Genomic DNA, 42,165 nt, shown 5'->3' on the forward strand with positions numbered 1-42,165 from the left:
GGTTACGCTGCCGTAGCATAGGTTACCCCCGATGGGCCCGGCCCGGAGCAATTCGCTCCGGGCCGGCCCCTTCGGGGTTCAGACGGCGGGGAGGAGTCCGGCCCGGGCGAGGATCTCGTCCGCGACGGCGGCGGCCGGACGGTGCTCGGTGTCGACGTGGTCGGCGAACTCCGGCCGGCGCAGGGCGTCGAGGCAGCGTTCGACCTGGTTGCCCTCCCAACTGAGTGGTCCCCACTTGTCCGGGCCTTCTCCGCGTTCGCGGAGGCGGGAACGGATGGTGGCGGCCTCGGCGAGCAGGGTGAAGTGGCGCACGTGGTGGCCGGCTTCGCGCAGCGGTCGGACGATCTGGTCGAAGACGGGCTGGCGGGCGATGGTCATGGGGACGACGACCGGGCGGTCGTAGTGCCGGGCTGCCTGGTCGAGCATGCACCGGGTCAGTGGCGGCCAGACCGGCTCCAGCTCGAACTCCTCGGTTCGCAGGGCTTCGGGGAGCTGGGCCCAGAGCATGTGGCCGATGTCTTCCGGGTTGACGATCAGGGCGTCGGGACGGCGTCGGGCGATCAGCCCGGTGGTGCTGGTCTTGCCGACGCCGAACGGGCCGTTGACGAAGAGGATCACGTGCGGGCCTTTGTGTCGGCGGGTCAGAAGAGTTCGACGTACCGGTTCGGGTAGGTGCGGGCGTCGTAACGCAGGACCAGCACGGTGTAGTGCTGGTGGGCGCGCAGGGTGTTGGTGGCGTGCTTGATCTGGCGGAGGCGTTCGGTCATGGCGGAGCGGACGGCGGGCTCGGTGCCGCCGCTCTGGTCGAGGACGCGGTCGACGGTGGATCGGCAGTAGTGGTCGATGGCGTCGGCGGGTTCGGGGGTGAGGGTGTGGTCGGCCTGGTGGAGGACGTCGAGGCCGGCGAAGAGGGCGAGGGCCTGGTCGCGGGTCTCCATGGGGCTGGTGATGCCGAAGACGTCCCGGCGGACGGCGGCGGCGTGGTCGGGCAGCGGTTCGGGGGCCCAGAAGGGGGAGGCGAGGACGTAGCCGTCGGGGGCGAGGAGGTTCAGCAGGCGGCGGGCCATGGCGGGCGGGTCGGGGAAGAAGCCGAGCGCGGCGCCGACGGCGATGTGGGTGAAGGTGTGTTCGGAGGTGAAGGTGGTGCCGTCGGCCTGGTGGTAGGCGAGGCGGAGGGACGGGTCGAGGAGCTGGTGGTTGTAGCGGGCGAGGGCGACGGAGTCGGCGCTGAGGTCGAAGCCGGTGGCGGCGCAGTCGGTGAGGCGGGCGAGTTCGCGGCTGGTGAAGCCGGTGGTGCAGGCGACGTCGAGGAGGTGGTGCTGTCGGCCGAGGCGCGAGTGCAGGGCCCAGGTGTTGAGGGTGGCGTGGGCTCCGGGCATGACGTTGGTCTGGTTGACCATGGCGACGAAGTCCGGGTAGTTCGCGGCCCAGACCTCGTCGGCCGAGCGGGGGATCGTGGGCAGCGGCCACCTGGTGACGGGGGCGGAAGCGGTGGTGGTCATGGTGTCCTCTCGGTGGTGCGGGCGGGGGTTCGGCGCTGGGCGGGCAGGTGGGCGGGGTGGAGGCCGGCGAGGCGGGTGACGCTCATGCCGAAGCCGACGCACGGGGGAAGGCCGCTGTCGTACAGGTCGATGACCTGCTGGTAGGCGCGGTGGGCGAGGTGGCGGTCCATGGCGAACTGGGTGGTGAAGGCGTCGGCGAGGCGGTGGGGGTCGCGTTCGTTGGCGGCGATCTCGGCGAGTTCGAGCCCGTCGGCGTAGAGCCAGATCCGTTGTGCTCGGCGGCCGGTGCCGGCGATGAGGGGTGAGGAGGGGCCGGGGATGTCGGTGATCGCGGTGAAGCCGCGCAGGTGCTGGCGGACGCTGTGACGCCACAGGCGGCGGGCGAGGCGGTCGGCGTCGTCGGTGTGTTCGGCGGTGTGGGGGGTGCGTTCGGCTGCGAGGGCGCGGACGGCGGGGGCGTCGGCGGGGTCGATGCCGGTGATCGCGGCGAAGGCGTGGTCGAAGGTGCGGTGGACAAGGGGGGAGGTGATGCCGGTAATGCCGGTGACGAGGTCGGCGAGGTAGGCGGTGGCCAATGGCAGGGTGAGGTCGGCCGCGTACGCCTCCAGCATGGTGAATTCGACCGTGGGGCGGCCTCGTTGGCCTTCGTTGCGGAAGCTCGGGCCGATCTCGTAGCAGCGGGTGGTGCCGGCGGCGATGGTGGCGAGCAGATCGAGTTCGCTGGTGACGCGCAGGTACTGGCGGTGGCCGGCGGCGTCGGCCCAGGTGGTGAACGGGCGGGCGGTGCCGCCGAAGTAGCCGCCAGTGAGCGTCGGGGTGAGCGTCTCCCGGAATCCGCCTGCGGCGAGGTGCGCGCGCAACGGCTCCAGGGCGGGGGTGAGGAGCGCGGAGGGCGGCAAGGGCGCGCGTGTGCCGCGTTCGTGGAGGTCGAGGCGGTCGACGAAGAGGGTGGGGTGGCCGGTGCTGCTGGTGGAGCAGGTTCCGCGGGCGGCGACCAGGTCGCCGGCCTGGAGTTTCGCCGCGGCGGTGGAGGTGAGGGCGAGTTGGGCGGTGCGGCCGTCCCAGGCGAGGTCGGCGAACGTGGTCTTCTTGTGGACTCGGACGGCGGTGAGGCGGCCGGCCAGGAGGACGCTGTGTCCCGGGGACGGCCAGGCGGCCCAGTCGGCCAGCGGCAGCGGGGCGGTGGCGCGCGGGCCGGCCGCGGCGGAGCTGCGGGGCGGTGGGGCGAGCGGGTCGTCTGGGCCGGTGAGGGCGAGCAGCAGGTGGACGGGGTCGTCGGTTCGCGGGTCGAGGAGCCAGGCGGTGCGCCGGAGCAGGTCGCGGTGGTGCTCGCCGCGGGTGTCGGGGAGCAGACGCAGGAGGTGCAGGACGGCGGCGGCGCGGAGGCCGGTGAGCTGGCAGGGGATGGTGGCGCAGAGGGTGGTTGCGGCGGCGGCCAGGCGGGCGGGGTCGGCCGGGCTGTGTGGCCAGGGTGGTTGGCCGGGTTCGGTCGCGGCGGCGAGTGCGTGGTGGAGGATGTCGAGTTCGCGCGGCCCGCGGTTGCCGGGGCTGCTGTGGAGGGCGACGGCGTCGTGGGGGACGCAGTCCAGGAGGCGGGCGATGCCGGCCAGCAGGTGGTCGGCGCCGTCGGTGGGGCGGGCGGTGAACAGGACGGCGGCCGCGCTGAGCAGTTCCGTGGGCGCGTCCCACCGGGTGGGGGCGCTGCTGGTGTGGGTTCGGGCGACGGACGCGGCGAGCGCGGCGGTGTCGGTGCTCATGTCGTCTCCACTTCGGTCGATCGGGCGCGCCACCACGTGACAGGCGGGTCGTCGGGGTGGAGCGGTGCGACGAACTTCTGTGCTTCGGCGGTCTGTTGGGCGTGGTCGGTGTTGTAGGGGGTGCCGGCGGCCTGGTGAGCGGAGCGGATGCGCTCGCGGACGGCCGGTGCGATCACCGCGCCCTTGGGGGTGGCATGCCGGTCGAAGGAGTGGACGGGTTGGAGGAGGAAGAAGGTGGTGGTCGATCCGCGGGTGGAGCGCGGGGAGGTGTCCGGGTAGCAGGGGGCGAAGACGATCAGGAACCAGCGGACTCCGGACAGTTGAAGCCACCAGCCGTCCGTGCCCGCGTCGGCGAGGGCTGCGGCCGGGTCGGTGCCGGTTGCCTCCAGAAGGCCGGTGACGGTCTGGCGGACCGTCTCGGCCAGGACCTCGATCGTGGATCCGAGGCCGAGGTCGGTGAGCTGGAGGAGGAGTCCGTCGACGTCGTCGTGTTCGATCCGGCGTGCGAGGTCGGCGACGGCGGGCCCGGCCGCGAAGCCGGCTTCGTACGGCCGGAGGCCGGTGTACGGAGGGACGGTCTCGATGCGGGCGCGGGCGGCGAACGGGCACGCCGAGGTGCCCCGGATGGTGCGGAAACTGTCAGCCACGGGCGTCGACCGCCCAGGGGTCGAGGTGGCTGCGCGAGGGAAGCGGGCCGTCTCCGCCCTGGTACTTGCCGTTGTACAGGTCGGTGATCTCGCCGTACGTGGTCCAGAAGGTCACCTGTGCCAGCGGCATGCCCGGCAGGAGCAGCGTGGGCAAGGTGGCGTAGAGCTGCAGGGTGGAGTGCCCGAAGAAGCCGAGGTCGAAGAGATCGGCGGTGATGTGCGCGAAGACTCCGCGGCGGGCGAAGCCGCTCTTGGCGTGCATGATCGGTACGAAGGTGTCGCTGCCGAGCTGTTCGGCGGTCTCGCCCAGGACGAAGGCTCCGGGCTCCAGCAGGTGGCCGGTGTCCGGGATCTCGCGGTACTCGACGTTCGGCTCCAGGCGGGGGTCGAGGACCTGGCCGGGCCGGTAGACCGCCAGGCGGCGGCCCAGGGTCAGGTCGTAGCTGTTGGTGGTGCAGCGCGCCAGGTCGAAGGGCGTGATCCGGATGCGGCCGGTGGCCGCTTCTTCGGCGATCTGGTGTCCGGTGAGGATCACGACGCGGCTCCGGTCTGCGACTCGCAGGCGTGGTTGAAGTTGGCGTAGGTGGCGGGGCTCGGGACGACGCGACCGGCGTTGCGCCAGAAGCTGACCTGGCCGGCCACCATCCCGGGGCGGATACGGGTAGGCAGGGCCGCGACGATCTCCAGCGTCCAGCGGTGGCAGGAGGTGGTGTGTCCCAGGTCGGCGCTGAGCTGGAGGAAGAGGCCTCGCCTGCCGTTGCTGCTGCAGCCGATGAGCCGCATCGCGAACTGGCGGCTGCCGATGACCTCCTCGGTGTGCCCGAGGTACATCCGGTGCGGCTCCAGGACGAAGCCGTCGTCGGGCAGTTCGACGTCGCTCCAGCCGTCGCCGTCGGAGACTTTCAGCCCGCGGCCGAGGTGGTAGTTGATCGAGTTGGGGTTGACGCCGGCCCGGTCGTAGGGGGAGAAGACGATGTCACCCGAGCCGACGGCGTGCCGGATCGCGTTGCCGGTGAGGATCACGGGGCCGTCCTCCCCTCGACGGCGAGGGGTAGGGCGGTGGCGGCGCGGATCACCTGGGAGGGCTTCCACTGCGTGCTGCCCGTTGCTCGGAGGCGGATGTCGTGGCTCGTGACGGCGCGCAGGACGGCGGCGGCTTCCAGGCGGGCCAGCGCGGCGCCGAAGCAGGCATGTGGGCCGTGTCCGAATCCGATGTGCCTGTTGGGCGTCCGGTTGAGCCGGAACGCCTCGGGTTCCTCGAATACTTCGGGGTCGCGGTTCGCCGACGCCTGAAGGAGGATCAGTCGCGTTCCCGCTGCCACTGGGGCGGTGCCGATCTCGCAGTCCGTCGCTGCGGTCCGAGCGGTGATCTGCGCGGGCCCGTCCAGGCGCAGGACCTCCTCGACGAACGCGCCGGCGGCTTCGGTGGAGTCGGCCACCGGTGCCGCCAGGTGCGGGTGTTCCGCGAGTGCCCGCAGGATGCCGCCGATCAGTCCGGTCGTCGTCTCATGCCCTCCGACCAGCAGCGTGATCAGGTTGGCGACGACCTCCTCGCGGGTGAGGCGCTCGCCGTGTTCCTCCGCTTCTGTCAGCGCCGACACGATGTCGTCGGCGCGCTCGGCGCGACGGTGCTCGACGTGTTCGGAGAAGTACGCCCACAGCTCCGTCCACGCGCCGGTGAGCCGCAGCTCCTGGTCCGCGGTGAGCGCCGGCTCGGTCAACAGGATGACGTCGTTGACCCACCTCGTGAGAAGGTCTCGGTCACCCGGGGGCACGCCCAGCAGCATGCAGATCGTGCTCACCGGCAGGGGCTCGGCGATGTCCCGCGCGGCGTCCCCTCCTCCGGCCGTCACGAAGCGCGAGACCAGCGCGGCGGCCTCCGCTTCGAGCCTCGACTCCAGGGCCGCGACCCGACGCGGTGTGAACGCCTTCGCCAACAGCCCGCGCATTCGCGGGTGTTGCGGAGCGTCCGAGTACAGCACCCACGACTTCACGGGCTCCAGCGCGGGCCGCAGGGACGGGTTGATCTCCGCCAGCATCCCGGCGGCGGTCGGCGCGCACAGGAATCCCGGATCCCGCAGCAGGCGGCGAACTTCCCGGTACCGCGGAACCACGAGCCTGCCGCTGCCGAGACCGGGGCAGTCGATGACCCGCGGGCCGACGGCCAAGGCCGCGAGCGCGTGTTCGCGCCGAGGCCCCTCGGTCAGCGCGACTAAGACGGCGTTCTGGTCCATGTGCTCTCTCCCTTCTGCCCGGCGTGCGCGCAGGACAGTTCGCCTGCTAGCGACAACAGGGCTGCGGTGCAACGGAGTTCGGCCCGACGGTGGGCGGTGCCCGGTCGGCTGGGCGTCGCACGCCCCGTCTCGGACCGTCATTCGATGATGACGCTACGTCAGGTGAGGGGCAAGGGGGTCGGAAGGGAAACCCTGTCCTTTTCGCTGAAGCGGCATATGCGGGTTCGGGACCAACCGCTACGCTGTCTCAGAAAGGGGAGGTGCGAGAGTGGCCGTCGAGCCGACACCGCGGCGACGCAGACTCGGCATGGAGGTTCGGCTCGCCCGACGCCGTCTCGGATGGAGCCTGGACGAGGCTGCCGCCAAGCTGGGCTACGAATCCGCGTCGACCTGCTCGAAGATCGAAAACGGCACGCAGGGCATCAAGCCGCAGCAACTCCCGCACTTCTTCGAGATCCTCGGCATCACCGATTCGGCGGTTCAGGGATTCTGGCGTGACCTCGTGCGGAACGCCGGAGACCGCAACTGGCCCCAGCTGTACCCCGGCGTCACAGACGACCCCCTCGGCGACTACCTCGTCAACCTGGAGATCGCCAACGGCCTGTTCATCTGGTCGCCGGTGGCGGTCCACGGGCTCCTGCAGTGCGATGCCTACGAGCTGGCGGTGATCCTCGCCGGACGGGCCTGGCGTGGCCAGGAGGACATCCAGCGGTTCATCACCGTACGCCGGAACAGCCGCCATGCCGCCCTCGCCCGCAAAACGCCCCTCCCGATATGGGCCGTCCTCACGGAAGCACAGCTGCGGCAGGAAGTCGGCGGCCGGGAGACAGCCCGTGCGCAAGTCCTCCACCTGGCCGAGCTCACCCGCACGCACCCGAACATCGTCATCCAGGTCATCCCGCTGTCACACGGCGCGCACGCCGGCTGCGACGGTCCGTTCATGTCCTGGACGTTCCCGACCGGCTACAACTCCGTCACCATCGAGGGGATGAAAGCCGCCCTCCACCTCAACGACCCCGCCACCGTCGCGGACTACCGCACCACCAGCGACCACCTCAAGACGGACGCGCTGCCGCCGAAGGAATCGCTCGAACTCCTCACCCGAATCGCCAAGGACCTCTCGTGAACCACCCGCCTGCCACCGCCATCGTCACCGCCGACGAGAAGAACAGCCTCGACCCGGCCTGGCTCGAAGAACAGCTGCAACAAGCGGAGTGGCTCAGCGCCAGCACCGGCGGCAGCAACTGCGTCGAGGTCGCGTTCCTCGCATGCGGCTTGGTGAGCACCCGCGACTCCCTGAACGCGGACCACCGCCCCCAGCTCTACTCGCACGAGGAGTGGCAAGCGTTCATCGCAGGAGCGAAGGCTGGCCTCTTCGACCCGGTGCAGCCATAGAGGCTTCGCCGCCGTCCAGGCCCCCGACCGCCAAGCGCGGCGGGCGACGCTGCCAAGATAGTCGCGGTCCGCAAGCAGAACTCCGGCCATCTTCGACCAGTTGATCTGTGACGTCGTGCTCGTCGGCGCGAGCATGGGCGAGAACCGTGTTGCGTTGAACCCGGCTCGCCGATGGGCACTTGGGGGTACGGTCCCAGGAGACATCGGGAGGAGCGGTCAGCATGAGCCATTGGTCGGAGCTGACGACCGGCGAGCGCGTGAAGATGCTTCGCGGCAAGGTCAGCCAGGAGAAGATCGCCGACCGGTCCGGCATCTCCCTTCACACTCTGCGCAAACTGGAGCAGGGCGGCAACGTGGCGCTGCCGACCCTCGTGAAGGTCGCCGAGGGTCTGCACACCGAAGTCTCGGTGATCCTCGGCCAACAGGCCCCCCGGCGGGGCATGAGCACTGAGGACCGGGCGATGCTCCGCGCCCTCTCCCAGGCCGTCCACGACACTGCGGCCGGCATCCTCTTCGACCCCGCCGAAGACACCGCCCCCGGCCTCGCGGACCTCACCGAGGCCGCGGAGCGCATGTGGCGGATCTACTTCCGGGGCGCGTACGCCGATGCCGGGGTCCTGGCCGCGCCGTTCCTCCGCTCGGCGGCCCTGTACGCCCGGCACGCACCCGTGGGGAAGGAAGCGACCGGGGCCGCGCTGCTCTCCGACGCCTACCGGGCCTGCGGCCTGATCGCCAACTTCCTCGGCGCACGCGACCTGGCGTACTCCGCCGTCGGCCACGCGATGCGGTGCGCGGAGCTCGCCGCCGATCCGGTGCGCGTCTCCATGCTCGGCTCCGCCCGGGCAAGGGTCCTCCTGCGGGACAACCGGGTCGAACAGGCGCTGCGCGAGACGGAAGCAGCCGCGGCCCGCAACGAGCCGACGTTCTCCGAGCAAGGCTCCAAGCTCCTCGTCGCCTACGGGAAGAACATCGTCTTCGGTGCCGTCGCCGCTTCTCGGCTCGGCGACTCCGAGCGGACCGCCGACCTGATGTCCCAGGCCCACGCGGTCGCCGCCCGACTCGGCCGGGACGTGTTCACCAGCGGCATGCAGTTCGGCCCGTCCTACGCCGGCGCCCAGGCCGTCGGAGTCAACGTCGCCCTCGGCAACGCGGGGCGGGCGCTGGATATCGCGGCCCGCTTCGACAGCACCGGCCTGACCCAGGCCTCGCACAACCGCATGATGCTCGACATCGCCTTGGCCCAGTGCGACGTCCGCCAGTGGGACACCGCCGTCGACACTCTGCTGGAGGTCTGTACCGACCACGCTGATTGGGCACGACACCAGGCCATCCCGAATGTCATCATCCAGAGGGCCAGCCGAGCCAGCACGAGTCGGCTCCGGAAGCTCTCCCAGATCCTGGGGACTTCTCCGATCTGACCTTCGGCCTTGGAGACCATGTTGCGCGGCCTGATCCTCGACTTCGCCGGAGTGATGAGCACCCCGATCGGGCAGTCCTCCCGGGCGTGGTGCCTTCGGGAAGGGCTGCCGGCCGACGCCTGGCGCAGCACCCTCGAAGACGACCCGCTCGGCCGCGCACTGTACGTCGAACTCGAACTCGGCCGGCTCTCCCAGACGGAGTGGAACGAGGGAACCGCGGCGATCATGGGAGTGGAACCCGCCAACCTGATGGGGCGGGTGCACTCGGAGGTCCGGGCCGTCCCGTCGATGGTGGCGCTGGCCGTCGCGGCGCGCGCGGCAGGCCTGGTGGTCGCGCTGCTGTCCAACTCCTACGGAATCGACCCGTACAACCCGTACGTCGAGACTGGAGTGTGGGACTTGTTCGACGTGCACGTGATCAGCGGCGCCGAGGGGTTGGCGAAGCCCGACCCGGCGATCTACGAACTGACCTTGGAACGCATGGGCCTCGCTGGCCGCGACTGCGTCTTCGTCGACGATCACTTCGCCAATCTCGGCCCGGCCGAGGCCTTGGGCATCACGACGGTCCACGCGACGGGCCCGGACACCGCGGCCCGGACCGCCCAACTGCTGGGCCTCGACATCGATCTCGCTTCGCCGGGTGGACCTGAAGACGCCTCCGTCCAGGTCTAGTTGACGCAGCGTCGATGAAGTCGTACGCACCGTACGACTCCAGCCCTCCGTGACTTTCGGAAGTCGTACGGACCGCAGGTTCACCTTGCGCCGCTGCTGAACCACAGTGGTGACATGCCTTCGGATGCGCCTCAACTGCCCGGCCGAGTACGGGTCGGGCTCTACTTCGTCTCTGCCGCCGGCGATCCGGACGGTGTGCTGGAGCGCAACTGTCGGCAGCACGCCGAAGCCCGGGAGTGGGTGGTCGCGGGCGGGTTTACCGACTCGGCTGTGGAGATCGCCCTCGCCGAGAGGGAGGGGTGGCTCGCGCTGGTAGAGGCGCTGGAACGCGGGGAGATCCAGGGCGTCCTCACCTGGAACCGCGCGATGGTCGCGGACACCTCCGAGGAGTGGGATCGGCTCGCTGCGATCCTCGCTGACCGAGGAGGGTTCCTGGTCTCGTGCGCCCTCAACACCCCCGGTCAGTCGCTGTACGGCCGAAGCCTGACCAACGCGCCATCAGGAACCCCGCGCGCCGCAGGCCGGCGAATCCGCAGCGACCGGCCCAGCAGCCGCGAAGCCTGAGTTGCGGTCACCCAACGGCCCGCCGCAGGAAGCAGACCGGTCGCCAACTTCCCGCGTGGGCAACCATGCCCACGCACCGGTTTCTGCCGGCCGCCATCTCAAGGTCCAAGGTCCAAGCGGTCGGGACGACCGCATCGACAGAGCATGAAAGGCGGAACAGGCCATGCCATCGGCGTCCACGGTTGCTGCCGGTCTTGTGCAGCACCCTGCCGGTCACGATTCCCACCTGCGCGAGGCCGTGGAGGAATTCCGGCAGGGCCGGGTGTGGTCGGTGCGGGGGCTGTTGCACCAGTCGTGGGGCGACTGGGAGTTGTGGACGTCGCGGACGCAGGTGTTCGGGGTGGTGGCCACTCGTCTCAACGTGCTCGACACCTGGGAGCAGGAGGAGCCGGACGCGTTCGGCCTGACCACGTTGCGCAGCAGGGTGGCGGTGCAGGCGGCCCTTCTGGCCGCCCAGCAGCCGGCGACGAAGCAGGAGTTGGGACAGTACGTGGCCTCGGCGCGGGAGTGGTGCTGGCAGGCGGCGTCGGCGCTGGCCGACGATCCGGTCCCGTGGCTCGGGCTGCTCGCGCTTGCGCAGCTGGACTCGGAGCTGGCACGGCCGGAGCACCGTGTGCCGGCGCGGGACAGGCTGCTTCCGCCCGGCCCGTGGGGGCTTTTCGAGCAGGTACGGCGCACGGATCCGTGGAACCGCGAGGCGTTCCATCGGATGCTGCGGTTCTGGCTGGGCAGGGGCGAGATTGGCCCGGCGTCCTCGTTCCTGTCCGGCTACGTGCGCGATGCTCCCGCCGGGTCTCCTCTTCACGCGCTGCCGCTGTATCGGCACGTCGAGCTCTACCGGCGTGCGGGGAAGGGCACGGAGGCGGCGGCGTACATGCAGTGGACGAACGACGGGGACGTCCGCGTGGCCGTGCAACAGGTGCTGGCGCACTGGAGGGCCGCTCGCGGAGCCGGCGCGCGGTGGCCGGTGGCGGACGAGAGCCACCTCGCGCACGCGCTGTCGGCGACCCGCCGCCACCAGGACGCCGCCGAGGTGTTCGCCGCGATGCACCCGTTCGTCTCCGGGGAGCCGTGGGCCAGCCTCTCGGACGATCCCAACCGGCTGCTGCACGACGCCGTCCGGAAAGCCTTCGCCGCCCGCTGACCCCCGCTCAACCTCTTCTTTCGCCCGGTGTCCGGCACCGGGCTCCGACCCGACCCCTCACGGAGGTTCACCATGCCCCGGCACCAACGTCCTGGTCCCGCCCCCGGCGAGGACGAACACCTTCGCTCCCTCGGGTACGAGCCCGAACTCGTACGCCGGATGGGCGGATTCGCCAACTTCGGCATCAGCTTCAACGTCATTTCGGTGCCTTCGGGCGGCATGACCCTGTTCGGGTTCGGCCTGCTGGCCGGCGGGCCGGCGGTGATGATGGGGGGCTGGGTCGCGGTCGGCCTGGCGGTGCTGCTCGTCGGTGCGGCGCTGGCGGAGGTCACCAGCGCCTACCCGACCTCCGGCGGCCTGTACTACATGGCGCAGCGGCTCGGCGGTCCGCGGTGGGGCTGGGTGACGGGCTGGCTGAACTTGCTGGGCCTGATCGGCGGGATCGCGGGGATCGACTACGGGGCGGCGTCGTTCATCGCAGCGTTCGCCGGGTTGCAGTGGGGGACCGTTCCGACTCCGGGCCTGATCCTGGCGATCTTCGCGGGCGTCCTGGTGCTGCACGCCGCGCTGAACGTCTTCGGCGTCCGCGTGGTGAGCGTGCTGAACTCGATCTCGGTGTGGTGGCACCTGCTGGGGATCATGGTGATCGTCGGCGTGCTGGCCGTCGTGCCGTCCCATCACCAGTCCGTGGGCTGGGTGTTCGGGCACTTCGCCAACGGCACCGGCTGGTCGAACCCGATCTACGTGAGCGCGATCGGCCTGCTGCTGGGCGGCTACACGTTCTGCGGCTACGACGCCTCCGCTCACATGTCGGAGGAGACGGTGAACGCGCGCCTCGCCGCGCCGCGCGGCATCGTCCGCTCGATCTGGGTGTCGCTGCTGGCGGGGTTCGTGCTGCTGGCCGGGATGCTGTTCGCGGTCCAGGACTATGCCGGCACCGCCGCAGCGGTGGTGCCGCCCGCGCAGATCTTCCTCGACACGGTCGGTGCGGGCGGCGCGAAGGCGCTGCTGCTGATCGTGATCGGCGCCCAGCTGTTCTGCGGCTCGGCGGAGACCACCGCCGCGTCCCGGATGATCTACGCGTTCTCGCGGGACAACGCCCTGCCCGGCTCGGCGACGTGGCGCAGGGTGTCGGCCAACGGCACTCCGGTGCCTGCGGTGTGGCTGGCCGTCGGCGCGGCGTTCGTCCTGGCCGTCCCCTCGCTGTGGTCGGCCACCGCGTACGGGGCGATCACGGCGGTCAACGTCGTCGGCATGACGCCCAGCTACATCATCCCGGTGTTCCTGCGGCTGCGGCAGCGCGACCGGTTCGCTCCCGGGCCGTGGAACCTCGGCCGGTGGAGCCGGTCGGTGGGCATCGCCGCGGTGACATGGGTGGCGGTGCTGGTCGTGCTGGTGTGCCTGCCGCAGCGATACCCGGTGACCGTCGACACGTTCAACTACGCGCCCGTGACGCTGCTCGCGGTTCTCGCCCTGGCGTGGGTGTGGTGGCGGGTGGCCGGTGACAAGTTCGACGTGCCGGTGGTGGCCGATGCGCACCTGGCCCGGATCGAGGCGCAGATCGTATGAGCGCGACGATGCGAACCGGCAGCCTGCGCAAGGCTGTTGAGGTCCAAGTGGCGGCGGACGCGGTCGAGAAGCTGGTGGACGCCGGCGTGGACACCGTGCTGCTGGCGACGGTCGACGTGCAGGGCAGGCTCAAGGGCAAGGAGCACGATGCGCAGACGCTGCTGTCCCGGTTGCGCTCGGGCCCTCTGTCGCCGGAGATGTGCGGGTACGTGCTCGGCACCGATCTGGGCATGACCCCGCCCGGCGACGGCCCGTTCTCCTGGCAGTCGGGCTTCGGGGACGTCGCCCTGCTTCCCGACATGGAGAACGCCCGGGTGCTGCCGTGGCTGTCGGGCACCGCGCTGGTCCTCGCCGATCCGGTCAGCGGCGGACGCCCGCACCCGCTCGCTCCCAGTACGGTGCTGACCGAGCAGCAGCAAGCTCTCGCCGATCTCGGCCTGGTGCCCGCGGTGGGGATCGAGACGGAGTTCGTGCTGTACGAGGGCACCGCCCGGGACGCTGCGGCGTCCGGTTGGCGCGGCCTTCGCCCCGCGACCTGGGACAACCGTGACTACGCGCTCGACCAGCCGCCGAGGGTGCGGGAGTTCGGCCGCCGACTGCGACGGGTCCTGGCCGCAGCTGGGATGCCGGTCGAGGCGGTCAAGGGCGAAGGCGCGCCCGGCCAACTGGAAGTGACCTTCCCGTACGGGGAAGCGGTGGCGGCGTGCGAGCAGCACGTGCTGTTCAAGCACGCCGCGAAGGTCATTGCTACCGAGCACAGCCTGATCGCCTCGTTCATGGCGGCCCCGTCCACCGGCATCGGCTCGGGGATGCACCTGCACGTGTCGCTGGAAGGGCTCGACGGCCCGGCTCTGGCCGCCGACCCGGCAGCCGGTATCGAGCTGTCGGAGTTGGGCGGGCACGCGGTGGCCGGACTACTGACGGTGCTGCCCGAGGTCGCGCCGCTGTGGGCGCCGTACGTCAACAGCTACAAGCGGTTCGCGGACCACTCGTTCGCCCCGGCCCGCCTCGCGTGGGGCCGCGACAACCGCACCTGCGCCGTGCGGGTGGTCGGCCACGGCCCGAGTCTGCGGCTGGAGGTGCGGCTGCCGGGCGCGGACGCCAATCCGATGCTGGCGCTGGCGGCGGTGGTCGCCGGCATCCGGCACGGCATCGAAGCGAAGCTCACGCCCCCGCCGGCGGTCGGCGGCGACGCCTACCGGCGGCTGGACGCGCCGCTGGTGCCGCGCTCGCTGGAGGAGGCCCTCGGCCGGTTCGAGACGAGCGCACTGGCCGGTGAGCTGCTGGGCGAACCGGCCGTCGCACACCTGGCCCGCGTCGCCCGCCTGGACCTGGACCACCATGCCGCCCGCGTCACCGACGCCGAGGTCGAGTGCGGCCTGATCCAGGCATAGCCCCGGGCCGGCGGCGGGTCTCCTCGCTCCTCGCCGTCGGCCCGGACCAACCCCCTCACCTTCCCTGTCTGTTGGAGGAACCCTCGTGGACACCACCCGCCCCGGCGCGGTGTCGGCGCTGCTGGCCGCGCCGCACCTGGTCGACGTCGCCGCGCCCGGCATGGAGGGCCTGGCCCGCTGGCTGGCCGGGGCCGGGGCCGATGTCACCGGCTCCGTCCCGGCCGACCTCGCGGGCAGCCCTGTCGTGGCTGCTCTCGAAGCGGGCGGAGTCCGGGTGCATGTCGGCTTCGACGCGGCGCACGTGGGCGCGGAGCGCAGCACGGTGGTGTGGTCGGGAGTGGTCGTCGGACCGCACCCGGAGCTGGACCGTGCGCGGGTGCTGGGGCTGCCGGTCCTCGGCCGCGCCGTCGCCCTCAACACAATCGCGGCCCGGACCGGCGCGGTGACGGTCGCGGTGGCGGGCAGCCACAGCACCGCGACCGCCGCCGCTGCGCTCGCGCACGTCCTCGACGACGGGCACACCGGGTGGATCCTGAACACCCCGGCCCGCGTGGGCGCCCCCGGCCACGCCGCCGCCGGGCACCGGATCGTCATCGACCTCTGCCCGGACAACGGCACTCACGAGGCCGCTCCGCCCTTCGCCTGGCAGCACCTGCCCGCCCCGCACTCCCCTCTTGCCGAGCCCCGCTACGCTGCCGCGCTGATCATGTCGACCGGCGCCAACGCCCCGCACTTCGAGGACCCCGTCGCGGGCTTGGACGCCGCCGAACGCGTCGCCCGCCGCGCCGACACCGTCGTCCTGCCGATCTGGGACAAGAGCGCCGCGCTCCTGCGCGACCGCCTCACCGGCAGGCCCGGCCCCAACGTGGTCACCGTCGGCCTCGACACGTCCTCCACCGTCCAGGTCACGCACCTGACCCGCACCGCCGCCGGCTTCCGGATCGTGCTGCGCCACCAGGGGGCGGGCCACTCCTTCGACGTGCCGGTGGCCGGCCGCCACCACGCCCTGGCGGTGTGTGCGGCCATCGCCACCGCCCTGGTGATCGACGCAGACCCGCGGGCCGTCGTCCAGCGCGCCACCGCCTTCCCCGGCGCTGAGCGCTGCCTCGCCACCGTCGGCACGGAGGGCGGCGTCACCGTCGTCGACTCCCGCGCCCGGCACCCGCACGAGATCGCCCAGGACGTGCTGGAGGCCGCCCGGCTGCTCACCGAGGGCTCGCTGCTCGTCGTCCTGGAGCTGGACGGCCTCGCCCGCGCCGGCGCGCACGCCGAGGAGATCGGCGAGGCCCTCGCCGACGCCGACCTGGCGCTGCTGCTGCCGGTCAGCACCCCGCTGACCCGCCACACCGTGCCCGACCCGCTGGACGCCATCGAACAGGCAGCCCTCCAGCACCTCGACGCCGGAGCCGTCCACCGCCTCCGCTCCGGCCCGGGCGACGCGGACACGGTGCAGCAGATCGACGACATGGTCACCGAGGGCGACCTGGTCCTCGTCGTCGGCACCGGGCAGGCCGAGCAGCTGGCACCGCGCCTGCTGGCCCACCTCGCCCCGCCCACCGCGCCGACCCCGCAGTCCTGAACCACCCGAACCGCTCTGCTGGAGAGACCCCTGTGACCCCCGCTCCCTCGCCCGAACTGACCGACGCGCAGCGACGGTTGATCGTGCTCGTCGCCAACGGCGCGAGCCTCAAGCAGATCGCCGCCGAGCCCGAGATCCGGCTGCGGCCGGACGGGGCACACGGCGCGATCGGCGCGGTCCTTGCCGCGACCGGCACCCACACCCTGGCGCACCTGGCGGCATGGGCCACCGCCCAACGAATCGTCACCCGACCCACGCGGCCCACCGAGGCACTGACCACCACGCCCACCCTGACCCGGCGACATCAGCAGGTCCTCTCCGGCTGGGCAGGCGGGATGACCGACGAGAAGCTGGCCGCCGAACTCGGCATCGCCCAGAGCACGGTCCGCAGCTACGGCAAAACGGTGCTCGCCACCCTCGGCGTCCGCCGCACGCCGCAGGCGGTCGTCGTCGGGGTCCTCACCGGCCTGGTGCTGCTGAGCGACATCAACCCCGCCTGGCCGGCGAAGCCGCTGACCGCCGCCGTCGCCCTGTGAACGCCTCCACCCGGAAGAAGACCGGGTCCCCCGCATCCCTCGAAGACCTGCGCGCCCTCACCGACAGCGAACTGACGCTAGCCGGCCAGATCGCGGCCGGCTTCACGGCCCGCGACATCGCCCACGCACCCGGACCGTACCGGGACACCGAGGCCGCCCGGCAGGCCATCCAGGACCTCCTGAACAAGACCGGCACCCGAACCGGTGCCCAGCTCGCCGGACGGATGACCGTCGCGGGACTCGTCACCGCCACGCGCGACACATCGCCGTCCGACACTACGCCCGACACCCCGCAGTCCGACACCACGCCCGACACATCGCCGTCCGACCTCCCGCCCCGGCTCCTGGCGATCCTGCAGGACTGGACGGACGGCCGCGCCACGACCGACATCGCCCGGAAGCTCGGCGTCTCGCAGACCACCATGGGCACCCACGTCAGGACCCTGTACGTGCGCCTGGGGGTCTCCAGCCCGGCGCAGGCCGTCGTCGTCGGCGTGTCCGACAAGCTCGTCCGGCCGACGGCCGCGCGGTGACCGCCACGCCCCTCGCGGCCGGTCGCGATCAGCAGCGCGCCTGGCAGGACACCGTGCCCCGGTCTCCCTCGCGTATCGCCGCCGGCGTGCTGCTCGTTGTCGTCGTCGTGTTCGGCCTCGGAACCGCCTTCGGACTGTGGGCCGGGCTCTTGCTCGACCTCGTTCTCGCACTGCGGGGCCGGGTGCTGCTGCTGCTGGCCTTCCAAGCGGTCATCGTGGTCCCCGCCGTTGCCCATGAGATCCGGATGTATCGGGCCGGCGATCACCCGCTCGTCCGGTGGCGTGCCCGGCGCGAAGCGCGACTCGCGGAGTCGGCGACGACCGGTGCGCCGGCCTCGGCCCGACCCGGGGCGGAGGAGCAGTGAACACATCGTTCCCCGGCCGTGCCGCGGCCCTCGTGTGCTTCCTGCTCGGCGTTTGCACCGGAGCCTCGCTGCTGTTCCTCATCGAGCGCCGCTCCCTTGCCGAGCCGGTCTGGCTCGCCCTGGCCGCGGCCCCCGCGCTCGCGGCAGGGGCTGGCCTCGACTGGCTGATCTGCCGCCGCGCGGCAGCCGACCGCACCACCTGGCACCACACCCATGGCGGCCGTCCGGGTCAGGGCCGCACCACCGATAACGGAACAACACCTCGCCGATGACGACAGCACCCTCTCCCGTCGAAGCCCCGCCCTACGAGTCCGACCGCCTGTTCAGACGCTTACTGGCTACCCATCCCGGCGTCGTCGTGGACGCCGAGGCGCTGCTGAGTGCCGCCCCCGCCGGCTCGCCCGACCGGCTGCCGCCGCTGGTGCGGCTCCTGGAATGCGCGCGGGAGGCCGGTCTGCCGGTGGCGCTGCGCGGAGAGCACCGCTACGCCCGGGTGCGCTCCGAGTACGGGCGCCACGGACTTCACGACCTGTGGACCGAGGTCCTGCCCGCCGGGCAGCACCAGCACGCCTCCGATCTGCCGTACGTCACGGCGGTGCTGCCCGAGCAGGCGCAGGAGTTCTTGACGCCTGTGCCGGGGCTGCTCGTCACGGTGGCCGGCCGGCTGACAGGCCCGCCGCAGCACCCCGTGCCCTTGCAGCCGTACGCCGAGGGCGTGTTCGTGCAGCTGATGACGGGCCGGACCTACGCCCAGATCACTGAACTGTCCAGGTACCCGAGGAGCTTCATCGGCAACACCACCTCCCGCTCCGTCAGGCTCCGGGGGTGCGTGAACGCCGCGCACCTGATTGCCAGGGCGATTGTCGACGGCTACCTCGACCCCGTACTGGCGCTGCGTACCGCCGTCAGCCCGCCAACTGCCCCGAAGCCGGCCGACCTCGACTTCCTCATCGCCACCATCGGCAGCGAACTGACCGATGTCGCCCGCCGTTTCGGCCGGACTGTCGGCACGGTCATACACCGCAGGCACTTCGCGATCCGGGCCCTTGGCGGCCTCACCCCCATTCACGCCCGTGCCATCGCGCTCGCCATCGGCGTCGTGCCCGACTCGGCCATCCCGGCCCGCGGGCCCTATCCCGTCGACGGACGAGGCCCCACGGTGAGGCCGACGTGACCGTCCGCCCACGTCCTCGGACCACCGCAACCGGCTTGGTCGAGCCAGTTCGTCGGCCCGGCACCGCCTGTCCGCCGCCCGCGCCCACACCCCGCAGAGAAGTGATGAACCACCAGTTCCTACCCGGCCGCCTGCGGTACGTCGAAGCACCGGAGCCCTTCGAGCCGGACGGCCGCCCGTCGGTGTTCCTCGCCGGGGCGACCGTCGGCTGCCCGGACTGGCAGTGGAAGGCGGTCGAGCTGCTGGCGCGCGCCGGCTTCGACGGAACCGTCCTCAACCCCCGCCCCTCCCGCAATCCGGCCACCGACCCCTACGCCGCGTGGGAACCTCTCGGCTGGCAGGACCGCAACATCCGCCGCACCGCCGCGGTCGTGTTCTGGAACCCGATCGGGCCCATGCGCGTGCAGGACTGCTACGAGGCCGGCCTGTTCACCCCTTACGGCGGGCTGGTGGTCGTCGGCTGCGACCCCGCCGACCCCGTCCAGCGCGCCAACCGCGTACTGCTCGCGCACCGCATGCCGTGGCTGCCCGTCGCCGACAGCCTCGCTGGCACCGTCGCCGCCGCCCTTGCCGCGCTCACCACCCCCGCCCCCGTACGGGGCTGACCACCCGCCACCCGCCCGACGTCAGGATCACCATGCCCCGCACCGCCACCCAGTCCCGGATCGAGGACCACGCGCTCCTCGGCAACGGCCGCACCGCCGCGCTCAGCACCCCCGACGGCAACATCGACTGGTTGTGCCTGCCCGGGTTCGACTCGCCCGCCGTGCTCGCCGGCCTCCTCGGAACGAGTGAGCACGGCATGTGGCGGATCGGCCCCGCCACCGCTAGCGGTACCCCGCCGGTCGCGGACCGGCGCCGATACCTCGGCCACAGCATCGTCGTCGAACAGATCTGGCGCACCGCCGGCGGCACGCTGGCCGTCACGGACTTCCTCACCGCGCCCAACGCCGACGACTGGGCACCCGCGCAGCTGATTCGCATCGCCGTCTGCACCGAGGGCACCGTCACCGTCGCCTCGACTTTCGCCCTGCGCCCGAACTACGGAGCCGCCACTCCGCGGATCGACCAGGTGGACTTCGCAACGCCCCGCACCCGCCTCACCCACGACCGTGACACGTTCTGGCTGGACGGCCCCGCCCACACCACCGACCGCGACGGCGTCCAGCACGCCGAAAAGGTCCTCAACGCCGGCCAGCAGGCGGTGTTCGCACTGACGTGGACCGCCACCGGCCGACCCGCCCCCGCCCCGCCGAGCGGCGCCGAACTGAAGGCTGCCCTCCAGTGGTGGGAGGACTGGGCCGGCCAGTGCACCTACATGGGCCCCGACCGGGACGCGGTGCTGCGCTCCCTGATCACCGTCAAGGCCATGCAGCAGATCAACAGCGGCGCGTTCGTCGCCGCGCCCACGACCAGCCTTCCCGAGCGCCTGCCCACCGGCGGGCAGCCCGGGGAGGACTGCCGGACGTGGGACTACCGCTTCATGTGGCCGAGGGACACCGCGTGGTACGTCCGGACCCTGGTGCGGTGCGGCTACGCCGAGGAGGCCCTGGCGTGGAGGGACTGGCTGCTCGCCCGAACCGACCCCGCCGACCTGCGCCCCCTCTACCGCCTCGACAGCATCGCGGGCACCGACGAGCAGATCCTCGCCCACCTGCCCGGCTGGCGGGGTGCAGGCCCGGTGAGGGTCGGCAACGGCGCCGACGGTCAGCTCCAGCTCGACGTGTTCGGCGAACTCGCCGACACCCTGTGGGAGATGGAGAAGGCCGGGCTGCCCGGCGGCGACGACGTCCGCGCGTACGTGCTGCAACTCGCTCTCCAGGTCGAGAAGTCGTGGCGCAAGCGGGACTGCGGGATGTGGGAGAGCCGCGGAACGCCCCAGCGCTACACCTCCTCCCGGATCTGGTGCTGGGTCGCCCTCGACCGCACGGTGCGGATGCTGCGCGCCGGCGGCGACACCGACCCCGCCGTCGCCGCGCGCCTGGAGGAACTGGCGAAGACCGTGCGCGCCACGGTGCTCGCCTGCGCCGTCCGCACCCGCGACGGCGGCACGCCCGCGCTCACCCAGGTCTTCGGCGGCACCGACCTGGACGCCTCCGTGCTGCACGCCGTCACCACCGGCATGCTCGGCCCCGACGACCCGCTCGCCACCGGCACCATCGATGCCATAGCGGCCGAACTCGCCGACAAGCACGGCCTGGTGGAGCGCTACCCCACCCACGACACCGCCCAGAACATCGACGGCCTGCCCGGCCACGAAGGCCGCTTCCTGCCCTGCACCGCCTGGCTCGCCACCGCCTGCGCCGTCACCGGCCGCACCGACGAGGCCCGCGCCACGATCGACACCCTGCTCGCGCTGCGCAGCGACCTCGGCCTGCTCGCCGAGGAGTACGACCCCGACGCCGGATGCCAGCTCGGCAACTACCCGCAGGGCATGACCCACCAGGCCCTGATCGACGCCCACCTCGCACTTGCCGCCGCCGAACACCGCGCGCCCGCCCCGACCGTCCGCAGCCTCGCGGACGCGCTCGCCTGACCCGCCGCCCCGGCCCGGCCGCGCGCCGGGCCGGGACACACCTCCCACCACCCCTGCTCTCGAACGGACTTGCCGTGCCCGACCTGCCCACCGTGCCAGTGCCGCGCGACGCCCTGCCGCCGCTGCCGCTGCCGCGCTCGGACTACCTCGTTGTCCTGTCGTGGACACTCGAAGGCGGTGGGGACATCGACGAGGTCTGCCTGATCGCACGTCGCTACGACCCGGACGTCGTCGCCCTCGGCAAACTGGACACGGACCACATCGACGTCGCCGCCCAGAAGTTGCGCATGGACGCCTACCCGTCCGCGACGACACCAGTCACCAGGCACCGCAACGCCCTCTTCACCCGGCCCGCCGGCGTGCTGAACCACGGCCTCAACCACCGCAACGCGAACGCGAGAGACCCGCGTGTCCCCAGGGTGAGCGTGACGTTCAAGGTTCGCAGCGCCGCGGGCGCGCTCGAAGCCGGCCTGTTCTCCGTCACCGGCGTCCATCTGAGCCGCCACTCGCCCGCCGAACGGCTGCTCATGGCCGAGAGCCTCAACCATCTGCCGGGCAACATGTGCCGTCTCGTCGTCGGCGCCTTCAACGAGGACGCGGTCGGCGAGCAGGAGGAGATCGACCGCAGCACGGGTCCGGGCCGGGCCCACTGGCACGACCGTTCCCACCACGTCCACGGCATCGGCCGGATTGCCGCCACCAGGGTCCACGAGGCGCTCTCCGCCCAGGGCCTGGTGGACGTCGCGCGTGTGGTCGGCACGGAGGAGGCGATGCGGCCGACCGGCAGCGTCCTGCTGCCCGTGGACGGGCGGCGGGCGGGTGACCGGGATTGCCGCGTGTACGCGGACCTGCGCACAGCCGCCTCCGCCGTGCACTTGGAGGTGCTCGCCGGCTACGACGACGTCGCCACCCACTTGCCCATCCTCACCGTGCTGCACCTGCCCACCCTGCGCGCCGGCGTCGCCGCCTCGTCCGAGGAACACTCCGCCGCCAGGAAGCGCAGCGCGACGGAGCGAGCCGCGTGGAAGGCACAACGGATCGCCCACGAGAGCGCGCGCGGACTGCGCTGACTGCCCCACCCGCCAACCAGCCAGAGAGATCCCCTCGTGTCCACCCACCCGCCGACCGGACGGGGCCGGGCCCCGGTGACGGAACCCTGCTCCCAGCCCCAACAGACCCGGACCGTACTCGCGCTCGCTGCGCAGCGGTTCGAGATGGTGTTCTCCAACGCGCCGCAGCCGACCGGCTGGTCGCCGGCGCTGGTCGACACCTTCGGTTTCTTCGTTCGGGGCCTGTCGTACGCGCGCATCGGCGCGGAGCTGGAGATCGCGCCCGGCACGGTGAAGCAGCGGATAGGGCAGTTCCACCGGCACCTCGGCACGCGGGACCGGCAGATGGCCGCCCTCGCGGGACTTGCGCACCGCGTCGTCCCTGTGGAGGCCGTGGCCTCCCCGATGGCGTGGCCGCAGTCCCTGAGCCCGGAGGAAGTCGAACTCCTGGTCATGCGGGCGTCCGGCCTGTCGTCGCGGGAGGTCGCCGTGCACGTCGGCGTTCCCGTCAACACCCTCAAGGTCCACCTGCAACGCCTTCGCGAGAAGCTCGGCATGCCCAGCCTGTTCCGCGCCGTCGTCGTCGGCGCGGCCAACGGGCTGATCGACGTCCCCGGAGTGCCGCGCCTGCGGGCGGCGTCCGGGACCAGTCGTCTCGACGCCGGCCTTCATGACGCCCCGGCCGCCCGTAGTTGCGCGCCACGACGTCGGCACCCATCCGGGCCCGCCGCCCGGCCGCCGGTTTTTGCCTGGGCCCGGCCTGTCGTCATGACTCCTCTCAGACCTGACTGTGGCTGAGCAGCAGACCGACGACACGAACTCAAGCGAAGGAACCCAATGGCCAGGTACGTGATCACCGAGGAGGACGCCAAGGCGAGCTGGTGGGACCGCAACAAGGCGTTCGTGTGCACGATCGCCGGGCTGGCGGTCGGTATAGGGCTGATGGGCGGCTTCGGGTCCGACGCCGTCACCCCGGCCGCCCCCACCTCCTCCAGCTCCACCCCGGCCCCCACCCCGACTACCGCCAGGTAGCCAGTCGCTCCACCGGCTCCACCGGCCACCGGCGCAGCCCCGCCGTCGCGCGACGACGGGGCCGCGCACTGTGCGCCAGCCGCGGTGCGGTCTTCGTGGTGTCACGGTGCCCACGTCCGGAGGTTCCGGGGAGACGCGTCCTTTCTTCGGCAGGACGGCATCGCCGTCGACGCCCCCGTGGGGGCCTGTCGACGGAGTGGGGGGCACCTCGGCGCAGGCAATTGGGCAAAGTGGTTCCCGCACGGGGACCGGGTCACACCCTGCCCTCTCGCCGTACGGCACCGGTCATTCAGGGCAGGCGAGGGACGGGTAGTCCGTGTAGCCGTGCTCGTCGCCGCCGTAGAAGGTGGCGCGGTCCGGCGCGTTGAACGGACCGCCGAGCGCGAGCCTGCGGGGAAGGTCAGGGTTGGCGAGGAACAGCGCGCCGAAGGAGATCATGTCGGCGGTGCCCTTCTCAATCAGGTCGAGGGACTCCGGGCCTGTGGGGTCGGGAGCGGTGTGGGGGTTGAGGATGAACACCGATTCCCATTCCTTACGCAGCCGTTCGGTCAGGTCCCGGTCCGCGCTTTCGATCAGGTGAACGTAGGCCATCCCCGAGGGATTGAGCGCGGACAGGAGCGCCTCGTAGATCTCGCCCTGCCGGGACTCGACGATGTCGTTGAAGACATTCCCCGGGGACAGACGCAGCCCCACCCGGTGCGCACCGATGGCGTCCGTCACGGCGGTGACGGTCTCGACGGCGAACCGGATCCGGCCGGCGACGTCACCGCCCCATCCGTCGGTGCGCAGGTTGGTGTTGTCGGCCAGGAACTGGTGCACCAGGTAGCCGTTAGCACCGTGGATCTCGACCCCGTCGAACCCGGCGGCCACGGCGTTGCGTGCGGCGGACGCGAAGTCCTTGACAGTCTGCCGGATGTCCTCCTCGGTCATCTCCTTCGGGACGACGAAGTCCTTCGGACCGTCGTGGGTGTACACCTTCCCGCTCGGCCGGACGGCCGACGGGCCGAGGGGGACGAGGCCGTCGGGCAGGAGACTCGGGTGGCCGGCGCGCCCGGTGTGCATCAACTGGGCGAAGATCGTGCCGCCGTGCCGGTGCACCGCCGCGGTGACCTTCTTCCATGCCTCCACTTGTTCGGCGGAGTGCAGTCCGGGGGTGTCGGGATAGCCCTGCCCCACCGCCGTGGGCTGGATCCCTTCGGTGACGATCAGGCCCGCGCTGGCCCGCTGGGCGTAGTAGTACTGCAACGGTGCCTACCGTGACGGCCGTTGGGTTCGTTCGTTGGGTTGTTCATGGGTGGGGAGATATCCGAGGTCGATGCTCGTCGTTGGTCCGACGGGCTTGCCGGGCTGCACGAGCGGTTTGCTCACCGGTTCGCGCGGAGTGAGTCGCGGGAGTCGGCGCTTGCCTACATGCGGGGTCTGTTGGCGCCGTTGGAGCGAAAGAACGGGTGGACGGTTGCGGAGGAGGCCGGCCATGCGGGTCCGGACCGGATCCAGCGACTGTTGAACCGGATCGGCTGGGACGCGGACGGGGTGCTCGGCGACGTGCGCGCGTACGTGGTCGAGCACCTGGCGGATCCGGGCGGCGTGCTGATCGTGGACGACACCGGGTTCCTGAAGAAGGGCGTGCGGTCGGCGGGCGTCCAGCGGCAGTACTCGGGCACCGCCGGCCGCACCGAGAACTGCCAGGTCGGGGTCTTCCTCGCCTACTCCGGCGGCCGGGGACGGACGTTGATCGACCGGGCGCTCTACCTGCCGAAGTCCTGGACGGACGACCGCGGGCGCTGCCGGGAGGCGGGGATCGGCGACGACGTCGAGTTCGCCACCAAGGTCCAGCTCGCGCGGGCGATGGTCCGCCGTGCGATCGACGACAAGATCCCGTTCCGGTGGGTGACCGCGGACGCCGGCTACGGCTACAGCAAGGGCTGGCGGAACGAGCTGGAGCAGGCCGACGTCTTCCACGTCGTGGCCACCACCCGGCACGACACCGTCGTCACCCGGCAGGCCCTCGACCACCCGCTGCACGACCTGGTCGCCGGTCTGCCGAGGCAGAAGTGGAAGCGCCGCTCGTGCGGTGAGGGCGCCCACGGCCCGCGCGTCTACGACTGGGCGCGCGTCGAGGTCCGGCCCTGGCACCGCCCGGACCGCAGGCACTGGGTGCTGGCGCGCCGCAGCATCGCCGACCCGACGAAGGTCGCCCACTACATCGCCTACGCGCCTGCGGACGCCACCTTGAACGAGCTGATCGCCGTGGCGGGCGCACGCTGGGCGGTCGAGGAGTGCTTCCAGACCGCGAAGGGCCAGTGCGGCCTGGACGACTACCAGGTCCGCCGCCACCAGGGCTGGTACCGGCACATCACGCTCGCCATGGCCGTCCACGCCCACCTCGCCGTCCTGCGGGCCGGGCAGCTCGAAAGGGGGCTGGAGAAGGTCGAACGCATGACCTGATACCGCTGACCGTCCCCGAGATCCGCCGGCTGATCACCCACCTCACCCGGCCTGTCCGCCACAGCACCGCACACGTCCTGCACTGGTCCCACTGGCGCCGCCGACGCCAACACCAGGCCCGAACCAGCCACTACAAGAGACGAGGCCACAGCCCAAGAGCTGAAGCCTCGTCACCATAAACACCGTTGCAGTAGTAGGTCGCCATGGCTTCGGTGGGCGAGGCGCCGGGGCCGTATGCACGGCTTCGTGTCATCGGTGCCATCGCGATACGGTTGGCCAGCGGCCTGCCGCCGAGGTCCAGGGGGTCGAACGCGGTTGCCATGTCATTCTCCTTGGGTTTTCGGTCGTACTGTGATTGCCGGAACCTGAGCCGCCTGACGGACCATCGGCTGGTGTGGCGGATCGACGCGTTCCGGGGTCTGTCGCTTCATCAGCTGGGTCACGTGAGCGGAGTTCGGGACACTGCGGAGATCGGAACAGGTGGGAGGGGGCCGGAGCCACACCCTGGCCCGGTGAGGCGGAGGACGGGGGTAAGGGGCCTCGGCCAGCCAGCCCCGTCCACGCAGTGCCGCGTTTGTGTCGTGCAGGTGGGTCATTCGGGCCAGTCGGAGCCCTTGATGACGTCGACGAAGTCGCCGCGGCGGAAGCCGGGGACGAAGTGGGCGAGGACATCGGCCTTGACGTTGCCGAACGTACTGTCCGGGCGGTCCTTGATGCCTTCGGTGAATGCGGCGAGGATCCGGTTCTTGAAATCGGGGCGGGGATGGGCGGCGACCACCGCGGCCCGCTGCTCGTCGGAGATCGCGTGATAGCCGACCCCCAGGACGTCCAGTTCCACACCGCGGGTGACCAGGGCGATCTCGGGCGCCATGCGCAGCGGGATCTCCGGGGTGGTGTGCAGGGCGATGGCCGTCCACACCCGCTCGGCCGGCTCGCCGGTGACGCCGTGGCTCAGCAGGAATCGGCGGGCCTCGTCGGCTCCGTCGATCTCGAAGCGCTGGTCGGTACGGCGGAAGCGTTCCGTCAGTCCCAGGTCGTGGAACATCGCCCCCACGTACAGCAGTTCAGGATCGAACTCCAGCTTCCGTTCGGCGCCCCTCAGCGCGCCGAACAGGAACACCCGGCGCGCGTGGTCGAACAGCAGCGGTGGACCGACCTCGCGCACCAGCTCGGTCGCCTCACGCGCCAGCACGCTGTCCGGGATGCGTACGCCCGCGATTGGCTCTGTCCGTGAGAACGGGTTCTGGCTCAACTTCCGTGGTGGACCGGCAGCCAGGCTCGCCGGCATCAGGGAATCGGCGGGTCATCGGCCTGCTCCCGGGAGTGCCGCAGCCGTAGACGACGCTGGTTCACGGAAGTTGAGCCAGAACCTGAGAACGGGCAGCGGATGTACACCGGTTTGGGAGGCGGGCAACACCCGCGGGGATTCGAAATGTTCACGGGTTTTGACAGCAGCACTGCCATGGAGAGTTTGTCGCCGGGGGTGCTCGTTGACCGAGGCCGCCGGGTGTCTAAGGTCGCGTTCCATGACGAGGACCACGCCCCCGCGCCCGCTCGACGTCGAGAGGCTCTTCCCGGAACTGGCCGCCTACCGCGGTACGACGACGCGCCTGCACCCGCGTCCGGGTAGCCCGAAGGTGTCGGACAGCTCGGTGGGCGGTCCGCTGTTGTGGCCAGCGGACGAGCCGTGGCCGGTGTGCGGTGAGGCCCACGGCCACGGGCGGGGGCGCCGCCCGGCCGACATCCACCGCTACCGGCAGATCCTGGCCGCCGCGTGGGCCCGGGAGGAGAATCCGGGCCCTACGGACGAGGAGCGCAAACTGCTCGGCGAGCTGCGCCTGGAGCACCGGTTTCCCGAGGTGTCGGGGACGGACCCGCTGCCGATGATCGGCCTCGCGCAGCTGTACCGGCGGGACGTTCCGGACCTGCCGCCGGGGCCGGGCGACTACGACCTGCTCCAAGTGTTCTGGTGCCCTTTCGAGGCGCACGGCCCGGGCCGGTACGACCTGGAGCTGCACCTGCGCTGGCGACGGTCCCGGGAGGTCGGTGCGGTGTTGGCCGTGCCCCCACAGCCGCTGGTCGTCGGGTACGACGGGTTCGTGCCCGAGCCCTGTGTGCTGCACCCGGAGCAGGTGACCACATACCAGTTCGCCGGCCTCCTGCCCGAGCACCTCTGCACCCGGATCGATGCCTGGGAAGCCCTTGAGGACGCGGCCGAGCCGGTCGGCTACCAGTACGACCTGTCCATCCCGCCGGGCTGGCGCGTCGGCGGCTTCGCCTCCTGGCATACCACCGACCCGTATCCCATGAACTGCCACACCTGCGGGAAGCCAATGCACCTGCTGCTGACCATCGACAGCTCGGAGTGGGACGGCGGCAGCGGCAGCTGGAAGCCGATGCAGGAGCACGACCTGCCCGCCCATCAGCACGCCACACCCACCGAGGTCACCGTGGGCCGCCACGGCGAGCTCAACCTCTTCGCCTGCCCCACCAACCCCGACCATCCACACCGCTGGAGCATCCAGTAGCTCACAGGAGCCGCCCGGTCCGGCAACATCCCATCGGCGAGCGCAGGTGCTGTCGCTTCTCATGAAAATCGAACACGCCGCCATGCGGGTGCCTCCCGAAGTACTGAACAACCGCTGTCGAAACCCAGGTTCTGGCTCAACTTCCGTGGTGGACCGGCAGCCAGGCTCGCCGGCATCAGGGAATCGGCGGGTCATCGGCCTGCTCCCGGGAGTGCCGCAGCCGTAGACGACGCTGGTTCACGGAAGTTGAGCCAGAACCGAAACCCATGAACAAAGCCAGTGTCGGGTGATCGGCAGGGCGGTGAGTTCCTCGTCGCTGATTTGGATGCCGGTGGGGTATTGGCCCGTGTCGAGTTCGGCGTGCACGGTCAGTCCGGTGCGGGTGGTGGTCGCGGCGATGCTCTGGACGATGACTTCGTGGCTGGTCAGCGGTCTGCCGCGCCAGTTCATGGTGATGTGGGAGAACAGCCGGTGCTCGATCCGATTCCACTTGGAGGTTCCGGGTGGCAGGTGGCACACCGAGACGGCCAGCCCGGTCTCGGCGGCCAGGGCGGCCAGGTGGGTTTTCCAACCGCGGGTGCGGTAGCCGTTGGAGCCGCCTGCGTCGGCGGTGATCAGCAATCGGCTCGCGCCGGGGTAGGCGCTGCGGCCAGCGGCGTTCCACCAGCGGCGGATCGAGGCGACGGCGAACTCGGCGGTGTCGTGGTCGGTGCCGACGTTGACCCAGCCGGTGTTCGCGGCCACGTCGTAGATTCCGTACGGGACGGCCCTGCCCAGTGCCTGGGCCGGGAAGTCGTGGCTGTTGACCTTCACCGGCTCATGGCTGGGCCGCCACTGCCGGCCGTTGTTCTTGAACGGCCCGACCAGCTCCTTCTTCTTCGTGTCCACGCTGATCACCGGATCCCCGGCGTCCTGATGGGCCATGGCCTGCCCGTTGAGGTAGCGGAACTGGGCGTCCCGGTCCGGGTTCTGTGTTCCCTCGAGGACCTTGGCGTTGCCCTGAAGGCTGAAGCCCTCCTCCCGGAGGATGTCGCCGACCGTGTCCGCACAGACCTGGACTCCTTGGCGGACCAGTTCCTGGGCGAGGTTCCTGGTCGACTTGGTCGTCCAGCGCAGCGGTGACATCGGATCCCCTCGTGTGTCGGGCTCGACCAGGGCGAGCAGCGCGGCGCGAAGGGCCGGGTTCAGGTCAGTGACGCGCTTGCGACCGCCACCGACCCTTCTGACGCGCCCCAGCGGGGCTTCTCCGGAGTCGAGTTCGCGCACACCGCGGGAGACGGTGGCCTCACGGACCCGGGCAGCTCGGGCGACCAGTCTGATCCCGCCGTGACCGACGGCACGGGCCTCCGCGCCGAGCAGCAGACGCCGCTGCCGCTCATCGAGATGAGGCAGGATGGACTCGAACTTCGCGGCCAGTGCTACCAGTTGATCGTTACGGGTCCCCATACCACGCCAACGACCGACGGAGCAGAAAGCCACGGGTTATTGATCTGCAAGCCCATAGGCAGACCATCCCAAATGGTCGGAAGGATGACAATTTACTACAGTCGTACGCATTCCAAAGAATTGGATACATTAGATCAAATCATTCCAATCTCAACATTTGCATGCGACTTCTGGAATTAGTCCACGCACTCCCCCGGGATTCGATATGGTGGGAGCACGTCACGAACCGAGCTGGGGGGCCCATGAAGACTCGAATCACACGACAGCTTGCGACGCTTTCCGGCGTAGTAACGATCGCCTCGACGATGGCACTTCTCCCTGCCGCAAACGCCAATGCGGCCAACTTCCCCTACCCGGACCGCGCCTACGACCACGGCGGCTTCTACTTCAATCAGCACCTGGACGGAATATTGACTTCCGGGGCCGTTGCGTGTACAGACAACTACGAGTTCGCGCTGCAGAAGGACGGAAACATCGTCCTTTAGAACCGGAACGGCAACGCCATCTGGGCGAGCGGAACCTACAACCACCCGGGAAACAACCACGCCTTCATGCAGCCGGACGGCAACTTCGTCCTCTACGACGAAAACCGCCACGCCTTGTGGTCGACCGGCACATGGGGCCACCCCGGAGCATGGTTCTTCTTCCAGCCGGACGGAAATCTGGTCGCCTACACCGGCGGCAACCAGTTCGATCCGTCTGGCCCCATCTGGCAGAGCGGAACCTACGGCAAGTGACAGCGAAATAGGGATCCGGTAAAACTGCGGGGGTGCCTGGCCAATCTCGCAGCCAGAATCGCCGGCACCCCCAAAGCTTTATGCCGCTTCATCATCGGCAGCGTTCAGCCGCCCAAAGCTATCCGGAATGATCGAATTCACCGGCGTCGATATCAAGCTCAGAGGGTCGACGGGGTTCGGATACGCCCCAGCCGGGGAATCTACCTCCACCAACGCCTTTCGTAGCGTGGTAGTAAACTTATGGCCGCCGTGACCGTCATTCTCCATATACCATGTCACGTTGTTCACGCTGGGCGATTCCTTGCGTTGATTCTCCTCCTCGTTGAGGCCATCTGGGCGCGCCACGCCGCAACGCAGCACGGTTCGAGGTGAAGTCGCCCAATAAGCAACATTGGGCGACGGGTCCGGGATCACTCGAGCATGGCCAAACAGGTCGGCGGGTAGGGCTTTCATAAGATCCTCGCAGTATCCTGCGGCCGCATCCCTTGGATGCGGTTCGTCCAGCGGAGGCTGCCACGTCGCACTGCCATTCACCATGACGAGTGCGACGCCGACCGCGAGGGCGGAGGGCAGAGCCAGCCATCGAACAGGTTCAGGAAGCCTGCTGAAGAAGCGGCTTGGATACTCGAAACGACGACGCATTGCTCGATGGTACTAGCCCTATCGAACCGATCGACGGCGTCCCCGGAACTGGTCAATGACCTGGCCAAAGCGTCGCTTCCCGAGCCGCACGGCCCGACTATGGCACCACCGCCACCGAGCGTCGGCGATCCAACCTCGGAGCACCGGCGGCAGCAGTCAGCACTAAACCTCAAGACGTAGTCGGCCTCCCAGCGGCCGGCAAGAGGATGCTGTTCGCCGTCGAAAACCAGGCAAATAGCGCAAGTAACCGCAAATGCCGCACGAGATTCCCATCCTGCAGAAATCGGCCGCACGGACGCATAGGGAAATTGTTGATACATTTCGCTATCTGATAGCGCGGGAGAGTGCCGCGCTGTACGGTGGCAACGCCAAATGAGAGATGTTGGAGAGTTTCAATAATTCCGACACGGCGAAAGTTTAATCTCCCGCCTGAAGTTGATAGGCCGATCGAAAGGTTGAACATGGCGAAGCTGAAGAAATTGATGATCGGAATGATTGCCAGCGCCTCCATGGCGAGCGCACTGCTGGCAACTCCGGCCGCAGCAACTACTTCTTCATTCCCGTGGCTGTGTATAGGAGACAATTATGACGGCGGCGGATGGAAGCTGAGTGCTCCTGGGTGGATCAGCCCCGGAAAGGTGATTTGCACAGGGAACTACGAGCTCGCCATGCAGGGTGACGGCAACCTGGTTCTCTACAATGCAAATGGGTCGGCGATCTGGGCGAGTGGCACATACGGCCACTCGGCAGCGGCCCTGAACATGCAGGCCGATGGAAATTTGGTGGTCTACTCGACCTACAACAACTCGTCTAGCACTCCCCTGTGGGCCACGGGCACGTGGGGTAATTCCGGTTCGTACTTCTTCTTCCAACCTGACGGAAACCTCGTCGTATACCGATACGGGGGCGGTCCTTCTACCGGCGGAGCCCTCTGGGCCAGCGGAACGTACGGAAAATAGGGCGCGCTTCTGAGACCGTGTTTGAGATCTGCCGTGCCCCGTTGCTGAAGGGCTCGTTGAGCCCACTGTGAGCGGTGTTGGGGGTGGGTATCCGTCGGACCTGACGGACGAGCAGTGGGCGCTGGTGGAGCCGTTGCTTCCTCCGGCGCGGGTGGGGCCGAGGGGTGGTCGGAGGGAGAAGCATCCGCGGCGGCGGATCGTGGACGCGATCTTCTACGTGGTGCGGACGGGGTGTGCCTGGCGGCAGCTGCCGAAGGACTTCCCGCCATGGCAGACGACGTACTGGTACTTCACCTGGTGGCACGACGACGGCACCGTCGAGCGGATCCACGACGCCCTGCGCGGCCGGGTCCGTGAGGCGGACGGCCGCGACGCGGAGCCGACCGCGGGGCTGATCGACTCGCAGTCCGTCCGGACCGCCGACACCGTGCCCGCGGCGACCAGGGGCTTCGACGCGGGCAAGAAGGTGAAGGGCCGCAAGCGGTTCCTGGTCACCGACACCCTCGGCCTGCTGATAGCGGTCCACGTGGTCGCCGCGAGCGTCCAGGACCGCGACGGCGCCCGCCGGCCGTTGCTGTGGGCCCGGCTCGACCACCCGCGGATCGAGAGGTTCTGGGCCGACCAGGGCTTCGCCGGCCGCCTGGTTGAGTGGACCGCGCAGATCCTCGGCCGCGACCTGGACATCGTCCGCAAGGCCCCGGACCAGCGCGGCTTCCAGGTCCAGCCCAAGCGCTGGGCGATAGAACGGACGTTTTCGTGGCTCACCGCCCATCGCCGCCTCGCCCGCGACTACGAGACCAGCCCCGCCCACTCCGAGACCATGATCCGCTGGGCGATGATCGGCATCATGGTCCGCCGACTCACCCGCGGCCACCCAGCCACCCGACCAGGCCCACGACCGCTCTCACCCACCGATCCATGAGATCTCAAACGCGGTCTGACTGGGCGTTTCACCCGTAGTTGGGATGGTGCATCCCGATTTTCGGGGAGCTCGGGCTGCTGGTGTTCGGTGACGCTTGGGGTCCTGGTGGCAGGAGTGCCACTGTTGCACCTATGTCCGCCGGAACTGCGCGGTTCCTCCTGTCTCGTCCCAAGAAGTCGAGCGCACGGGCTTTTGTCCCTCGGATGCCGCGAGTCCTGGGCAGCACGGCAATCCCGCAGTATGCCGTTGTCATGACGGATCGTCGACCGTATCCGAGCGACCTGTCCGACGCCCGCTGGGCCCTGGTCGAGCCCACCCTCACCGCCTGGCGCCGGGCACGCACCGAGCGCGCCCTCGCGTTCGGCCGGCCTCCCGAGCACGAACTGCGCGACCTGCTGGACGCGATCCTCTACGTTGACCGCACCGGCATCCCCTGGCGCTACCTCCCCCACGACTACCCGCCCTGGGAAACCGTCTACGCCTACTTCGCCCGATGGCAGAAGGAAGGCGTGTTCGAGCAGCTCAACGGGCTGCTGCGGCGTCTGGTCCGCACCGCCGAGGGCCGCGATCCGGAGCCGACGGCGTGCATCGTCGACTCGCAGAGCGTGAAGACCTCAACGAACGTCCCCGCCTTCTCGCAGGGCGTCGACGCCGGCAAGAAGATCGTGGGCAGGAAACGCAACATCGTCACCGACACGATCGGCCTGCTGCTGATGGTCCTGGTCACCGCCGCGAGCGTGCAGGACGGCACCGCCGGCAAGCAGTTGCTGACCGCGGTCGCCACCGAGCACCCCGCCGTCCGCAAGGCCTGGACGGACATGGGCTACAAGAACGCCGTCGTCGAACACGGCGCCACCCTCGGCATCGACGTCGAGATCGTCCGCCGCGACCCCTCCACCAGGGGATTCGTCGTCCAGCCCCGTCGCTGGGTCGTCGAACGCACCTTCGGTTGGCTGATGAACCACCGTCGTCTCGCCCGCGACTACGAAGCCCTCCCCGCCCGTTCAGAAGCCATGGTTCACGTCGCGATGATCAGCCTCATGACCCGCCGACTCACCGGCGAGAACACCCCCACCTGGCGCGGAACCTGACCATCGGAATCCGGGGTGAAACGCCCAGTGAGCCACCAACGGCATCGTCGTACAGCCCCGACGGCCGTACACTCGCCCGCCCGGTACCTGCGAAGGATGGGCTTCTCGAGCTGAGCGCGAGTGTCGCGTTCGCTCTGCGCAACGCCTGACGAGCATCCGCGCGGTCCGGCCCGGCCACCGTCACGGCGGCCGGGCCGGACCGCTTTCCCGGCCCTACTCCGGCGCCGGCCGCCAGACGGTCGGCCGGGCATGCCCCGCAGCAGCCCGGAGCGGGGAGAGCAGCCGGGCATTGGGCAAACGGCAGCCAAGGCGTTCACACCGGCCGGGACAGGAGAACGGAGCCGACGTTGCGAACGGCATGGGCGACCTGGTCGGCCCGCAGGCCGACCAGGTCGCCAAGACCTCGGCCAGGACGACCTGAACGAGCGTCATGACATGACGCGCTGACGACCTCGACATCAGCACCTTCGTCCAGGCCGCCACGACCGCCGGAGCGCTCAAGCGGTGGTGGGCAGCCGGCCGGATGCCGTAGCCCGTCCCCGGCACAGGCAGTCGTAGGCCGGCATCACTCCCGCCGGCCGCCACAACGGCGACGGCCGGACCTCGCCCCGGAACGGCCGGCAACCGGCCATCCCCGGCGAGGCCGACCAGGCCCACCGGCCTCGAACGCGCCGCCGTCCGAACCGGGCGGCGGGCCCGTGTCTGGCGCGGACGGCGGGCGACACCTCGGGGCGGGCGCCCAGTCCTCGCAGACCCGGACGGCGCTGGAACGGGCGGCGACCACGGCAAGCTGCGCGCCGGTGGCGACGGTGGGCAGCGACCGATGCGCCAGTTCATCGCCGACCACGCGGAGTGGCTCACTGTCTTCCAACTACCGAGCTACTCACCGGACTTGAATCCACAAGAGGGTATCTGGTCGCTGGTCAAGCGCGACATCGGCAACCTTGCCGCAGCCGACCTCGGCCAGATCACCCGGGCCGTCAAGCGGAGGCTCAAGCAGATCCAGTACCGCTCGGAGTTGGTCGACGGCTGCCTGGCTGGCACAGGGCTGATCACGGACGGCTGACCGACATCGCGAATTCAAGTTCAGTAGTTTCGGATCGGCGAGGATGCGGGCGATGAGGGCCTCGTCGGTCAGGCCCTCCGAAGACGTATAGCCCTCCGGCAAGTCGCAGTTGCTGTTGTGCACTAGGGCCGGCGTATTGCCCGCGAGTACATAGTACGCGTGAGGTGGCAAACCTCGATGATGACCTCAGCTTCGGTCTGCAGCACCCCTTCCTGGCGTCCTTCGACCTCGACGCCGAGACCCCGAGATGCCCCACTGAGGATTCCTTCAGTAGGGCATCTTGATCAACGTATCGGAGGCCAGTCAGCCTCCTATTCACACAACGCGCAGATCCACGACCAGTTCGTCCGCCACAACCTCTGCATGCACGACCACTCGTGCAGAGGCTAGCTCGACGCCAGTGATCTTCCCGAATGTATAGATTGGAGTAATGGATGAAAAGATGTCCCCGATAAGGAGATTAAATCCCGGCGCACTGGAGACATCGAATGACGTCCGCTTACCGCAGCTTCGAACAAATTCCTCATTCTCGGCGCTGAGTGGACCGGCGAAAGGGTCGACCCACTCTCCACGTACCAATCTCAACGACTCGCCATCGGCGCCAGGTTCGAATTGCACGACGAAACCTCCAGCGAAGGAGATTTCGATCGGCCCCTCCCGCGGATCGCGCGAGCCATCCGGTCCAACATAATTTACTCGGCGGATCCGATCAATTACATTTCCCAAAGCCTGAGACAAATCCATCATGACTCCCCGATCGGAATTCCATCATTTCCCGCAAGTGCATGGCCATGGTGTGCCCTTTGCGAACCACCCGCTCGTGTACCCCCCAGGGTACAAGCTGACGAATTTTCCGTCCCCCTTGGTGATCAGAAGGTCGGCACCCTTGCGGAACATGAAGTAGTCATCCGGCCCCTTGTCGCTGATGGTACCGCGACGGATTTCATCAGGATTGGACCAAATCTCCTCCGCGCGCTGCTTATACCACGCGCGACCATCGGCGTCGCCAGCTCCGTATCCGTAGTCCTTTGCGTGGGCGAACACCGCAGGTATCCCCACTCGGGACATGACAGTGCTCTCCCTGCCCGGCACCGCCAACAGCGCGGTCACGATCCGCTGGCACTACCTCGGCGTCGACGCCAACGGGGACCCCAGCGGCGAGTGGCAGGCCGAGCTCCGCGAGTCCGACGCCGCCACAGGAGCCGCCCGGACACTGGTGACCCGCGCCCCCGGCCACTCGGTGTGGCAGAACTGGACCCACCTGGCTGTCAGCTACGACGCCCTCGCGGGCCGGATCACCCTGTACGCCAACGGCAACACCGGGAACGTGTACTGCCCGGCAGGGTCCACCGACTGCACGCCGCGCACTGCCACGACCGGCGCACCGGCGCCCTTCGAAGCCACCGGCGGCCTGCAGTTCGGCCGCAACCGGTCGGGCGGCGCCTGGGGTGAGTACTTCTCCGGCGAACTGGACGACGTCTGGCTGTACCAGGGCGTCCTGAGCCCCGCCCAGATCCTCAAACTGGCCGACTACAACGTCGAGTTGGACACCGCCTACGGCGTCTGACCCTCCCGTCTTCGGGCCGGGCAGCACCCAGCTGCTCGGCCCGTTCCCCATCCACGCCCGTACGGGCCTCCCCACAAGGAGTCATCGCTCGTGAAATCCGGACGGTCCACCACACGGTGGACCCGAGGCAAGGGTGCTGCGACCATCGCGGCCACCCTGGTGGGGTCGCTGTTGCCGACCTTGCCAATGGCCGCAGCCGCTGCGGCCGACACGTACCAGAAGCCAGCTGCGGTCTCGTCGGAGAAGCCGGTCAAGGGGTCCGACGCCAAGACCAAGGCCCGTAAGGCCGACACCACCGTCAGCAAGGTCGACGGCAAGCGCGGCTCCCTGCCCGGGAAGGGCAGTGCCACCGTCGACGTCCCCGGCGAGCGCGGCAAGAGCGTCAAGGCGGGGAAGCTGCCGGTCTCGGTCACTTCGTCGGGCACGGCGGCCAAGGCTGCCAAGGTCGAGGTGCTCGGGCAGGACGCGGCAACGAAGCTCGGCGTAGTGGGCGTGGTGTTCACTGTGGCCGGCGCGGACGAGAACGCCGGCGTGACGGTGGACTACTCGTCGTTCGCGCAGGCGGCCGGCTCCGGATTCGGCTCGCGTCTGAAGCTGATGCGAATGCCCGAATGCGCCCTGACCACGCCCGAGTTGGCCGAGTGCCGGACGCAGATGCCCTTGCCGGGTGGTAACGACATCGAGGCACAGACGGTCAAGGCCGATGCACTGACCGCCGCCTCTGCTGGATCCAGCCGGATCCAGGGTACGGGCGGGGCCGTCGTCCTCGGAGTCACTGCGGGGACGGCCGGTCCGAGCGGCGACTACACGGCGACTCCGTTGTCTTCCGCGTCCTCTTGGTCGACCTCGCTGAACAGCGGCTCGTTCGCCTGGTCCTACGACATGCCGTTGACCACGGTGCCGGGCGGCCTCGTTCCGCAGGTCGGCCTCGCCTACGGTTCAGGTGCGATCGACGGTCGGACGGCCAACAGTAACAACCAGTCCTCATGGGCGGGTGACGGCTTCGACCTGGCCTCGGGTTTCGTCGAGCGCTCCTACAAGCCGTGTGCGGACGACGGCGCGCCGAAGACCGGTACTGTGAGCCCGGGCGACATGTGCTGGGGTACCGACAACGCCACCATCAGCTTTGCCGGCCACTCCGGTGAGCTGATCCCCGTCTCCGCGGACGAGTGGCGGATCAAGGGGGACGACAACACCAAGATCGTCCGGGTTCGCGACAGCGCACGTGGCAACGGTGCCAAGGACGGAGAGTACTTCCGGGCGACCACGACTGACGGCACCAACTTCTACTTCGGTTACAACCGCCTTCCGAACTGGACGGCCGGACAGCCGGAGACGAAGTCCGTCTACACGGTGCCGGTGTTCGGCAACAACGCGGGCGAGCCGTGCAACGCCTCGACGTTCGACGCGTCGTGGTGCCAGCAGGGCTGGCGGTGGAACCTGGACCTGGTGGTCGACGCCCACGGCAACGACATCAGCTACTGGTACACCCTCGAGACGAACAACTACAGCCGCAACCTGAAGACCGCCAACCGCACCTCCTACATCCGCGGCGGGCGTCTTGACCACATCGAGTACGGGCAGCAGAAGAACGACATCTACTCGGCTACCGTCAAGCCGATGGCCCGGGTCGAGTTCGGCACCGCCGAACGCTGCCTTGAGACCACCGCGGGTCTCTGCGACGCAGCTTCGATCGACTCCAACCGGCAGTACTGGTACGACACTCCGTGGGACCGGAACTGCAAGGACGGCACCGACTGCACCACGCAGTTCGCGCCGGCCTTCTTCACCCGCACCCGCCTGACCCAGGTCGTTGCCAAGACCCTCCAGGCCAATGGCACCTACGCGCCGGTGGACACCTGGGACCTGACCCACAAGTGGGGCACCGCCGACTTCGACTACCAGCTGCTGCTGGACTCGATCAAGCACACCGGCAACTCCGCCACCCCCGCCGTCGCGCTGCCGAAGACCACCTTCGCGTACAAGCAGATGGCCAACCGGCTCGACAAGACCGGTGATGGCCGGATGCCGTTCATCAAGCAGCGCCTGGGCACGATCACCGACGAACTCGGCGGTCAGATCGACGTCAACTACTCCGCCGCCCCCTGCGACTGGGCGAGCCTGCCCACCCCCCAGTCGAACACTACGCGCTGCTTCCCGCAGATGTACCAGGCCTCGGATACCTCCCCGGTCGCCACGGAGTGGTTCAACAAGTACGTCGTTGAGTCGGTCATCGCCACCGACCGCACCGGCGGCGCACCCGACATGGTCACCCACTACACCTACCTCGGTGACGCGGCCTGGCACTTCGACGACGAGGACGGGCTGACCAAGGAGAAGCTCAAGACCTGGTCCCAGTGGCGCGGCTACGCCCAGGTCCGGGTCGAGACCGGCGGCAACGCCGCGATGTCCACCCAGGCCGACCACTGGTTCCTGCGCGGCATGGACGGCGACCGCAACAACCCGAGCGACAAGAACAGCAAGCGCACGGTCACCGTGAACGACGGCGAAGGAACCATCCTCGCCGACGACAACGCGTGGGCCGGCTACGAGTACCGCATCGAGCAATACGACAAGCCCGGCGGCGCAATCCTCGGAAAGACCGTCAACACCCCCTGGAAGAAGCAGACCGCCCAGCGGGTGCGTGACTGGGGCACCACCACCGCCAACCTCACCGGCACCAGCGCCACCCGCGCCTTCACCTCGCTCGACAAGGGCGCGGGCAGCACGTGGCGAGAGACCCGCACCAACACCACATACGACGACTACGGTCGGCCCACCATGTCCGAGAACCTCGGTGACGTCGCCGTCGCCACGGACGACCAGTGCGCCCGCACCACCTACGCCGACAACACGGCGGCATGGATCCTGACCGGCGCCATCCGTACCGAAACCGTCGCAGTGAACTGCGCGGCGACCGTCGACCGCACCACCAAGGCCGACGGCACCTCCGCGGTGCTCTCCGACACCCGGCTCCGCTACGACGGCCAGGCGTACGATGCGGCGCTGACCAAGGGCGACGCCACCCTCACCGAGACGCTGAAGTCGACCACCGGCAACAACGCCACCTACCTCGACAACGCGGCCACCTACGACGTCTACGGGCGGTCTCTCACCACGACCTCGCTGGTCTCGTCCACGGTGTACGACCTCACCGGCGCGAAGGGGCCGGTCACCACCACCCTGCCCAACCCGCGCACCACCACGACCTCCTACACCCCGGCCACCGGCCGTCCCACCAAGCTCACGGTGACCACGCCGCCCGCCACGGTCGGAGACGCGGCCACCGCCCAGAGCACGACCACCGACTACGACCTGCTCCGCCAGGTCTCCCGCATCCCGCACCAGCGCGAACTCAACGACGAGCACTATGTCGATGATCACGCCCTCGCCCAGGTCCCCGCCGCCCTGCCCCTGCTCGGGCTCGCCCGCGATGAGCAGATGCTTCTCACCCGAGGTGACGGGCAGCAGGTCACCGCCCGCGGCTTCGACGACCCGCAGGCCATGCGCATGATCCTGCTGCAGATCCTCACCGGACGGCGGGCCAGCGAGATCCGCACCTGCCTGTTCGACTGCCTGTCCCCGGTCCCCGACCGGGCCGTCGACGCCGCCGAGGGCGAACAGATCGCCCGCTTCCACTACGCACAGAGCAAGATCGACATCGCGCCGGACAACATCCTCGTCGACGCCGAGGTCGTCGCCGTCGTCGAGGAACAACGCCGGTGGGTCCGCGAGCACTTCCCCGGCATCACCCCGCGTCACCTGTTCCTGCAGCGGACCGGGAACCGGCAGGGCGACAAGCCCTACCCCTCGGGCACCTACAGCTGGATGCTCCGCGAGTTCAGCAAGATCGTGAAGATCACCGACAGCAAGGGCAAGCCCGTCGGGCTCAGCCACACCCACCGCTTCCGCCACACCAAGCTGACCAGGCTTGCCGAACTCGGCCTGCCCGTCCACGTGTTGATGCGCTATGCCGGGCATGCCACCCCGTCAATGACGATGCACTACGTCGCCGCCCGCCAGGAGCACGCCGAGCAGGCATTCCTGGCCACCGCCAAACTTCGCGCGGACGGCACCCACGTCAGCTTCTCCCAAGACGACCACGACAGCCTCCACCTGTTCAACCGGGCCGACCGATTCCTGCCCCACGGCTGGTGCCTGCTGCCGCCGCTGCAGACCTGCGACAAGGGAAACGCCTGCCTGACCTGCTCGGTCTTCGTCACCGACGCCTCTCATCAGAGTGCTCTGGAACGGCAGTTGGTCGAGACCGAGGCCCTGATCAACCGCAGCACCACCGCGTTCCAGGAACGACACGGCCGCCCGATGCCCGAGGACAACGTCTGGCTGCTGCAGCGGAGAGCTGAACACGCGGCCCTCGCCAAGCTTCTGGACACCCTCCACTCCAAGCCCGGACGCGCCGTCCAGGGAGCCGGCTGCGGAGCCGCCCCCACCGGCCCCGTCCCACTCACCCTCGACCTCAACCGCCACCGAAGGACTCGGCCATGACCAACGACGCCCGAGCCAAGCGCACCCAGACGCTCGCCACCGCCGCGAAGGCCAAGTCCCAGGCCAAGACCGCCGTGGCAGAGAAGGCGATCCGCACCCTGGTCAAACGTGGTGAGCCGATCACCTTCCAGGCCGTCCAACGCGAGGCCGCGGTCTCCCACGCGTTCCTCTACAACCACCCCGACCTGCGAGGACGCATCGAACGGCTCCGGGCCCAAGCCCGGCCGGCTCCCGCGCCGACGCCTCCGGCCAGCGAGCAGAGCACCCTCGTGCTCGCACTGACCAGCCAGATCACCCGCCTGAAGAAGCTGCACCGAGATGAAGTACAGGCCCTGCGGGACGCGCTCGAACAAGCCCACGGCGAGAACCTCGACCTCCGACGCGAACTCGCCCGCCGCGGCGGAGACACCCCAGTTCCACAGGCTCGACCCACCGGCCCCTGCTGACAACGTCCCATCGATCGAAGAACCGTTCTGGGCTGTAACAACATGCTCAGATCGCAAACAAACCGGCGATAACGTCCGGAACCGGGAAGTCGCACTTCACCGAGGGTCTGGCCCAGGCCGCGATCGAGAAGGACCTGCGAGTCGCCTGGTTCACCCTGGAGACCCTCGCCGTCGCGATCGGCAAGTCGAAGGTCGACGGCTCGAGCGCCCGCACGGTCGCCCGGATCTGCCGGGCCGATCTGATCGTGATCGACGACATCGGCCTGCTTCCGGTCGGCGAGGACGCCGCCGAGGCGTTCTACCGGATCATCGACGCCGCCTACGAACGCCGCTCGATCGCGGTGACCAGCAACATCCACCCCTCAGGGTTCGACACGATCATGCCCAAGACCCTCGCCGGGGCCAGCACCGACCGCCTCATGCACCACGCTCACCTCGTCACCACCACCGGCGACTCCCACCGCCTCGCCGAGGCCCTCGCCGGCAAGGGAGTGGTCCCCTTGACCTGACCCCTACCCCCAGGAACACCGCTGGCCACAGGCATGGATTTCTGATGGCCACCAGCCCGGACACCCGACGGCCGCCCACCTGGGCATCTCAATGGCCGTTGACAGCTGCTGGTCAGCTACGGTGGCGGCATGCCTGAAAGTCTGCCCGAGGATGTAGCTGACGTGCTTGGCCTCGTCCTGAACCCGGACGAGCCGATT

40 protein-coding genes and 4 pseudogenes are annotated in these 42,165 nt (G+C 69.6%); 31 read left to right on the plus strand and 13 right to left on the minus strand.

Annotated features, from left to right (window positions below; genetic code table 11):
- Positions 1-78: 78 nt before the first annotated feature.
- The 7 genes from ACFV4P_RS34080 to ACFV4P_RS34110 are packed head-to-tail and all read right to left on the minus strand — an operon-like array spanning position 79 to position 6,140.
- Positions 79-618: an AAA family ATPase gene (locus ACFV4P_RS34080; protein ID WP_380477367.1), complete on the minus strand. Its 540-nt coding sequence runs from the start codon at positions 616-618 to the stop codon at positions 79-81.
- 23 nt (positions 619-641) lie between these two features.
- A complete protein-coding gene (locus tag ACFV4P_RS34085; protein ID WP_380477368.1) occupies positions 642-1,502 on the minus strand; it encodes a class I SAM-dependent methyltransferase in 861 nt (286 codons plus the stop codon).
- Positions 1,499-3,259 carry an amino acid--tRNA ligase-related protein gene (locus ACFV4P_RS34090; protein WP_380477369.1) on the minus strand — a complete coding sequence of 587 codons (1,761 nt, stop codon included), beginning with the start codon at positions 3,257-3,259 and terminating at the stop codon, positions 1,499-1,501. Before ACFV4P_RS34090 ends, ACFV4P_RS34085 begins: the two co-directional genes overlap by 4 nt.
- Positions 3,256-3,906, minus strand: coding sequence for a hypothetical protein (locus ACFV4P_RS34095; protein ID WP_380477370.1), 651 nt, complete (start codon positions 3,904-3,906; stop codon positions 3,256-3,258). Before ACFV4P_RS34095 ends, ACFV4P_RS34090 begins: the two co-directional genes overlap by 4 nt.
- Positions 3,899-4,441 (minus strand): dCTP deaminase, encoded by a 543-nt coding sequence (locus ACFV4P_RS34100; RefSeq protein WP_380477371.1) that lies wholly within the window; start codon positions 4,439-4,441, stop codon positions 3,899-3,901. The genes ACFV4P_RS34095 and ACFV4P_RS34100 overlap by 8 nt, the downstream gene beginning before the upstream one ends.
- On the minus strand, positions 4,438-4,929 hold the full coding sequence (locus tag ACFV4P_RS34105; RefSeq protein ID WP_380477372.1) for a deoxycytidine deaminase: 492 nt from the start codon (positions 4,927-4,929) through the stop codon (positions 4,438-4,440). The genes ACFV4P_RS34100 and ACFV4P_RS34105 overlap by 4 nt, the downstream gene beginning before the upstream one ends.
- Positions 4,926-6,140, minus strand: coding sequence for a cytochrome P450 (locus ACFV4P_RS34110; RefSeq protein ID WP_380477373.1), 1,215 nt, complete (start codon positions 6,138-6,140; stop codon positions 4,926-4,928). Before ACFV4P_RS34110 ends, ACFV4P_RS34105 begins: the two co-directional genes overlap by 4 nt.
- A 307-nt stretch (positions 6,141-6,447) precedes the next feature.
- Here ACFV4P_RS34110 and ACFV4P_RS34115 point away from each other — a divergent pair, with 307 nt between their 5' ends.
- The 19 genes from ACFV4P_RS34115 (at position 6,448) to ACFV4P_RS34205 (ending at position 23,100) form a co-directional block, all read left to right on the plus strand.
- Entirely contained in the window at positions 6,448-7,266 is an 819-nt protein-coding gene (locus tag ACFV4P_RS34115) for a Scr1 family TA system antitoxin-like transcriptional regulator (protein ID WP_380477374.1), read from the plus strand.
- On the plus strand, positions 7,263-7,535 hold the full coding sequence (locus ACFV4P_RS34120) for a DUF397 domain-containing protein (RefSeq protein ID WP_380477375.1): 273 nt from the start codon (positions 7,263-7,265) through the stop codon (positions 7,533-7,535). The genes ACFV4P_RS34115 and ACFV4P_RS34120 overlap by 4 nt, the downstream gene beginning before the upstream one ends.
- A 221-nt stretch (positions 7,536-7,756) precedes the next feature.
- A complete protein-coding gene (locus ACFV4P_RS34125; RefSeq protein ID WP_380477376.1) occupies positions 7,757-8,953 on the plus strand; it encodes a helix-turn-helix domain-containing protein in 1,197 nt (398 codons plus the stop codon).
- Positions 8,954-8,971: 18 nt separating this feature from the next.
- The gene (locus tag ACFV4P_RS34130; protein WP_380477404.1) at positions 8,972-9,625 is read left to right on the plus strand and encodes an HAD-IA family hydrolase; all 654 of its coding nucleotides are present in this window, start codon (positions 8,972-8,974) and stop codon (positions 9,623-9,625) included.
- Positions 9,626-9,739: 114 nt separating this feature from the next.
- Positions 9,740-10,189: a hypothetical protein gene (locus ACFV4P_RS34135; RefSeq protein ID WP_380477377.1), complete on the plus strand. Its 450-nt coding sequence runs from the start codon at positions 9,740-9,742 to the stop codon at positions 10,187-10,189.
- A gap of 196 nt (positions 10,190-10,385) precedes the next feature.
- Positions 10,386-11,333: a hypothetical protein gene (locus ACFV4P_RS34140; protein ID WP_380477378.1), complete on the plus strand. Its 948-nt coding sequence runs from the start codon at positions 10,386-10,388 to the stop codon at positions 11,331-11,333.
- A gap of 72 nt (positions 11,334-11,405) precedes the next feature.
- Positions 11,406-12,902, plus strand: a complete 1,497-nt coding sequence (locus tag ACFV4P_RS34145) for an amino acid permease (RefSeq protein WP_380477379.1) — start codon at positions 11,406-11,408, stop codon at positions 12,900-12,902.
- 8 nt (positions 12,903-12,910) lie between these two features.
- On the plus strand, positions 12,911-14,296 hold the full coding sequence (locus ACFV4P_RS34150; RefSeq protein ID WP_380477380.1) for a glutamine synthetase family protein: 1,386 nt from the start codon (positions 12,911-12,913) through the stop codon (positions 14,294-14,296).
- A gap of 85 nt (positions 14,297-14,381) precedes the next feature.
- The gene (locus ACFV4P_RS34155; RefSeq protein WP_380477381.1) at positions 14,382-15,875 is read left to right on the plus strand and encodes a Mur ligase domain-containing protein; all 1,494 of its coding nucleotides are present in this window, start codon (positions 14,382-14,384) and stop codon (positions 15,873-15,875) included.
- A gap of 32 nt (positions 15,876-15,907) precedes the next feature.
- Positions 15,908-16,411 carry a LuxR C-terminal-related transcriptional regulator gene (locus ACFV4P_RS34160; RefSeq protein WP_380477382.1) on the plus strand — a complete coding sequence of 168 codons (504 nt, stop codon included), beginning with the start codon at positions 15,908-15,910 and terminating at the stop codon, positions 16,409-16,411.
- Positions 16,408-16,944: a response regulator transcription factor gene (locus ACFV4P_RS34165; protein WP_380477383.1), complete on the plus strand. Its 537-nt coding sequence runs from the start codon at positions 16,408-16,410 to the stop codon at positions 16,942-16,944. Before ACFV4P_RS34160 ends, ACFV4P_RS34165 begins: the two co-directional genes overlap by 4 nt.
- A complete protein-coding gene (locus ACFV4P_RS34170; protein WP_380477384.1) occupies positions 16,941-17,309 on the plus strand; it encodes a hypothetical protein in 369 nt (122 codons plus the stop codon). Before ACFV4P_RS34165 ends, ACFV4P_RS34170 begins: the two co-directional genes overlap by 4 nt.
- Positions 17,306-17,581, plus strand: coding sequence for a hypothetical protein (locus tag ACFV4P_RS34175; protein WP_380477385.1), 276 nt, complete (start codon positions 17,306-17,308; stop codon positions 17,579-17,581). Before ACFV4P_RS34170 ends, ACFV4P_RS34175 begins: the two co-directional genes overlap by 4 nt.
- Positions 17,578-18,483, plus strand: coding sequence for a hypothetical protein (locus ACFV4P_RS34180; protein ID WP_380477386.1), 906 nt, complete (start codon positions 17,578-17,580; stop codon positions 18,481-18,483). Before ACFV4P_RS34175 ends, ACFV4P_RS34180 begins: the two co-directional genes overlap by 4 nt.
- 104 nt (positions 18,484-18,587) lie before the next feature.
- Complete coding sequence (locus ACFV4P_RS34185) at positions 18,588-19,088, plus strand: hypothetical protein (RefSeq protein WP_380477387.1); 501 nt, start codon at positions 18,588-18,590, stop codon at positions 19,086-19,088.
- Between the two features lie 32 nt (positions 19,089-19,120).
- On the plus strand, positions 19,121-21,019 hold the full coding sequence (locus tag ACFV4P_RS34190) for a glycoside hydrolase family 15 protein (RefSeq protein ID WP_380477388.1): 1,899 nt from the start codon (positions 19,121-19,123) through the stop codon (positions 21,017-21,019).
- Positions 21,020-21,093: 74 nt separating this feature from the next.
- A complete protein-coding gene (locus tag ACFV4P_RS34195; protein WP_380477389.1) occupies positions 21,094-22,089 on the plus strand; it encodes a hypothetical protein in 996 nt (331 codons plus the stop codon).
- Positions 22,090-22,125: 36 nt separating this feature from the next.
- Positions 22,126-22,866, plus strand: a complete 741-nt coding sequence (locus tag ACFV4P_RS34200; RefSeq protein WP_380477390.1) for a LuxR C-terminal-related transcriptional regulator — start codon at positions 22,126-22,128, stop codon at positions 22,864-22,866.
- 39 nt (positions 22,867-22,905) lie between these two features.
- Positions 22,906-23,100, plus strand: a complete 195-nt coding sequence (locus ACFV4P_RS34205) for a hypothetical protein (RefSeq protein WP_380477391.1) — start codon at positions 22,906-22,908, stop codon at positions 23,098-23,100.
- 285 nt (positions 23,101-23,385) lie between these two features.
- Here the strand turns inward: ACFV4P_RS34205 and ACFV4P_RS34210 are convergent, their stop codons facing one another.
- Positions 23,386-24,345 carry an alkene reductase gene (locus ACFV4P_RS34210; RefSeq protein WP_380477392.1) on the minus strand — a complete coding sequence of 320 codons (960 nt, stop codon included), beginning with the start codon at positions 24,343-24,345 and terminating at the stop codon, positions 23,386-23,388.
- 45 nt (positions 24,346-24,390) lie between these two features.
- Here ACFV4P_RS34210 and ACFV4P_RS34215 point away from each other — a divergent pair, with 45 nt between their 5' ends.
- Positions 24,391-25,548, plus strand: coding sequence for an IS701 family transposase (locus ACFV4P_RS34215; RefSeq protein WP_380477405.1), 1,158 nt, complete (start codon positions 24,391-24,393; stop codon positions 25,546-25,548).
- 190 nt (positions 25,549-25,738) lie between these two features.
- On the opposite strand, the pseudogene ACFV4P_RS34220 reads toward ACFV4P_RS34215, so the two are convergent.
- Both ACFV4P_RS34220 and ACFV4P_RS34225 read right to left on the minus strand, forming a co-directional pair.
- Positions 25,739-25,870, minus strand: a pseudogene (locus ACFV4P_RS34220) (alkene reductase); the annotation flags it as partial.
- A gap of 270 nt (positions 25,871-26,140) precedes the next feature.
- A complete protein-coding gene (locus ACFV4P_RS34225; RefSeq protein ID WP_380477393.1) occupies positions 26,141-26,836 on the minus strand; it encodes an HD domain-containing protein in 696 nt (231 codons plus the stop codon).
- 238 nt (positions 26,837-27,074) lie between these two features.
- On the opposite strand from ACFV4P_RS34225, the gene ACFV4P_RS34230 reads away from it, so the two are divergent.
- Positions 27,075-28,076 carry a hypothetical protein gene (locus ACFV4P_RS34230; protein WP_380477394.1) on the plus strand — a complete coding sequence of 334 codons (1,002 nt, stop codon included), beginning with the start codon at positions 27,075-27,077 and terminating at the stop codon, positions 28,074-28,076.
- Positions 28,077-28,343: 267 nt separating this feature from the next.
- Here the strand turns inward: ACFV4P_RS34230 and ACFV4P_RS34235 are convergent.
- A pseudogene (locus ACFV4P_RS34235) lies at positions 28,344-29,522 on the minus strand (ISAzo13 family transposase); the annotation flags it as partial.
- Between the two features lie 242 nt (positions 29,523-29,764).
- On the opposite strand from ACFV4P_RS34235, the gene ACFV4P_RS34240 reads away from it, so the two are divergent.
- Both ACFV4P_RS34240 and ACFV4P_RS34245 read left to right on the plus strand, forming a co-directional pair.
- Positions 29,765-30,007 (plus strand): hypothetical protein, encoded by a 243-nt coding sequence (locus tag ACFV4P_RS34240; protein ID WP_380477395.1) that lies wholly within the window; start codon positions 29,765-29,767, stop codon positions 30,005-30,007.
- A gap of 66 nt (positions 30,008-30,073) precedes the next feature.
- On the plus strand, positions 30,074-30,259 hold the full coding sequence (locus ACFV4P_RS34245; protein WP_380477396.1) for a hypothetical protein: 186 nt from the start codon (positions 30,074-30,076) through the stop codon (positions 30,257-30,259).
- A gap of 78 nt (positions 30,260-30,337) precedes the next feature.
- On the opposite strand, the gene ACFV4P_RS34250 is transcribed toward ACFV4P_RS34245, so the two are convergent.
- Positions 30,338-30,901, minus strand: coding sequence for a DUF3515 domain-containing protein (locus ACFV4P_RS34250; RefSeq protein ID WP_380477397.1), 564 nt, complete (start codon positions 30,899-30,901; stop codon positions 30,338-30,340).
- A gap of 461 nt (positions 30,902-31,362) precedes the next feature.
- On the opposite strand from ACFV4P_RS34250, the gene ACFV4P_RS34255 reads away from it, so the two are divergent.
- From ACFV4P_RS34255 to ACFV4P_RS34270, 4 genes are all read left to right on the plus strand, one after another.
- Positions 31,363-31,860 carry a hypothetical protein gene (locus tag ACFV4P_RS34255; protein WP_380477398.1) on the plus strand — a complete coding sequence of 166 codons (498 nt, stop codon included), beginning with the start codon at positions 31,363-31,365 and terminating at the stop codon, positions 31,858-31,860.
- 28 nt (positions 31,861-31,888) lie between these two features.
- On the plus strand, positions 31,889-32,782 hold the full coding sequence (locus ACFV4P_RS34260) for an IS5 family transposase (RefSeq protein WP_380477406.1): 894 nt from the start codon (positions 31,889-31,891) through the stop codon (positions 32,780-32,782).
- A 251-nt stretch (positions 32,783-33,033) separates the two neighbouring features.
- Positions 33,034-33,873, plus strand: a complete 840-nt coding sequence (locus ACFV4P_RS34265) for an IS5 family transposase (RefSeq protein WP_380477399.1) — start codon at positions 33,034-33,036, stop codon at positions 33,871-33,873.
- Positions 33,874-34,696: 823 nt separating this feature from the next.
- On the plus strand, positions 34,697-34,939 hold the full coding sequence (locus ACFV4P_RS34270; RefSeq protein ID WP_380477400.1) for a transposase: 243 nt from the start codon (positions 34,697-34,699) through the stop codon (positions 34,937-34,939).
- A gap of 315 nt (positions 34,940-35,254) precedes the next feature.
- On the opposite strand, the gene ACFV4P_RS34275 is transcribed toward ACFV4P_RS34270, so the two are convergent.
- The gene (locus ACFV4P_RS34275) at positions 35,255-35,686 is read right to left on the minus strand and encodes a hypothetical protein (protein WP_380477401.1); all 432 of its coding nucleotides are present in this window, start codon (positions 35,684-35,686) and stop codon (positions 35,255-35,257) included.
- A gap of 295 nt (positions 35,687-35,981) precedes the next feature.
- Here ACFV4P_RS34275 and ACFV4P_RS34280 point away from each other — a divergent pair.
- From ACFV4P_RS34280 to ACFV4P_RS34295, 4 genes and pseudogenes are all read left to right on the plus strand, one after another.
- Positions 35,982-36,506 (plus strand): annotated as a pseudogene (locus ACFV4P_RS34280) (LamG-like jellyroll fold domain-containing protein); the annotation flags it as partial.
- Between the two features lie 171 nt (positions 36,507-36,677).
- Entirely contained in the window at positions 36,678-41,012 is a 4,335-nt protein-coding gene (locus tag ACFV4P_RS34285) for a tyrosine-type recombinase/integrase (RefSeq protein WP_380477402.1), read from the plus strand.
- Positions 41,009-41,458 carry a DUF6262 family protein gene (locus ACFV4P_RS34290; RefSeq protein ID WP_380477403.1) on the plus strand — a complete coding sequence of 150 codons (450 nt, stop codon included), beginning with the start codon at positions 41,009-41,011 and terminating at the stop codon, positions 41,456-41,458. Before ACFV4P_RS34285 ends, ACFV4P_RS34290 begins: the two co-directional genes overlap by 4 nt.
- A 74-nt stretch (positions 41,459-41,532) precedes the next feature.
- Positions 41,533-41,967, plus strand: a pseudogene (locus tag ACFV4P_RS34295) (ATP-binding protein); the annotation flags it as partial.
- Positions 41,968-42,165 lie beyond the last annotated feature (198 nt).

The organism is Kitasatospora sp. NPDC059795, from assembly GCF_042732175.1.
Lineage (GTDB): Bacteria > Actinomycetota > Actinomycetes > Streptomycetales > Streptomycetaceae > Kitasatospora.

Coding starts and splice junctions, on each gene's coding strand:
- ACFV4P_RS34135 (WP_380477377.1), top strand. CDS start 9,740: ATGCCTTCGGATGCGCCTCAACTGCCCGGCCGAGTACGGGTCGGGCTC.
- ACFV4P_RS34180 (WP_380477386.1), top strand. CDS start 17,578: ATGACGACAGCACCCTCTCCCGTCGAAGCCCCGCCCTACGAGTCCGAC.
- ACFV4P_RS34185 (WP_380477387.1), top strand. CDS start 18,588: ATGAACCACCAGTTCCTACCCGGCCGCCTGCGGTACGTCGAAGCACCG.
- ACFV4P_RS34275 (WP_380477401.1), bottom strand. CDS start 35,686: ATGATGGATTTGTCTCAGGCTTTGGGAAATGTAATTGATCGGATCCGC.
- ACFV4P_RS34270 (WP_380477400.1), top strand. CDS start 34,697: ATGCGCCAGTTCATCGCCGACCACGCGGAGTGGCTCACTGTCTTCCAA.
- ACFV4P_RS34145 (WP_380477379.1), top strand. CDS start 11,406: ATGCCCCGGCACCAACGTCCTGGTCCCGCCCCCGGCGAGGACGAACAC.
- ACFV4P_RS34085 (WP_380477368.1), bottom strand. CDS start 1,502: ATGACCACCACCGCTTCCGCCCCCGTCACCAGGTGGCCGCTGCCCACG.
- ACFV4P_RS34110 (WP_380477373.1), bottom strand. CDS start 6,140: ATGGACCAGAACGCCGTCTTAGTCGCGCTGACCGAGGGGCCTCGGCGC.
- ACFV4P_RS34090 (WP_380477369.1), bottom strand. CDS start 3,259: ATGAGCACCGACACCGCCGCGCTCGCCGCGTCCGTCGCCCGAACCCAC.
- ACFV4P_RS34150 (WP_380477380.1), top strand. CDS start 12,911: ATGCGAACCGGCAGCCTGCGCAAGGCTGTTGAGGTCCAAGTGGCGGCG.
- ACFV4P_RS34205 (WP_380477391.1), top strand. CDS start 22,906: ATGGCCAGGTACGTGATCACCGAGGAGGACGCCAAGGCGAGCTGGTGG.
- ACFV4P_RS34230 (WP_380477394.1), top strand. CDS start 27,075: ATGACGAGGACCACGCCCCCGCGCCCGCTCGACGTCGAGAGGCTCTTC.
- ACFV4P_RS34245 (WP_380477396.1), top strand. CDS start 30,074: ATGCAGCCGGACGGCAACTTCGTCCTCTACGACGAAAACCGCCACGCC.
- ACFV4P_RS34115 (WP_380477374.1), top strand. CDS start 6,448: ATGGAGGTTCGGCTCGCCCGACGCCGTCTCGGATGGAGCCTGGACGAG.
- ACFV4P_RS34290 (WP_380477403.1), top strand. CDS start 41,009: ATGACCAACGACGCCCGAGCCAAGCGCACCCAGACGCTCGCCACCGCC.
- ACFV4P_RS34130 (WP_380477404.1), top strand. CDS start 8,972: ATGTTGCGCGGCCTGATCCTCGACTTCGCCGGAGTGATGAGCACCCCG.
- ACFV4P_RS34225 (WP_380477393.1), bottom strand. CDS start 26,836: ATGCCGGCGAGCCTGGCTGCCGGTCCACCACGGAAGTTGAGCCAGAAC.
- ACFV4P_RS34240 (WP_380477395.1), top strand. CDS start 29,765: ATGAAGACTCGAATCACACGACAGCTTGCGACGCTTTCCGGCGTAGTA.
- ACFV4P_RS34265 (WP_380477399.1), top strand. CDS start 33,034: ATGACGGATCGTCGACCGTATCCGAGCGACCTGTCCGACGCCCGCTGG.
- ACFV4P_RS34255 (WP_380477398.1), top strand. CDS start 31,363: ATGGCGAAGCTGAAGAAATTGATGATCGGAATGATTGCCAGCGCCTCC.
- ACFV4P_RS34215 (WP_380477405.1), top strand. CDS start 24,391: ATGGGTGGGGAGATATCCGAGGTCGATGCTCGTCGTTGGTCCGACGGG.
- ACFV4P_RS34250 (WP_380477397.1), bottom strand. CDS start 30,901: ATGCGTCGTCGTTTCGAGTATCCAAGCCGCTTCTTCAGCAGGCTTCCT.
- ACFV4P_RS34190 (WP_380477388.1), top strand. CDS start 19,121: ATGCCCCGCACCGCCACCCAGTCCCGGATCGAGGACCACGCGCTCCTC.
- ACFV4P_RS34125 (WP_380477376.1), top strand. CDS start 7,757: ATGAGCCATTGGTCGGAGCTGACGACCGGCGAGCGCGTGAAGATGCTT.